Annotated in this window: 44 protein-coding genes, 1 other RNA gene and 1 pseudogene (2 of these 46 only partly in view); 25 read left to right on the top strand and 21 right to left on the bottom strand. The window is 68.1% G+C overall.

What is annotated here, in order from left to right; genetic code table 11:
• The 7 genes from GR130_RS08040 to GR130_RS08010 all read left to right on the top strand — a co-directional run.
• Positions 1–606: the 3' portion of a helix-turn-helix domain-containing protein gene (locus GR130_RS08040; protein WP_159504067.1), read on the top strand. 240 nt of this gene lie to the left of the window's left edge; only the last 606 of its 846 coding nucleotides appear in the window; its start codon lies off the left edge, out of view; it ends in the stop codon at positions 604–606.
• A gap of 95 nt (positions 607–701) precedes the next feature.
• Positions 702–1088: a hypothetical protein gene (locus GR130_RS08035; protein WP_236572934.1), complete on the top strand. Its 387-nt coding sequence runs from the start codon at positions 702–704 to the stop codon at positions 1086–1088.
• Between the two features lie 74 nt (positions 1089–1162).
• On the top strand, positions 1163–1627 hold the full coding sequence (locus GR130_RS08030) for an NUDIX domain-containing protein (RefSeq protein ID WP_236572932.1): 465 nt from the start codon (positions 1163–1165) through the stop codon (positions 1625–1627).
• Positions 1628–2017: 390 nt separating this feature from the next.
• Positions 2018–2818, top strand: coding sequence for a diaminopimelate epimerase (gene dapF, locus GR130_RS08025; protein WP_159504064.1), 801 nt, complete (start codon positions 2018–2020; stop codon positions 2816–2818).
• Positions 2815–3906, top strand: coding sequence for a D-alanine--D-alanine ligase family protein (locus tag GR130_RS08020; protein ID WP_159504063.1), 1092 nt, complete (start codon positions 2815–2817; stop codon positions 3904–3906). Before dapF ends, GR130_RS08020 begins: the two co-directional genes overlap by 4 nt.
• A gap of 37 nt (positions 3907–3943) precedes the next feature.
• The gene (locus GR130_RS08015) at positions 3944–4468 is read left to right on the top strand and encodes a C39 family peptidase (protein ID WP_159504062.1); all 525 of its coding nucleotides are present in this window, start codon (positions 3944–3946) and stop codon (positions 4466–4468) included.
• Positions 4468–4809, top strand: coding sequence for a glutamate ligase domain-containing protein (locus GR130_RS08010; RefSeq protein ID WP_159504061.1), 342 nt, complete (start codon positions 4468–4470; stop codon positions 4807–4809). Before GR130_RS08015 ends, GR130_RS08010 begins: the two co-directional genes overlap by 1 nt.
• Before the next feature lie 292 nt (positions 4810–5101).
• Here GR130_RS08010 and GR130_RS08005 read toward each other — a convergent pair whose 3' ends face one another.
• Positions 5102–5254: a hypothetical protein gene (locus GR130_RS08005; protein ID WP_236572930.1), complete on the bottom strand. Its 153-nt coding sequence runs from the start codon at positions 5252–5254 to the stop codon at positions 5102–5104.
• Between the two features lie 106 nt (positions 5255–5360).
• Between GR130_RS08005 and GR130_RS08000 the strand changes: the two genes are divergently transcribed.
• Positions 5361–6179, top strand: coding sequence for an IS5 family transposase (locus tag GR130_RS08000; protein ID WP_159503645.1), 819 nt, complete (start codon positions 5361–5363; stop codon positions 6177–6179).
• A gap of 5 nt (positions 6180–6184) precedes the next feature.
• Here GR130_RS08000 and GR130_RS07995 read toward each other — a convergent pair whose 3' ends face one another.
• Positions 6185–7276, bottom strand: a complete 1092-nt coding sequence (locus GR130_RS07995; RefSeq protein WP_236572927.1) for a site-specific integrase — start codon at positions 7274–7276, stop codon at positions 6185–6187.
• A gap of 172 nt (positions 7277–7448) precedes the next feature.
• Positions 7449–7688 carry a helix-turn-helix domain-containing protein gene (locus tag GR130_RS07990; protein WP_159504060.1) on the bottom strand — a complete coding sequence of 80 codons (240 nt, stop codon included), beginning with the start codon at positions 7686–7688 and terminating at the stop codon, positions 7449–7451.
• Between the two features lie 726 nt (positions 7689–8414).
• Between GR130_RS07990 and GR130_RS07985 the strand changes: the two genes are divergently transcribed.
• A complete protein-coding gene (locus GR130_RS07985) occupies positions 8415–9353 on the top strand; it encodes a DUF5655 domain-containing protein (protein WP_159504059.1) in 939 nt (312 codons plus the stop codon).
• A gap of 118 nt (positions 9354–9471) precedes the next feature.
• Entirely contained in the window at positions 9472–10539 is a 1068-nt protein-coding gene (locus GR130_RS07980; protein WP_159504058.1) for a restriction endonuclease, read from the top strand.
• A 64-nt stretch (positions 10540–10603) separates the two neighbouring features.
• On the opposite strand, the gene GR130_RS07975 is transcribed toward GR130_RS07980, so the two are convergent.
• From GR130_RS07975 to GR130_RS07950, 6 genes and pseudogenes are all read right to left on the bottom strand, one after another.
• Positions 10604–12913: a UvrD-helicase domain-containing protein gene (locus GR130_RS07975; protein ID WP_159504057.1), complete on the bottom strand. Its 2310-nt coding sequence runs from the start codon at positions 12911–12913 to the stop codon at positions 10604–10606.
• Positions 12910–19683, bottom strand: coding sequence for a DEAD/DEAH box helicase (locus GR130_RS07970; RefSeq protein ID WP_159504056.1), 6774 nt, complete (start codon positions 19681–19683; stop codon positions 12910–12912). The genes GR130_RS07975 and GR130_RS07970 overlap by 4 nt, the downstream gene beginning before the upstream one ends.
• Entirely contained in the window at positions 19680–25277 is a 5598-nt protein-coding gene (locus GR130_RS07965) for a hypothetical protein (protein ID WP_159504055.1), read from the bottom strand. The genes GR130_RS07970 and GR130_RS07965 overlap by 4 nt, the downstream gene beginning before the upstream one ends.
• On the bottom strand, positions 25274–28336 hold the full coding sequence (locus GR130_RS07960) for an SNF2-related protein (protein ID WP_201304830.1): 3063 nt from the start codon (positions 28334–28336) through the stop codon (positions 25274–25276). The genes GR130_RS07965 and GR130_RS07960 overlap by 4 nt, the downstream gene beginning before the upstream one ends.
• 162 nt (positions 28337–28498) lie before the next feature.
• On the bottom strand, positions 28499–29689 hold the full coding sequence (locus GR130_RS07955) for a serine/threonine-protein kinase (protein WP_159509818.1): 1191 nt from the start codon (positions 29687–29689) through the stop codon (positions 28499–28501).
• A 273-nt stretch (positions 29690–29962) separates the two neighbouring features.
• Positions 29963–30079: pseudogene (locus tag GR130_RS07950) on the bottom strand (site-specific DNA-methyltransferase); the annotation flags it as partial.
• Between the two features lie 128 nt (positions 30080–30207).
• On the opposite strand from GR130_RS07950, the gene GR130_RS07945 reads away from it, so the two are divergent.
• Positions 30208–30702, top strand: coding sequence for a GNAT family N-acetyltransferase (locus GR130_RS07945; protein ID WP_236572924.1), 495 nt, complete (start codon positions 30208–30210; stop codon positions 30700–30702).
• A gap of 20 nt (positions 30703–30722) precedes the next feature.
• Here GR130_RS07945 and GR130_RS07940 read toward each other — a convergent pair whose 3' ends face one another.
• Positions 30723–30875: a hypothetical protein gene (locus tag GR130_RS07940; RefSeq protein WP_201304829.1), complete on the bottom strand. Its 153-nt coding sequence runs from the start codon at positions 30873–30875 to the stop codon at positions 30723–30725.
• A 705-nt stretch (positions 30876–31580) separates the two neighbouring features.
• On the opposite strand from GR130_RS07940, the gene GR130_RS07935 reads away from it, so the two are divergent.
• Positions 31581–32183 (top strand): response regulator transcription factor, encoded by a 603-nt coding sequence (locus tag GR130_RS07935; protein ID WP_159504053.1) that lies wholly within the window; start codon positions 31581–31583, stop codon positions 32181–32183.
• On the opposite strand, the gene GR130_RS07930 is transcribed toward GR130_RS07935, so the two are convergent.
• Positions 32124–33386, bottom strand: a complete 1263-nt coding sequence (locus GR130_RS07930; RefSeq protein ID WP_159504052.1) for a sensor histidine kinase — start codon at positions 33384–33386, stop codon at positions 32124–32126. The two genes, GR130_RS07935 and GR130_RS07930, sit on opposite strands and share 60 nt — an antisense overlap.
• Before the next feature lie 510 nt (positions 33387–33896).
• Here GR130_RS07930 and lanKC point away from each other — a divergent pair.
• The 4 genes from lanKC to GR130_RS07910 all read left to right on the top strand — a co-directional run bounded on the left by lanKC (position 33897) and on the right by GR130_RS07910 (position 38809).
• Positions 33897–36515 (top strand): class III lanthionine synthetase LanKC, encoded by a 2619-nt coding sequence (lanKC, locus tag GR130_RS07925; RefSeq protein ID WP_159504051.1) that lies wholly within the window; start codon positions 33897–33899, stop codon positions 36513–36515.
• Between the two features lie 60 nt (positions 36516–36575).
• Positions 36576–36692: a SapB/AmfS family lantipeptide gene (locus tag GR130_RS07920; RefSeq protein ID WP_159504050.1), complete on the top strand. Its 117-nt coding sequence runs from the start codon at positions 36576–36578 to the stop codon at positions 36690–36692.
• A 36-nt stretch (positions 36693–36728) separates the two neighbouring features.
• Complete coding sequence (locus GR130_RS07915; RefSeq protein ID WP_159504049.1) at positions 36729–36845, top strand: class III lanthipeptide; 117 nt, start codon at positions 36729–36731, stop codon at positions 36843–36845.
• A gap of 107 nt (positions 36846–36952) precedes the next feature.
• Entirely contained in the window at positions 36953–38809 is a 1857-nt protein-coding gene (locus tag GR130_RS07910) for an ABC transporter ATP-binding protein (protein WP_159504048.1), read from the top strand.
• Here GR130_RS07910 and GR130_RS07905 read toward each other — a convergent pair.
• Positions 38799–39443, bottom strand: coding sequence for a response regulator (locus GR130_RS07905; protein WP_159504047.1), 645 nt, complete (start codon positions 39441–39443; stop codon positions 38799–38801). The two genes, GR130_RS07910 and GR130_RS07905, sit on opposite strands and share 11 nt — an antisense overlap.
• Positions 39431–40735 (bottom strand): sensor histidine kinase, encoded by a 1305-nt coding sequence (locus GR130_RS07900; protein ID WP_159504046.1) that lies wholly within the window; start codon positions 40733–40735, stop codon positions 39431–39433. Before GR130_RS07900 ends, GR130_RS07905 begins: the two co-directional genes overlap by 13 nt.
• 120 nt (positions 40736–40855) lie before the next feature.
• On the opposite strand from GR130_RS07900, the gene GR130_RS07895 reads away from it, so the two are divergent.
• Positions 40856–41638, top strand: coding sequence for an ABC transporter ATP-binding protein (locus tag GR130_RS07895; protein WP_159504045.1), 783 nt, complete (start codon positions 40856–40858; stop codon positions 41636–41638).
• A gap of 6 nt (positions 41639–41644) precedes the next feature.
• Positions 41645–42994, top strand: a complete 1350-nt coding sequence (locus GR130_RS07890; RefSeq protein ID WP_159504044.1) for an ABC transporter permease — start codon at positions 41645–41647, stop codon at positions 42992–42994.
• Between the two features lie 453 nt (positions 42995–43447).
• On the opposite strand, the gene GR130_RS07885 is transcribed toward GR130_RS07890, so the two are convergent.
• Together GR130_RS07885 and GR130_RS07880 are read right to left on the bottom strand one after the other, a co-directional pair.
• On the bottom strand, positions 43448–44083 hold the full coding sequence (locus tag GR130_RS07885; RefSeq protein WP_159504043.1) for a DedA family protein: 636 nt from the start codon (positions 44081–44083) through the stop codon (positions 43448–43450).
• Positions 44083–44835, bottom strand: coding sequence for a class I SAM-dependent methyltransferase (locus tag GR130_RS07880; RefSeq protein WP_268977866.1), 753 nt, complete (start codon positions 44833–44835; stop codon positions 44083–44085). Before GR130_RS07880 ends, GR130_RS07885 begins: the two co-directional genes overlap by 1 nt.
• 131 nt (positions 44836–44966) lie before the next feature.
• Here GR130_RS07880 and GR130_RS07875 point away from each other — a divergent pair, with 131 nt between their 5' ends.
• Together GR130_RS07875 and GR130_RS07870 are read left to right on the top strand one after the other, a co-directional pair.
• Positions 44967–46103: a sensor histidine kinase gene (locus tag GR130_RS07875; protein WP_159504042.1), complete on the top strand. Its 1137-nt coding sequence runs from the start codon at positions 44967–44969 to the stop codon at positions 46101–46103.
• Positions 46100–46750: a response regulator transcription factor gene (locus GR130_RS07870; protein ID WP_159504041.1), complete on the top strand. Its 651-nt coding sequence runs from the start codon at positions 46100–46102 to the stop codon at positions 46748–46750. The genes GR130_RS07875 and GR130_RS07870 overlap by 4 nt, the downstream gene beginning before the upstream one ends.
• A 654-nt stretch (positions 46751–47404) precedes the next feature.
• Here GR130_RS07870 and rnpB read toward each other — a convergent pair.
• An RNA gene (rnpB, locus tag GR130_RS07865) (RNase P RNA component class A) lies at positions 47405–47806 on the bottom strand.
• 117 nt (positions 47807–47923) lie between these two features.
• Between rnpB and GR130_RS07860 the strand changes: the two genes are divergently transcribed.
• The gene (locus GR130_RS07860; RefSeq protein ID WP_159504040.1) at positions 47924–48748 is read left to right on the top strand and encodes a MerR family transcriptional regulator; all 825 of its coding nucleotides are present in this window, start codon (positions 47924–47926) and stop codon (positions 48746–48748) included.
• Positions 48726–49394: a hypothetical protein gene (locus GR130_RS07855; RefSeq protein ID WP_236572920.1), complete on the top strand. Its 669-nt coding sequence runs from the start codon at positions 48726–48728 to the stop codon at positions 49392–49394. The genes GR130_RS07860 and GR130_RS07855 overlap by 23 nt, the downstream gene beginning before the upstream one ends.
• On the opposite strand, the gene GR130_RS07850 is transcribed toward GR130_RS07855, so the two are convergent.
• Positions 49381–50865, bottom strand: a complete 1485-nt coding sequence (locus GR130_RS07850; RefSeq protein WP_159504039.1) for an RNB domain-containing ribonuclease — start codon at positions 50863–50865, stop codon at positions 49381–49383. The two genes, GR130_RS07855 and GR130_RS07850, sit on opposite strands and share 14 nt — an antisense overlap.
• Positions 50866–51048: 183 nt before the next feature.
• Here GR130_RS07850 and yaaA point away from each other — a divergent pair, with 183 nt between their 5' ends.
• Both yaaA and eda read left to right on the top strand, forming a co-directional pair.
• Entirely contained in the window at positions 51049–51846 is a 798-nt protein-coding gene (yaaA, locus tag GR130_RS07845; protein ID WP_159504038.1) for a peroxide stress protein YaaA, read from the top strand.
• Positions 51847–52000: 154 nt separating this feature from the next.
• Positions 52001–52699 carry a bifunctional 4-hydroxy-2-oxoglutarate aldolase/2-dehydro-3-deoxy-phosphogluconate aldolase gene (gene eda, locus GR130_RS07840; protein WP_159504037.1) on the top strand — a complete coding sequence of 233 codons (699 nt, stop codon included), beginning with the start codon at positions 52001–52003 and terminating at the stop codon, positions 52697–52699.
• A 95-nt stretch (positions 52700–52794) separates the two neighbouring features.
• On the opposite strand, the gene GR130_RS07835 is transcribed toward eda, so the two are convergent.
• From GR130_RS07835 to GR130_RS07820, 4 genes are all read right to left on the bottom strand, one after another.
• Positions 52795–53991 carry a bifunctional RNase H/acid phosphatase gene (locus GR130_RS07835; RefSeq protein WP_159504036.1) on the bottom strand — a complete coding sequence of 399 codons (1197 nt, stop codon included), beginning with the start codon at positions 53989–53991 and terminating at the stop codon, positions 52795–52797.
• A 3-nt stretch (positions 53992–53994) separates the two neighbouring features.
• Positions 53995–54738 carry a zinc ribbon domain-containing protein gene (locus tag GR130_RS07830; protein ID WP_159509815.1) on the bottom strand — a complete coding sequence of 248 codons (744 nt, stop codon included), beginning with the start codon at positions 54736–54738 and terminating at the stop codon, positions 53995–53997.
• The gene (locus tag GR130_RS07825; RefSeq protein WP_159504035.1) at positions 54735–55610 is read right to left on the bottom strand and encodes a Nif3-like dinuclear metal center hexameric protein; all 876 of its coding nucleotides are present in this window, start codon (positions 55608–55610) and stop codon (positions 54735–54737) included. Before GR130_RS07825 ends, GR130_RS07830 begins: the two co-directional genes overlap by 4 nt.
• Positions 55611–55704: 94 nt before the next feature.
• Positions 55705–56733, bottom strand: coding sequence for an ABC transporter substrate-binding protein (locus tag GR130_RS07820; RefSeq protein ID WP_159504034.1), 1029 nt, complete (start codon positions 56731–56733; stop codon positions 55705–55707).
• Positions 56734–56964: 231 nt separating this feature from the next.
• Here GR130_RS07820 and GR130_RS07815 point away from each other — a divergent pair, with 231 nt between their 5' ends.
• Positions 56965–57671, top strand: the 5' portion of a protein-coding gene (locus tag GR130_RS07815) for a hypothetical protein (protein ID WP_159504033.1). Its footprint extends 640 nt past the window's final position; only the first 707 of its 1347 coding nucleotides appear in the window; it begins with the start codon at positions 56965–56967; its stop codon lies off the right edge, out of view.

Here is a 57671-nt window from a genome sequence, read left to right as displayed (position 1 = left end):
GGAATTGAGGGCATGTATGTCGAGTGGCGCAAGATGGAGCGCCACGGGCTCAAGTGGGCGCAGGAGTCAGTGCTCCCGCTTTGGGAGCGAACCCAGCGCTTTCGCATTTACTCACCATGGCTCATTCCCGGCCCCGTGCAAACGGCCTCATACATCACCGCACTTCTGACCTCCATTCGTGACCGCCGAGGACTCATCGACGACGTGCCGGCGGCCGTCAAGGTGCGCGTGGAGAAGCAGCAGGTCGTCTACGGCAACCACAAGTTCGCCATCCTCCTGGAAGAGAGCGTGCTGCGGTACCGCATCGGCGGCACGGACGTGATGGCGGGCCAACTCGGCTATCTCCTCAGCGTCATGGCGCTGCCATCGGTGAGCATCGGCATCATTCCCCAGGACGCCGACCGTTCGGGCCTCTGGCCCGTCGAGGGCTTCTTCCTGTACGACGACGAGTTGGTGAACGTCGAACTCATATCGGCTCATCTCACCGTCGTCCAGAAGCACGAACTTGCCATGTATGCCAAGACGTTCACCGAGCTGGCCGAACTTGCCGTCTACGGCTCCGCTGCGCGTGAACTCATCACCACAGCCATCGAATCTCTAGGGTGAACGTCGGGCAAGTTCCGGCACACTCGTGGAGCCCCATCTACTCCCCTTCCTAGTTTTATTGGCACGGCTGGAAGCGTGCTCCGGAGGGGGCAGTGATGACTGTGGCAACTACCGGCAAGACGTTGGGGACGACCGAGGGCATTGCGGTCGAAGACCTCCCCATCGACGTAGAGGCGATCTCCTCGCGCACCGAGTCCGTCCTCGCCATGAAAATGGGCACCTCGACCCGCAAGGACATGGACGGCGTCGTGCCGACGATCGTCGGGCACCTGAACCTACTGCTCTGCGAAGATCTGGGGGTGGACGAGGACCAGGAAGTACGAGGGCTCGTCCGCAAGGGCTACACCCTGATCGACGACAAGAACCGGCCGACGGGGAGAACGCCCTCCTTCGGCGTGTTCCTCTACCTCCGGGACATCGCCCTTCTTACGCGGCGGCTCCTGTGGATCTACACCGAACGTAACGGGCTCGGTGCCCCGTGAGCGTCAGGGAGGACCGGATCATCCGGGAACTGTCCGGGTACATCTACGACCACCCTGACGAGAGGATGGCGTTGATGCCGGTGTACGACGCCGCCCGCGACCACGCGCAGCGCGGAGCCTGCACCCACAGCCAGCGCTGCCCCCTCGTGACGACGGGCGCGGTCGTCGTGGACGAGTGCAATCGCGTGCTGTGCATTCGGCATGAAGGGGCCTTCGCCCTCGCCGAGGCGGAGCCGGAGGACCAGGACGACTCGCTCAGCGGGGCGGCTCTGCGCCTGTTGGCCGAGGAGGTCGGCATCCGCGACGTGTGGACGGAACCTGGCAGCGAGGGCCCGTTCCTGATCGACGTGACCCGCGCAGGAAACCACGGGTACGGCCCCCGCCTCCGCATCGGCTTCAGGTACCTGTTCCGGGCTCACTCAGGCGCCGTCTTCCCCTCGATGATCGAGATGGGCACAGCGGCCTGGATGCCTCTCTCCGAGATTGGTATCACCTCGGTCCGTGAACGTCTTCGCAGCCAACTGTTCTGCGGCTCATGAGCCCGCAAAGCCAACAACTCGCCCACGTCCCAAGCCTCGTCGCGCTCGTCGGTGCGACTCTGCTTGGCGCCTGGAAAGGCTGAATGTACGAGCGCAAGGTCAAGGAACCGGTCCCCCTTCCTCCTCTGCCTGTTGGGGCTGTGGCCACTACCCGGCTGCCGAACGATGTGCGCGTCGGAGACTTCATATTCCTCGGCGGCACGTACTTGCGAGTCCGAGATATAAGGTCCGCCAGCACCGCGGGACACCGCGTGCTCATCTTCGCCGGGCACCACCCGTGGGTCGTGAAGGAAACAACGACCACGTATCGGCCGATCGAAGTCCACTGATCCCGACCGCTGATAAGGCGTCTTACCCCCGTTGTCCTCTCATCACGCGAGGAGCTTTGCCATGCGCTTCCGCAAGATTCACGGCGCAGGGAACGACTTCGTCCTGCTCTCCGACCTCGAACCCGGCAGTGACAGGGACTGGCCAAAGGAGGCAGAACGCCTCTGTGCCAGACGAACCGGCGTCGGCGCGGACGGCCTTGTCATCAGCAGCCTGATCAGCAAAACCCCCGCCGTCCTCGAAGCCGCGTGCTTCAACGCCGACGGCTCGATCGCCACGATGTGCGGCAATGCCCTCCGGTGTACCGCCTGGGCCGCCCACCGCGACCACGGCTTTCGCGAGATGAGCCTTCGCATGGCGGGGGTGATGCACGAGGCGATCGTCAAGGACGGCTCTGTGTGGGTCACAGCCGAAGTCGGCGCGATCCACCCCCGGCGGGTGCAGACCATCATCAACGGCAAGCCGACCTGGTTCGACAGCGCCCACACCGGCACCGAACACATCGTTGCCATCGTGGACGACGTGGACGCCATCGACACGGTGATGGTCGGGCGCCTTGTCCGCCACCATGCCGACCTTGCCCCTCTGGGGACGAACGTCAACTTCGTCCAAACCGGCGGCAGTCAAACGCTCAAGATCCGCACCTACGAGCGCGGCGTCGAGGCGGAAACCCTGTCGTGCGGGAGCGGGGCCGTCGCAGCCGTCGTCATCGCCACCATGCGCGGACTCGTGGCCCCGCGCACCGTCACCGTCCACAACCGCGCCGGGGAGCCGCTCACGGTCCGGCCACACAGCAACCGGCCCCAGCGGACTCAGTGGGTCGGGGGCCCGGTCACCAACACCTTTGAAGGGGTGCTTGCATGACTCTCTTCCTCAACTCCGCTTCGGATCTCGCAGTTCGGAAGGCCGCCGAAACCCTTCGTGAATGGCAGCACGACCGGCAGGGGCTCGGCGTCGCCCTGGTCTACGGGCCGGTATCGGCCGAGGACCGGCTCTACCACTCGAAGTGCCCTGTGGCCCAGCGCTCCGTGACCGCACTGTCCGAGGCCCTGGACGACATCGGAGCCCGCTGGAAGGTGCTGAACCCGTGTGAGCCCGACTTCATCATGGAGCTGGCGACGTACGACGTGGTCCTGTCGAACCTCCACGGCCCGTACGGGGAGGACGGGCGTTTACAGGGTCTGCTCGACTACCTACGCGTGCCGTACTGCGGCAGCGGAGTCGGGGCGTCCGCAGTGGCCGCCGACAAAATCCTCTGCAAGCGCGTGATGCTGAGCCTAGGCGTCCCCACACCCGGATGGTGGGTGTGGTTCGGCGACGCGTTCAACTGGAACGGACGACCCGTCATGGTCAAGCCGCCCTTCGGCGGCTCCAGCGTAGGCATGAGCCTGATCCGCGATCAGGCGGACCTTCCCCGGGCGCTTTCGGACGCTGCCGGCGAAGAGGGCGACGCCGTACTGGTCGAGGACTACCTGACCGGCGTGCCGCTGACCGTGGGGCTGCTGGAGCTGCCCGGAGGTGCGGTCGTCGTCTTCCCTCCGCTGACCACCGAAGCCACCGAGGCGGACTTCTACGACGCCGACACAAAGCTCGACGTGGACTCCAGAGGCACCGTAGCCGTACGGGCCGCAGAGCTACCGCCCGAGGTGCTGGACAAGGTCAACGAACACGCCAGGACGCTATGGAACGGACTCGGGCTGCGCGGCTCAGCACGCGTCGACTTCGTTCTCACCGAAGACGGCGAACCCTATGCGCTGGAGGTCAACAGCACGCCGGGCATGTCCCGCGACAGCAACTTCGTGGTCGGTGCTGCGATGGTCGGACTCACGCACACGGATGTCGTGCTGGCAATGCTGCACGAGGCGCTGACCCGCCCGCCGTACGATGTCCCCCTGCCCACTCCCGCGTTCTCCAGCGTCACACCGACTCGGGAGGCTGCCGTCTCGCCGTAGGAGCCCTGCCGCTGTGCCGCGCGTCCACGATGTCCCCATGTGCCGTCAGCTCATCGCCCCCGCCGAATGGGAACTACACGGCGGATGGGCACTCGGGAACAGGACCGAATGGTCGAACCGGGCGTGCGGCCTGGCGTCGCTGAGAATGATCCTCCTCGCCTACGGGCACGAAGCACCCACGGTCACGGAACTGCTGAAACTCGCGGTCAAGCACGAGGTCCTGACCCCGCGTGGAGCGCTTCACGCGGGGATCGCGAGCCTGGCGACCGACCTCGGAGTCCCCTCGACCGCAGAGCCCGTCCCGGTCGAAGACCTGCCTATGCGACTCGACGACGCCCCGCTCATCGTGTCCGTGACCGAGCAGTTCCCCGACGACGGCCGCACAGGCGGCCACCTCGTCATCCTTCGCGGCTACGAGGACGGCCCCGACCCGACGATCCTCTTCCGAGACCCGTCAGCCTGGGGCCAGACGCACGATCGCCTACCCCTCAGCCGCCTATCCCCTTCCTACACGGGCCGCGCAATCACCTTCGAGCCCCTGAAGAACAACGGAGAGTCTTGATGACCGAGGCCGAAGGCGGCCGGAGGATCGCCGTACTCGGCGAGATGCTGGAGCTGGGTGACGAGGCAGTCGAGGCCCACCGCGAGATTGGACGCTTCGCAGCCGAGGTGGGCGTCGACCTCGTTGTGGCGGTCGGCGGCGACAACGCGAAGCAGCTCGCTCTCGCAGCAGGAGCGGCGGGCGTGCCGGACATCGCGTTCGTCGCGAACAACGAGACCGCCGCCAACTTCCTCGAAGGCATCCTCAAGCCTGGTGATGCTGTCCTCGTTAAGGCGTCAAGAGGAGGTCAGCTCTGGCAGGTGGCCCAAAGACTTACCGGTCAGCCCGTTACCGGCTTGTGAGCTGCTCAGGCGCCTCCGATAGCTGCCCACCTCTGGGACTTTTCAGGGACTTTCAGCTCTGTCAGAGGGACTTTCGAGGGACTTTCGGCTGCCCAAAGCTGCAAGCGCGTGAAAGGCCGGAAAGAGCCTCCGACGCAGGTCAGAGGCCCTTTCCGAGGTGAAGTCCCAGGTGGGGGCGGACGAGTCGGCCTGTACGCCGGGTTCTGTCCCGCTGGTGAGGATCAAGCTCTGACCTGCTGATTAGCACGCTCAGAGGGCTTCCATCACGCTCCCAGGGACTTCTCAGGGACTTTCAGCCAAGATCCGCGAACCACGCTTCGATGGCGGCGAGGCCGCGTGCTCCGGCCTCCGGCATGAAGTGCGTGTAGGTCCGGAGGGTGAACGCTGGATCGGAGTGACCGAGCCACTTCGCCAGTGACACGATCGACTCGCCGGCTTCCAGCATCACCGAAGCATAAGGACTCCTAGCAAAATGAGCTGTACTGCCTTGGAATGACAGGCCGTCAGCCGGTGTTGTGCCTCTGTCTGGTGTTGTGGTGGGGGCGTTGGGCATGGTGCAGCGGAGGCCGTGGGAAGTCGAGGACGGGTTGTGGGAGCGGATTGCCGGGCTGCTGCCGGTGATTGAGCGCCGCGTGAGGTATCCGGGTCGCAAACGGCTCGATGACCGGCGGGTGCTGAGCGGGATCCTGTTCGTGCTGTACACCGGCATCCCTTGGGAGTTCCTGCCCCAGGAGCTGGGATACGGCTCGGGCAGCACGTGCTGGCGCAGGCTGCGCGACTGGCATCAGGCCGGGGTGTGGCAGGCTCTTCACGAACTGCTGCTGGCCGAGCTACGTGCGGCCGGGCTGCTGGACTTCTCCCGGGCCGCGGTCGACGGCTCCCATCTGCGGGCGATGAAGGGCGGCGCGAAGACCGGGCCCTCACCGGTGGATCGGGGAAAGACAGGCAGCAAGCACCACGTGATCACCGAAGCGCACGGCATCCCGCTGGCGGCCACGCTCACAGGCGGAAACCGCCACGACGTCACCCAGCTCATGCCGCTGGTCCACGCCATACCGGCCGTCAAAGGCAAGCGGGGGCGCCCCCGAAAGCGCCCCGACGCTCTGTTCGCCGACCGCGCCTACGACTCCGACACCTACCGCCGCGAACTGCGCGAGGTGGGCATCCGCCCCCTCATCGCCCGCCGCGGCACCCAGCACGGCTCCGGTCTGGGCATTCACCGATGGGTCGCCGAAGCAGCCTTCGCCCTCCTGCACTGGTTCCGGCGCCTGCGCATCCGCTGGGAGATCAGAGAAGACCTCCACGAAGCTTTCCTCATCCTCGGCTGCAGCATCATCTGCTGGCGACGCCTGAAAACCTCATTTTGCTAGGAATCCTAAGTGTGACGCAGGACGTGGAAGCCGTGCTCCCGGCTCGGCTCCCACACACGCGTGGCCTTCTCGCCCTTCTCCTGCTTCGGGAGAGGAGGAATCACCCCAGCCTTCGCCAGGGCCGGCTTCCACGTCTTGGTGTTCCACGTGGTCCGGTTGATTGCTCCACCACGGGTTGTGGTGACCAGCAACAGCACCGTCACCTTACGGCGCTCGTCCCTGGGAACGTCCGACTCCTCAGGATCGAGCCACGGCAGGGTCACCTCGATCGTCTCGAACTGCTCCTGGTGCACCAGCACCCGCTTGGCCAGGGCCTCCATCACCGGTACGTCTCGCTCTTTACCGCCCTTCGGTGGACCGAAGTAGAGCTGCGACTTGTACCGCAGAATCTGCCGCTCAATATGGACGAGGTCACCCCGCACATCATCGGGGGAGAACGCGAATGCCTCCCCCTGCCGCAGACCGCACCCGACGCCAAGGTCCGCTGTGATCTGGTACCGATCGGGAAGCTCTTCCCGCACCGCGTGGACTCGGCCCTGCGTCCAGGAACGCGCCCTCCGCTCGGGCTTCTTGGGCGGCTTGATCGTGCTGTTGCCCTTGCATGGGTTACGGAAGAGGCGCTTGTCCTCGACGGCAGCCTGCATGATCGCCTTGAGGTACACCCATGCGGTGTACGCAGTGCCCGATCCGACTTCGCGCTGCACGTCGGCTGACCACTTCCGCAGCTCGGCGACACCGACATCGCGGAGCGCCAGGTCGCCGATGAGCGGAAGCACTTGTCCCCAGATCCGATACTCCATGCTTTCCAACGTCTGGGCCGGGTGTATCTGGGCCGGCCACCAATGTTTTTCGACGTACTCACGCACGCTGATGTCACCGTCGCGTGGATCAACGAAGTCACCACGGCGCGAATCCGTCTGTGTCTCGGCCAACCACGCCTTGGCGTCCGCGACCGTCTCGAACGAGCGGTCGCGGACGCCCGGAATTCCCTTGACCCGGTAGCGGGTGCATTTCCCCCAGAGGGCAGTTCGCTCGCGCTTACCCGTCTCCTTGTTGGGTCGCTTCTTGAGCCACCTGTCCTCTATGTACCCCGCCACGCGAGACCTCCTTTTGTTCGGGCCGCTGGCTCGCTCAGCGCAACCCGGCGCTGCACAACACACACAGACGACCTCCGTGTGCATCAAATTCCGGATGCAGCAGACGTCTTCAACTTTTTCTAGGGAGAGGGCGGCCACCGACGGCCAACCGCACTGGACACGCCTATTGCGGTCAGGCAGCGCGACGTACAGGGCGTCGCTGCGGGGCCTTGTGCACCGGGTTGAGGGCCGGGTTCGACCGTGAATCGGCGTTCTGCTGTTCCGTCAGCCATGCATCCAGCAGGTCTCGGCGATACATGACCCGCCCACCTGGGCCCCATACGGAAACTGGGGGTCCCTGACGTCGATGGCGCCAGACGTACAGAGTGTTCACCGAGATGCCCATGTACCGCGCTGCATTCTGGACGTTCATGAACGCTGTCTCGACAGTGGGCTGTGTGCGGTTGCGCATCGCGTATCTCCGGATGAAACGTCGTCGGTCAGGCGGGCCTTGATCTCCCACCGCCCCGCTAGGCGCAGCGCAGGAACCGCTCACGGGGAGGATCAGGATCCGAAGATTCGCGGGTTTGGCGATGCCGGATTTTAGTGATAGACAGCGATCCCCGACGGATCAAGGAGTTCGACTCCACACCAGGACGATGCCTCTGGCCACTGTCTCTTCGTCAGCTGTAGGCCGGATGAGGAATTCGGTAAGGTGAAAAAGTAGCTACGCTGACGGCTATTCAGGCCATCCCACATCGCGTCGGCCTTCTTCCGCAGGGTGCATCACACACAGAGCTATCGTCCGGCGACCACCCCAGTGGCTGGCAGTACCCAGGTGATGTTCCTACGCCCCAGAGCCATGCCGAAATCAGCCGCCCCCGCGCCGCCTTTCGGGCCGCGCGGGGGCGGCGTAGCAGCATGCCAGTCAGGCTACGGCAGCCCAGTGACAGCCCTCGGGCATCGGATCCCGCGAGACGCTGCTCAAGCGGGTGAATCAGGAACAGGTCGGCCCCGGCGTCCTACCGGGGACGACGACGAAGAGTCAAGGCGGGAGCCGCTGGCTACCGACGGCCAGCGGCTCCGTGCTTGAAGGAATAGATCGAAGCCCTGACGGATTGTCCCGTAGTTGGCTCAGACGCAACAGGGGGAACCACTGGTGAGCGACCTGAAGCTGTTTCGGCTCGATGCCGACGGCCGGGACGTCGAGCTGTGCGGTTCGACGGTGGCGCTGGAGGTCGAGCTGCAGCGCCGGATCGAGGCAAGCATGGAGGCCATGCTCGGCATCCGCTTCCTGGCGTCGGAGTACGCGACGGGGCCTTGGCACCGGGGCCGGATAGACTCGCTCGGCCTGGACGAGAACGGCACGCCTGCGCTGATCGAGTACAAGAAGGGCTCCGACAGCGGGGTCCTGTCGCACGCCGTCTCCTACCTGTCGTGGCTGGAATCGGCGCATCACGAGTTCGAGGCACTGGTCAAGGAGAAGCTGGGTGCTGACGCAGCCGAGTCGATCGACTGGCGGAACCCGCGGATGGTCTGTATCGCGGCCAGCTTCTCCCACCACGACCGGGTCGCGGTGCAGCGACTGCGCGAGCGGATCGACCTGGTGCGCTACCGCATCTTCGATGGCGGGCTACTGAGCCTGTTGCTGATCGAGTCCACACCCGGCTCTCCGAGCCAGGCTCCGGCTCGGCGGCAGCATCGGGAGCGGGAGATCACAGCCGGTGCCGCCGGCAGGGGCGGGAGGCCGTCAGTCCAGGCGGTCCCGGGCGCACCCCCGGCTTGCCTGCGGGACCTGTACGCCGAACTGGACGAGTCCCTGACCGCGTGGGGCGAGGTCGAGGTGGCTCCGCTGAAGCACTACATCGCCTACCGGCGCATGGTGAACCTCGCCTCGGTCGTCTTCCGCCCGAAGCACGAGGTGCTCCTGATCTACCTCAGAGTCGACCCGGACACGGTCGAGCTGGAGGAGGGCTTCTCCCGCGACATGCGCGGCATCGGCCATCTCGGGACGGGCGACCTGGAGCTGCGGATCGCCTCGGCGGCCGACCTGGAGAAGGCGGGATCGCTGATACGGCGAGCGTTCGAGGCGGCCTGACGCAACGAGGAAGGGCGGCTGCAGTCAATCGGCCCTGGCCTGATCGCTTTCATGCTCATGCCGGATGAGATGATCGCGTCTGGCTCTGCGTGATCGACTCAGAGAGAGGGCGCAAGGGGTGCTCAAGGACTCCTCGTTGAGAGGCTACTTACTGGAAGAGTCGCTGGCCTGGTTGCTCCGATTCAGCGGTTACCGGCTGCTCGTCCACGAGGACCAGGATCCCGTCGAGCTGGTCAGTGAGAGCAACACTCTCCGGGTTCGTGGGCGTGGCGCCCTGCATCAGGTGGATGTACTTGGGGAGTTCGCGTTCACGCCGGCGTTCTCCATGCCGGTACGGCTGTTCCTGGAGGCCAAGTATTACCAGGGTCGCTGCGGGCTGGAGGTCGTACGGAACGCCCACGGCGTCGTGCACGACGTGAACGAGAACTTCATGACGCACGCGGGGACGCGGCCGAGGCAGCGTTTCAAATACTCGTACGCCCTGTTCTCCGCGGGCGGCTTCACGGCGGATGCTCAGAAGTACGCGCTCGCCCACCAGATCTCCCTGGTGGATCTGTCCGGCGCTTCATTCGCCTGGCTGCTCGGCCATATTGGAGCCACGGCATCGAGTCTGTCCAAGGCGCAGAAGCACCTGCCCGCGTCGGTTCCCTTTCCTGTGAACTGGATGCGCACGGAGCTGCGGCGGGCACTGGGGACGTCTCCGCTGCACCTGTTGCCGCCTCCATCCGATGCCGATGGGAAGTTCATGGAGGTGGCTGGTGCCGCGGTCGCCGAGTTCGCCGCTGTATTACGGCAGCGCAGTGACGCAGAGCTGCTGCTCGGCTTTCCCTCGGCGCCGTTCATCCTGCCGCTTGCTGCTGACGATCACCGGGCGTTTCTGGAGTACGCGGAGGCGAGGCCGGACCACGCGGTGCGGATCCGGCGGCGTGGGGTGGGAGCTGCGGCGGAGTGGACGGTGTCGCCCGCGGACGCGGTCGGCGCCTACGAGTTGGCGTTCAAGCTCCCGGAGCACGTCGAGGACTGGATCAGCGGCGTCGAGGAGAAGGAGCGCCGCCGCACCGTCGAGGTCAAGGAGCAGTTCCTGTCGGCGATCACGCTGTACCGCGTGAACGGCGCGGGTGTGCGCACCTATCAGTTGCGGTACGAGGCGAGTTCGCTGTCTCGCGCGGGGAACGCCCTGCCGTAGCTCGGCACCGATGGCCCTGGCTGCGGTGCCGTACGAGGCGTGCGGCACCGCAGCGCGCTGCGGCTCAGACGGGGAGGTACGGGCTGGGTTTGCCGTGCCAGCTGATGGTCAGGGCGTCGCGGGCGCGGGTGGAGGCGACGAAGAGCAGGGAGCGTGCCTTGCGTTGTTCGCGTTCGTATCGGGGCGGGTCCTCGGCGCGGTAGCGCTCGATGGCGCTGGTGCGCGGGATGATGCCGTCGCTGGCTCCGACGACGGCGAGCCGTTGGTATTCGAGGCCCTTGAAGCGGTGCATGGTGCCGACGTGGACTTCGCCGTCGCCCTTGGGGCCTTCCTTGGTGAGCTCGGCGCAGGTGATGCCCGCCTTGGTGGTGAGGTAGTACATGGTCTGGCTGACCATCTCGCGGTCGGCGACGCATACGGCGATGTGGCCGCTGGGGTCACGGGGGGCGCCGTGTTCGTCAGTGGAGAGATCGTCGCGCCAAGTGGTGAGGGTGGTGGCAAGTCCGGCGAGTTCGTCGTCCCAGGTGCGGTAGGGGACGAAGACGGGCTTCGGGCCATGAAGGACGGAGCGGTATCCGGCGAGGTTGTCGGTGCCGTCGTCGAGGTCGTCGAAGGTGATCTTCTGCTTGTTGTCGGTGGGGTCGACGACGCGGAGGGCTTCGGCCAGGATCTCCCTGGTGGTCCGGTAGCTGAGGGTCAGGCGGGAGGAACGGCCCCGGATGTGGATGCCGAGGGCACCGAGGGCGATCTGGTAGTCGTAGTAGATGCGCTGGTGGGTGTCTCCGGCGATGAACAGATCGTTGGGCTGGTCGGGGTCGGCCATGGCCCGGAGCATTTTCCAGTGCGCCGGACGCAGGTCCTGGGCTTCGTCGACGATGATGTGACGGTAGCGGTAGCCGAGGTAGCGCATGCCGGAGCTGTTGTCGCGGTGAATGAGGTCCTTGCCGCCGACCTCTTCCTTGTACTCGCGGCGGGCCTTGATCTTCGCAGCGCGTTCGATCTCGAAGCGGGCGGCGCGTTCGGCGGCCTGACCCCAGGTTTCGACGCCGAGTTTGTCGAGGCGAGCGGTGAACTGATCGATGAGTTTCCAGATGTGGGCGCGTTCGGGGCGGGTCAGCCCCCGGCCGCGCCCGGCCCGGCGTGCCTTGAAGTAGTCGGAGCGGGTGAGGATCGACTGGCCAAGAATGACCTGCTCCCACTCCTCGATGACGAATTCCGGTTCGAAGCGCCGGTCGTCGAGTTCGGCCAGCATCTGGCGCATTTCTCCGAGTGCCGCGGTGTCGTAGACGCGTTGCCTGCCGCGGCCGGGGGCCGTGTTCTCCCCCAGGACGCGGCCGACCATCTGGTCGACGTGGGCGATGTCGACACGGGCGAGCAGGCCGGGGCCGACCAGTGAGGCGAGCCTGAGGCGCAGGTCGGTGGTGAGGTTCTTGGTGAAGGAGGTCAGCAGGATCGGCTTGTTGCGGCCGGGGGGCAGTTGTTCGGCGAGGTGCTTGACGCGGTGCAGGGCGACGATGGTCTTGCCGGTTCCGGGGCCGCCGGAGACCCGGGCGGGGCCCTCGTAGTGGCGGTGGACGATCCGTTCCTGCGTGGGGTGGAGAAAGACCTTCCAGGCGCGGAAGTCGCCTTCCTCGATGGCGGCGCGTACGGCGTCGTCGACCGTGGTGACCTTGGTGCGGGCAAGGGCGGTGGCGAAGTCGTTGGGGTCAGGGCGCTGGTCGAGTTCGACCGGTGCGGTGATCTCCTTGCGTACGTCGTCAATGTCCATGCCGGCGGCGAGCCCGTAGAGGACGTCCTTGGACAGCAGGGGTGCGCCCTCGACGAGCTGGTCGAGTTCGGCGCTGGTGGTCACGGTGAGGGCCAGCTCGACGAGCTGTTCCGCGACGCCGAGGTCGCGCAGCTGCTCTGCCCGGTACGTGGCCAGCAGCGGTGGTTCGGCGGGCTCGGGTTCCGGTTCGGGGGCGGGCTTGGGGGCGTGTGGTTCCGGTTCGGCCGGGGTGAGGGTGATGCCGGCGCGGCGCAGGGCGCTGTCGCCGACGACGGCGAGGTCGACGAACTCGATCTCGCCGGTGACCCGGTTGACGGCGACCTGGAGTTCTTCGTAGACATCGCGGCGGTGGCGGACGGCGATGACCAGCCAGCTCTCAGTGCCGTCCGTGTCGACGCCGGTCTTGGTGAGCAGAGCCCGGTAGTCCTGGGAAACGCGGACAGAGTGGATCCGGGAGTCGCCCTTGAGCTTCTTCTTCCGCAGCCCGGGGAGGTCGGGGTTGTTACGGAAGTTGTGGCAGAAGTCGTAGAACTGGGCCTTGACCGAGCGGTCGAGCTTGTACAACTCCTGTTCGGCCTTGCGGTACAGGCTGAGCCGGGCGGTCATCGGGCGGTGCCTTCTTCCGTGTCGTGCGTGTCGGGGAGCGTGGCGAGCAGTTCGCCGAGGTGGTCGAGCCACTCGGCGGCGGTGTGGACCGTCCAGCCGTCCTTGGTGTAGGCGGCGTCGCGTCGCTGGGCCTCGTCGTCGTCCGTGCCATGGTGGGCGGCGACCACGGCGACCTTGACGCCGTGGGTGTGCCAGGCGAAGTCGGCCGGCCACCGGCTGGTGCCCAGTTCGTAGCCGAAGACGGGCGCCTTCTTGCCGCGGTCGGCGAGCATCTCAGCGAGACGGAGCAACTCGGGTGCTTCGTCAGGGTCGTCGTGGAGGATGTCCAGGATCTCCTCGTCCCACAGTGCGTCGCGCAGGGCCTGGGCCACGGCGGCTTCGGCGGCCGAGTCGTAGTCCGGGTCCGGGTCGACGGGTTCGACCACGGCCGCGGGCAGCTCGGATGCGGTGGGGGCGGGGGCCAGGGCACCGATGAGGGAGTCGAGTTCGCCGAGTCCGCCGCATACGGCGAGGACTTCGGCCTCGAAATCGGCGGCCTTGCTGGCCGCGAGCTGGACACCATCCCCGCCGGCCCGGGACAGGAACTGGGTGAGGTTGGTCCAGTACAGCCAGGATCGCCAGCGCTGTTTGTGCTCGTCGGTGTCCAGGACGGCTTCACTGTCGTCGAGGACGGTGAGCGCCGTCCACTTCAGGTTCTGGGGGTCGGCGGCATCCAGGGCGAACACGATCGGCAGGCCCGCGTCGTCCTGGCTGCGGAAGACGTGAACGGGGCCGATGCCGGCCGCGTCCGGCACGAGGGGTTGGTCGTGGCGATCGGCGGCGGTGAAGGTGGCCAGCTCCTCGCGCAGGGCAGCAACGAGTTCGCTACGGCGGCCCGTCGCGACGACCGGGGTCGTGCCCGGCTGGGCGGTCAGCCCGGTGACCAGTGCCTGGGCCCGGCGAGCCCACCGCTCGGCGTCGGGGTCGCGCAGGTAGGCGATCAGCGTGTCGATCGGGTTGGCGAAGACAGCCGGGGCGAAGTGTGCGCGTTGCCCGCCGTACTGTTCGTACGCGGTCTTGGCCTGCTCCTGCGCGGTGCCCCGGTAGGGCGGCCAGACGGGCTTCACGCGGGTAGGGCGCTGCTCGAACAGGTCGATGTCGGCCCAGGTGATCTGGAAGACGGTCTCCCCGTCCGCGCGTAGCCGGGTGCGCTTGTCCGCGTCAGCGGCGATCTCGTTGTGCTCGCGGCTGGCGTGGAAGCGGAACCCTTCCAGGTAGACCTTGACGCTCTGCGTGGGGCCGTCGACGCGGGTGAAGGTGAAATCGCTGACCGTGCCCGCCAGCCGCTGCTGTGCGGTCAGCCGCCAGTGCATCATTCCGGAGTCCCCGTCCCCGCCGGGGGCAGTGGTGAAGCGGAGATGCCCGCTGGCGTGGCCGTCCTCGTCCAGAGACGCGTCACCGGTGACCTTCACCCACTCCCGCAGGGCGGCCAGGAAACGCGCCTCCAGATCGGACTCCACCTGGGCGTCCAACCCGACCAATCCAGTGTGGTCGACCTCGCTCCACTCCCAGCCGTCCGAACCGTCCCCCTTGAACAACAGGGATTCCAGCATGGTCACAGCGAACTGGCGCGAGACGATGTCCTGGAAAAACTCCGGGGTGTAACGGTGCAGGCAGCGGTGGCAGGCCCGGCGCCGCTCCTCGGCGCACGGGCACTCCTTCAGCAGCTCGTATGCCTTCATCAACGTGTCGCGGAAGGCGACCGGGTCGGTGAGCCGGTCCAGGTAGCCGGTGCCGCCGGGCAGAGAGTCGAAGAGAACCAGGAACCAGCGGCGCTCCCCGCTGTCCGTGTCCGGCATGGACGCCACCGTGGTGGCCAGATGCTGCGGGTCCCCGCCATAGTGCAGGTCCACACCGAGCCGCAGCGCGGCCCGGAAGGAGTGCACCTTGGCGTCGACGTCCGCGGTGGCGGCCGGGAGCAGCACCCGCAGTGCCTCGGTCCGCAGCGTGTGGGCCAGCAGCACCGGCTCCTCGCGGGCGTCGGTCTTCTTGCCACGGCGCAGCGGGCACCAGGGGCGGTGGTGCTTGAGGCGTCCGCTGCGGGCGGCCAGGGAGTCCAGTTCGTCGGTGTCGTGGGTGATGACGGGTTGGCCGTCGGCGCTGGCCGCGCCGCATGCCGTGCACACGTGGAACGGGTTGAGCCTCACCAGGTGGCCGGCGAAGTCGTCGCGGGCCGGGGCGTCGTAGCGGACCGGTCCGACGTTGATCCGCCGGATCATGGCGCTGCGGCAGTAGTCGACGCCGAACGTCTGGTGGTCGTGCCGCCACGACTTGCCGCGCTCGATCTCCTCGACGGGGATGTCGACGGCGTCCACGACCGCGTAGAAGCGGCGGTCGCGGTCGTCCTTGTCGTCACGGATGTGGGCGTCCTCCCGCTTGTCGCGCGAGGTGACGGTGGCGGGTTCAACGATCTGGAACAGGCAGGAGCCGTCGTCCGCGATGTGCGCGGTCTTGCAGCGCGGGCACGGTGAACGGTCCTCGGCGGCGTCCTCGGTGCGGACGTAGCCGCAGCCGGGGCAGATTCGCCAGGTCCGCCATTCCTGCTGGCCGCCGGTGGCGATCTCCAGGCCGCTGATCTGGTGCTTGTAGCCGTTGACGTAGAAGGTGTTGCCGGGGGCCAGTTCCTCAAGCGCGATACGGCGGGGCCGTTCGTAGGAGTAGGTGTCGGAGGTGTACTTCGTGGGGTCGGACTCACTCTCGCCGTAGAGCGTGGCCGACAGGACGGTCGTGGAGTCGATCAGCGCGTAGTTCGGCAACAGCCCGAGGTCGCACAGCGCGGTCTGTGACGGGGTATCGCCCAGGTTCATCAGCCTGCGCCCGACACCGCGCCGCTCGGCGTCCAGCTCCGCCTTCTGCCGTGCCTGGTCTGGGTCGGACTCGTGCAGTTCGCCGTGGGCCTCGTCGATCTCCTTCAGTCGCGCCCGCAGTGCCTCCTGGCTGCGGAACCACTCCCGCTCGGCCTCCTCGACATCACTGCGCAGATCGTGCGTGGCGTACGTCCGCAGGTCCTGCTGGGCCTCGTCGCTCACACCGGTGGGGAACAACTCCAGGAATCCGTCCGCGAGTTCCGCACCCTGGGCGATGGCCAGTTCCACCAGGTCCGTCAGGTAGCCCGACGGCCCGAACAGGCGCGGCGCCTTGTGCGGCATCGCGCGCAGCACGACACCGTCCGCGCGCACCAGACGCCCGGCGGCGGCCAGGTCCAGCAGATGGGCCAGGTACTGGCGGCGCAGGATCTCGACAGCCGACAGATAGCAGCCCGGCGGCACGATTGTGCCCGCGATCAGGTCCCTGGGGCGCTCCAGGAAGTACAGGTCCCGACGCCTGCGGTCCGGGATCGTCAGCAAGAACGCGTTGCCGGTACGGCGGCCGGCCCGCCCGACCTGCTGGGCGTACGAGGCAGCGCGACGAGGCAGCGCGGCCAGCACCACCGCCGACAGGTCACCAATGTCGATGCCCATCTCCAGCGTCGGCGTGCAGGACAGCACATTCGGGTCCTTGAATCCCTCACGCCGCTTGAATGCCTTCTCCACCTCCTCACGCTGCGGACGGGTGAGCATGCCGGTGTGCTCGGCGGTGACCACCTGATAGGTGCCCGCACCCCGGTACAGACGCCGGTAGTAGTCCTTGGTGTAGTCGCGGTCACGGTGGTGTATCCCGAGCCCCTCGGGCCGGTCCCCCGCGACCAGGCGGCCCCGGCGGCACCGGTAGGACGGGCAGGGCTGCTCGTGCCACTGGCTCAGCAGCGACGGATGGACCGTCTGCTCCCAGAAGCACACCGGGCAGCGCACGTACGCGTGCCGCACCTGCTCGTCGTCCAGGAGCTGCGCCTCGATGTTGCCCGGCTTGAGCCCGTACACGCGCAGCGACGTATCGCGCGGCGTGCGCACCGACAGCAGCCCCAGCGCGGCCAGTTCGGGCAGCAGCCGCGCCCAGAACTCCGGCGCCATCTCACGCGGCAGCTCCAGGCAGCGCCCCGCCCACCGTTCGTACCAGGACAGCCGTCCAGCGGCGAAGTCGAACTCGCTGCCATTCTTGGGCCCGTTCAGCAAGAACACCGGGGCGGCGACCCGCTTGGGGAACGCACGCATGCCCCGCGCCCGCTTGCCCCAGATGAAGTACCGGCTGACGCCCGCCTCATCAACGTACTTGTCCAGCCACTTGTGGGCGACCGCACCCCTCGTACGCAACCGCTCCAAGAAGATCCGCACGAAGGCCAGATAGCGCGCGTCTTCCTGCGCGATCAGCGGGACCCCGTCCCGTACGCACTCCTCATGGACCCGCCGGACCAACGCCACGACCGCCGCCGGATCATCAAGGCGCACCTGCGCGGCGGCGGTGCGGGTCAACTCCAGCGTGCGTCCGTTGCGAGAGCGGAACCCGAACTCCATCAGCGCCTCGAAGGCGAGCCGCTGCCCGATCAGCCGCCACACAGGCAGGCCGCCGCCACGCCCCTCGCCGGACAGCAGCTTCTCAACACCCTTGTAGACGTGCAGGTCCGGCGGTACGACCGCGGCCAACGTGTCCTTGTCCGTGGTGGCTTCGACCACGTTCGCTATCAGATCATTGAGCGCCGTCGGCTCCTCGTGCCTCAGATGTTTGGCGAGCAGGGCGCGCAGCGAGAAGGTGTACGAACGGTTGGCGACGAACCCGGCCCGGTGCGCGGCATCCTGCACCGAGTCGTTGAACATCAGAGTCTTGTCCTCGTGAAGCTTCTTGTTGAGCTCCCCACCGGTGAACAGTTGCGTGATCGATGCCGCAGCCATCGCGGCCGACCCGGTGCCTAGGTAGCGGATCGCGTTGCGCTCGCCGCACGCCGGGCACCAGTCTTCCCGTGCGGCGGTGTTGGCCACCGTGCCACCGAAGTGGACCAGTACGAACGCCGAGTCGCGGGCCGTCAGCCGCGGATCCTTGGTGTCCTTGTCATAGTCGTTCAGGGGGTCGGGGACCCGGAGCCGCTTGTGTGCGCCGTCCAGCACCATCAGCACGCCGCCCGCGCCCTGCCCGCCCGAGGCTCCGTTGGTGCCCCGGCCGCCGGCTGCCATCGGTGCCGCCCCGGAGCCCTCGCGCGCCTCCCGCTCGGTCGCCGCGATCAGGTTCCGAACCCGCGCCTTGTCCTGGCCGAGCGAGGCACGCCGGATCCGGTACGTGTCGAACTGCACCTCATGGTCATCGCTCTCCGGCGAGAACACCGCCCAGCCCGACCGCCCGCAGTCACGGCAGTACACGGCCGGCAGGAAGAGGTTGGCGCGCTGCCCGGACGTGGCCGTGGTCACCGGCGCCGCGCGCCCGCTGTCCGATTCGCTCGCGTCCGCCGTTCCAGCCACGTCCCAGCGGAACTCCGCCTTCGGCCACGGCAGGACACCACGCAGCAGACGGGACACCGACCGCGCCCACTGGTGCACTTCGACGTGCACGAACGGTCGCGGCTCCCCCGGCGGCGACTTCGGATCACGGGCGTATGACAGCAGCGCCACGAACCGGGCCAGCGCCTCGGCCGCCTTCTCCGGCTGCCGCGCCACCGCCTCCGACCAGCCGGCCGCACCCGCCCGCCACATGATGTCCAGCACTTCGGGGCTGGTCTTCACCTCACCGTCCAGCGCCTGCATCACCGCCCGGGTGAACAGATGGCGCTTCAGGTTCTCGCCCAGGAGGAACGGATCGTCGTCACGTACGCCGGTAACGGCCTCGATGAGATCGAGCACCGCCTCCTTGTCACCGGAGGCGGGATCGGGCAGCGCGAGCAGTTCGTCCGGCGTTGGCAGCCTCTGCATCGTCACATCGCCCAGCGGGATGAACTCCTCCACCGACAGCCGGTTCTCCCCGACGATCGACTCCGCCGTGAACTCCGTGCCGAACACGTCCGTCGCGACACCCAGCAGGCGTGCCACACCATCGTCGTCCGTGCCTGATGCGAGTGTCGCCGAGGTCGCCACCGGGCAGATCGGCCCGAGCGGACGCCCCTTCTCCGACACCCCGACCGCAGACGCCAGCCGCCGCAGCAGCATCGCCACGTCAGTGCCCTGCGCACCGTCGTACGTGTGGAACTCATCCACCACGACGTACCGGATGTCCGCCCCCCGCCACAGCTGCGCGTCGTCCTCACGCTGCAACAGCAGGTCCAGCATCTTGTAGTTCGTGATCAGGACGTCCGGCGGCGACAACTGCATGTCCGACCGCCGCGTACGCACCTTCTCGTACCGCGTCGCTCCCCGGTCCCCGATGTACAGCCCCGCCCACAGCTTGCCGAGCTCCGCCTCGTTCTGCGTGAGCAGCTCGTTGATGCGCTGCGCCTGGTCGGTCGCGAGGGCGTTCATCGGGTACAGGAACACCGCCTTGACGCCGGTCTTCCCCGCCTCCCGCTCCCGGCGGCAGTGATCCAGCACCGGGTAGAGGAACGATTCCGTCTTGCCCGAACCCGTGCCCGTGGTGACGAGGGTCGGCTGCGGTGTGTGCCCGTTCGCGGAGGTCAGCCGCGCGAACGCCAGTGCCTGGTGCGCGTACGGGGTGAAGCCCTCACGCTGCCATTCCAGGTGCTTCCGCCACCCGTCATCGGCCGCAGTGAAGGGCGTACGGATCCGGAGGAACGGGCCCCGGAACATGCCCGACGTCTCGTCCCCGAGGAATCGGTGCAGTGCTTCCCGCGCGCCCTCGTCGCTGAGTGCATACGTCGTCGACAAGTACTGCAGCAGGCTCTCCTTGAGCCCCCGTGCCTGAAGCGTCGGCCTCACGGCTTCGGCACCTCCTGCTTGATCGGGTCCCACTCACCGCGGGCGACCGCTTCGTCCAACCGCTTCTTGAAATGAGCATGCGCCTCGCGCATCTCGTCCTCGCGCTTCGCCTGGTAGAAGGGCGCACGGTAGCCCTCGGGGACGGGAGCCCCACCGGGGTCCCTGCCGCTCTCGACGGCCGTACGGTACGGCTCGAACTGCTTCCAGGAGTCCTTCGTTTGCCGCTGCCCGATCGTGCGCGCATTGCCGGCGATCTTCCAGCCGTCCGCGTCGAACCAGGTCACTGCCTCGTACTTCTGCAACACGGGGAAGCGGCCGCGGTACGCGGCGATCAGCGCGTCGGCGTCCATGCCGAGCCATACGGCGACGAGGGCGTCGATCTCGACGAGGGCGGAACGGCGGGCGCGTTCGGTGCGAAGGGGGGTGTCAGGGTTCCAGTCGGGCATGACGCCGTTTAGGGGCGGGAGGCCTGGCCAGATGCGGGCCCAGGGTTCGTCGGTGGGCCAGGTTGGGTCGTAGAGGTCGCGCCAGAGATCGGCGTAGGCCGTGGTGAGGCAGTTGAGGCGCAGGGTGCGGAGGAGGAGGGCGGGGGCCAAGGGGTGCTTGAGGGCGGGGACCGGAGTGGCCTTGGCGCTGGCTCCGAGAAGGTCACTCCGCCCAGTGACGCGCAAGAAGTAGTCCAGCGGCAACGACGCCCAGAAGCCGGCCACCAGAGCGGTGTGCCGAACCTCGGGCATCGCGAGGCTGTTCATGGCGTGGATATGTGCCGCTCCCGGCGGGACAAGCGCTGCGTAGAGCGCCCGTTCGGTGTTCGGGGCGATCAGTCGACGCCAGGCGAGCCGGTAAAATGTGACATACCGTCGTCGGGCTCGCCGCAGCAGCACGGCGTCAATCTTCTCCTTGGTCACCCGCTCCTCGGGAATACGATCAGCGCGCGCAATTTGCCGCCGTGCACGGGCGATCGCCTTGTCACTCGCCCGCAACCGAGCGAGAGCACGGTAATCGACCCACCGGTCCTGCTCTCCCAGGTACTCGCTGTTCCGGCCAGATGCTCGCACATAGGCGGTGTCAGGAACAAAGCTAGGAGGGAGGGATACAAGATCAGCACCGTATGGGTCGTTGCTATTGGCGTCATAGCGCTTGAATACTGGCGTGGCGACGCTAAGTTGGGTGCCCTTCAAGATCACATGGCGCCAACGGTCCGGCTGAAACTCCTGGCCCGTGGCAGGGTCTCGCCGGTTAAAGTCAATCAGGTTGTCTTTCTTCGCGCCAGTCTCGTGATAGCCCGGGGACATCTGCGGCGTAAGGGTACCGAGCCTCAATGGGTAGTCCGCCAAAGCCTTAATCGCTGACGCCTCCCCCGTGGTGACCGGGAACAGCAAGCGGGCCTGCTCAACCGGTTGCCGGTCAGCCCTATTCAATAGCCGCTGCCAAATGGCCAGTTGCTGCTTGTCAACTCGCACAACCCGCGCGAGATGCGGCCGCTCATCGAACTCCCCGTTGCGATAGCGGATCCCCGGCACCTCACCGGACCCGTCGTCCTTGCCGGAGTTCCGCAGGGCATCCGCGGATACCAGCCAGGAGAGGTGTTCAAAGCAAATCTCCTCCGGCCGCCCGTAGACGTGCACACCGAAGTGGGCAGTGTCACCGACCGGTCGTGGGAAGAAGCGCTGCCCGGAGTTGACAAAGTCCCCGTGAATCCGAAGTCTCCGATACGCCGCCTCCCGAAGCGCCCCCTCCTTGTCCCCGGTGAAGTGCGTGTCCGGATGCACCATCCCGGCCGTCCCGTCAGCCGACATGTGCGCCCACATCTGCGACATAAACGCCCGATACAGATCCGGCTGGGTCCCCGTCAACAGCGGATACATCTGCGGCGACCCGAACACCACAACTTGCGCGGTGGTATTCGTCAACTCACCCAGCACGTACTGCCGGGCCTCCTCCTTCCCCAGAACCTCTCGCCGTCGGCGTTCCTTATCCGCCGTCGACGCCTTGGCCTCCAGCTCGAACCACGGTTCGTGCTCCGCAAGCACCGCCGACTCGTTCCACCGAGGCCGCACCCATGGCGGATTCCCCACCTGGAGGTCGAAGCCACCGTTCAGTGCGAACGCAAGCGCGAACTCCAGCTCCCAGTGAAGAAAGCCCTGCTCCTCTGCGATGTCGCGCACTACCCGGAGCCACGGAAAGCGGTCTTCGGGATTGCTGACGTCCATGCCCATGAAGCCGGGCAGGGTCTCTTCGAAGTCCTTCAAATCGGGGAGATTGTCGAAGCTGTCGATGAGGGAGCCTTGGTTGCCTTGGGGCAGGTCGGCTGTTCCCAGCATCGCTTCCAGGAACTCCAACCAGTCATCGAGGTCCTTGAGCGGGACGACGGGCCGTCGTGCGGGCACCCTCGGCTTCGCCGCGCTCTGCTTGGGGCTCGGTTTCTTGCTCTTCTTCGTGCTCTCCTCAGCGCGTTCGGGGCCGACGTCGTCCCCCGTGCGAGCGGCCTCGTTGCCGTTCATGACGGATTCGAGGTCCTCGAAGGACGTCTGCTCAGGGCCCAAGGAGAAGAGGGCGACCGCCTCGGCGAACCGGGGCGCGGGAACGGCCGCGGACTCCGCCGCAACGGAAGTCGGTTCCTCAGCAGCCGTCGGTTCGGCAACGGCCTGTCCCTCCGGCCGCTCCTCGGTCAGTGGCACCCCACCCAACAGCGCGCTGAGGCTGTCCGCGCCGCTGACCACGTTCGCCCGGGCGGCGTACTCCCCGTCTGTCCCATCCAGCAGCCCCGCCCTGTCGGCCGGCCAGAACCACAGAGCACACCAGGCGTCCATGACCTTCTTCAGCCGCCAGTACGGAGTGTCGACGGCGTTGAAGAGGTCTTCGAGGACCTTCTCCTTCGGTACGGCCTGCTTTGGGTGCTGGAGGAAGGCGTATTCGGGGTCGGTGGGGTCGGCCTGCCAGACGTCGATGCGGCGGGCGATCTCCTGCTCGGAGAGGTCCATGCGTTTGACGACGGCCGACCACAGGAACTCGGCGCGGCGGGCTGCGTCGCGCAGCCTGGCGAACTGCGAGCGGGCTTCCTCCTTGGGCTTGCGGGTTCTGGGGTTGAGTTTGGGGGTTCCGTCCTTGTTGAGGTGGGTGGAGCTGCGCTTGGGGCGCTGGAGGATGCCTTTCTTCCAGGCGGCGAGCTTGTCGATGTCGGCCTTGACGAGGTCCTTGGCCTCTTTGGAGCCGGTGACTGCGGCCCAGCCGGGGCTCGGCAGCAGGAACTGGTGAATCGCGCCGTCGGGCAGTGGCCGCGGCTCGCCGTCCTGGAGGAAGGGCAGCGGCGTCGGTGCGAGGGCGCCCTTCGCCTTCAGCCACGCCTTGTCGGTGCTGGCGATGTCCTCGCCCGCGAACACGGCGCGGCGGACGCCGATGAGGGAGTTGCCTCTGCGCAGGTGCAAGCCGAACCAGGGGGCGCGCATGCCGGGGTGCATGGTGTTGAGCCACAGTGACACCTCGGCAAGTTCGACGCCGGTGGCGTTCAGATCAACGCCGTACGCATTGTGCAGTGCGACGTACGCCTTGGCCTTCTGCTTCTCGGTGATCGCGTCGGCCGCGGGGATGGTGATGCCGAGTTCGTCCTGGCGGCGGCGCAGGTACTCGTCGGCGACCTGGTTGATGGCCTCGTTGAGGAATGCGCCGGAGCCAAGGGCGGGCTCGCAGATCTTGTACTTCAGCAGCTCGGCGGCGCGCGTCTTAATGACGTTGCCGTGTTCGTCGCGTTCCTGGTCGAGGCGGTTCTTCAGGGTGAGTTCGACGGTGACCTTGGTGAGGGACTCGGGGGTGTAGTACGAGGCGGAGGTCTCGCGGGCGCGGCCGGCGAGCCGGTACACGAAGGAGCCCCGGTCGTACCTCTTCACACCACGCAGGCCCTTGCGGGCGTCGTCCTCGTTGTAGTGGACGAGGGCCTTGTCGGGGTACTGGTCCTGCTTGCGAGACGGGATGAGCCAGGAGCCCTGGTCGGGGTCGCCGCCCCGGGCCACCTCGCACAGCTCTTCCTCGGCGATGATGCCGGTGTACGACATCAGCCCCTCGTAAACGGCGCCGAGTTGGTTGATGCCCAGGTTGCGGTACGAGATGAAGCCGCCGCGTTCGCCGCGCTTGCCCTTCTTCATGGTGAGCAGCCGCAGCACCTCGTGGAGGGCCTCGTTGCGCAGGCGCAGGTCGAGCCAGCGCGGGTCGTTGTCCTCGTCGCAGCGCGGGTCCATCACGCCTCGGCCGATGAGGCGGATGGCGCTCGGTTCGAAGAGCTCGCTGCGCAGGGGTTCGAAGCGCAGGCCGCGATCCTCGCTGCGGCGGGCCTTCTTGGTCTTGCGGGTCTCCTCGTCGTCGCCGGGCTGGTCGTCGTCGGGTTCGGTGCCGTAGGGGCGGTGACCGTAGTTGACCTTGTTGAAGAGGGCGTTGAGGGATTCGTACAGGTGGAAGCCGTTTCGGGCCTCCTCCTCGACGAGTTCCTCGTCACGTTCGACGAGTTCGCGCAAGCGGGCCATGGAGTAGCCGGCCTCGTACGAGCCGTCGTCGGCGGGGAGGATGCCGAGTTCGGGGCGGGCTTCGGCGTACAGCAGGAACAGGATTCGGTAGAGGTAGCGCAGTGCCTCGCGGGTGAGTTCGCGGGCGAAGGGGATCTTGGGGCTTTCGATGTCGGGCGGTGTGACGGCGTTCTTCGGGTCGGCCATTTGGTACAGGACTTCGTTGGCGATGATCTCGACCGAGTGCTGGAGGCCGTGGCGCAGTTCGGTGGAGACGCCGGCCGCGTTGTCGCCGGAGGACTTCAGCAGGGCGTCGATCGGCCGGCTGGTGTCGTTCTCGCCGGGCCGCAGCATGTCCAGGCTGAACAGGGCGGCGATGGTGGCGAGTTCGCCCAGTTGGGCGCGGTCGTTGCATTCCAGGGCCGCGTCGAGGTTGACAGCGAGGTAGCGGCCCTCGCTCCAGGCGTGGCGGTCGGCGAGCACGAGGACGCCGCCACACAGCAGCAGGACGAAGCGGGGGTGCTCGCCGCCGGCTTCGCCGAGTTCGCTCTGGAACAGCCAGGAGGCCAGGGCTGGGCCCGTCTCGTACGCCTCGCTCGCTCCGACTCGGAGGGGGGCGAGCAAGTGTCCGGCACCCTCCGCGTTAAGGGCGCTGTCGTTGTCGGCTGCCCAGCCGCAGTCGAGGGCGATAATGCCGTGGCCGTGGTAGGCGACGGGCAGGGTGTGGTCGCGGCCAGCGCGGTGCACGGTGAGTTCGGCCGGGGAGGGGGCGTAGCCGAGAGCGCGCAGGACCATCTGGTGCCATTCCGCGAGCCGTTTGGTCCACTCGGGGTTGTTGTGCGTGTTGAGGCGGGCGTCGTCGTCGGCGTCAGCCTGGGTGGTCTGGGCGAAGTAGCCGCGCAGTTCCTCGGCGAGGTAGGGGGTGCGCAGGGTGCGCAGCAGTTCGCGCGGGGTCTTGCGGCGATCGTTCTCGTCGCCCTCGCGCTGTGCCCAGGTGGTGAACAGGCCCTTCTTCAGGTCGGTGCCGAGTTGTTCGGCAAAGTAGTGCGCCGAGAGGTATTCGCCGCGGTTGGTGAAGGAGTCGAAGTCGGTACTCACTGCTGCGTGCCTCCTTCAACGGCGGTGGCGGCGGAGGTGGTCGCGGTGGGTTCAAGGACGGCCAGCAGGCGCAGCATCGGTTCGCCCGCCGTCTGAAGGGACTTGACCAGTTTCAGCCGCCGCTTGGCGGTCCGGTCGAGTTCGGCCTCGTTCGGGCGGGCGCTGGCGAAGAGTGCCTCCTGCCGCCATTCGGCCACTCGGTCGCGGTGCGGTTTGAGGGTCGCCTCGATCTGCTTGCGGTACACGGCTTCCCGCATGGCGAGGTGCCGTTCGGCGGCATCGATCGCCGCAGGTACGAGCGCACTGAGGCCGGGCAGGTCGCGGGGGGTGGCGCGGCCGGGCATATCGGGGCTGATGCCGTAGCGTTCTAGCAGTTCGGGGGTGAGCGGCTCGACGTCCGGGTTGTCGGGCAGGCCGAAGACGGCCATCCATTCCACGACGGTGGGCTTGCCCAGGGCGTTGGAGTAGATGCCCTGGACCAGGTACGTCGGGGTGGTGACGGCGGCGGCGAGTACGGGCGCCTTGTGCCGGCCGATCTCGACCAGCACCTTGTCGGTGAGCCAGTCCAGCACAGGGTGGACGTCGGTGACGTAGGAGACGTTCGGCCACTGGGACTCGGTGGTCTCGCGGGCCGCGTTCAGGCGCTTGACCGCGAGCTGTTTGGAGAAGGTGACGCGCATCCGGGCGGGCTCGTCCTTGCTAGGCAGGATCTGCTGCTCATTCAGGTACGACTTGGGCAGAGCCTTGAGCCGGTACAGCAGGTCCGCCGGGGGTTCGAAGGCGATGGTGCCGTCCTTGTCGCGGCGCAGGGAGAGCATGTCCTCGGGGTTGGGGCGGCAGACCTGCCGCAGTGCCACCTCGAAGTAGTCGGCCGTGGACGCGAAGAGCTTGGGCACCTCGGCGCGAGCTACCTCGGGGTGCTCGTGCACGGCGCCCACCTGGCCGAGGATGCCGGTGAGGAAGGCGGCTGCGCCCTGCTGGGACTGTTTGATGGACTCCTCGACGGTGCGGCCCGCGATCAAGTCCTGGGTGAGGCGGTTCTCCTCCTCCTTGGCCCTGTACAAGCCGGTGACAGCCTCGGCTGATCCTTCGATCCGGTGGGCCTGTTCCTCGCGTCGGAGCAGCTTCTCGCCCACCAGGCGGTCGTCCAGGGGGCGCGGCTCACCTGTGTTCTCGTCCGTACGCCAGGGAATGTCACTGGTGAGGACCAGCGCGCGGAACTCGGGCTTGTGTTTCTGTCCGTAACGGTCGATGCGGCCGTTGCGCTGCTCGATGCAGATCAGGGACCATGGCAGGTCGTAGTGGACCAGGTGGTGGCACTGCTGGTGCAGGTTGACGCCCTCGGAGGCGACGTCGCTGGTGAACAGGATGCGCACCGGGTCGTCGTACAGCCCGAACTTCTCGACGATGTCCTGCTGTTCCTGGTCCGTGGTCGCCTCACGGTGCATGACCAGAACGGCGCCGCCGAAGCCCAGCCAGGGCTTCTTCTGGTCCGTGCTGGTGGTGTGGGCGAAGCCGAGGGCGGCCGGCACGGTCTCGGCCAGCCACCGCAGGGTGGGGATGCTCTCGGAGAACACCACGACCCTGGTCTCGGAGCCAGGGCCGACTCCCATGGCGCGCAGTTCCTCGACCAGGGCTTGTAGCTTCGCCGAGTCGCCGTCCTCGATCTGCTCCGTGAGGTGCTGCAGGTCGACCAGGGCGGCCCTCTCCGCCGCCCGGGCTGCTTCGCGTACGGCCGGGTCCTCGGGCCGCGTCCGCCGCTTGCCGTTGCTGGACTTCTCGGGCGGTGGGTTGTCGATGTTCCCGATCCGGGTCTTGACCGTCTCCAGCAGGGCCTTGTGGGAGGACAGGAACGACTTCAGCAGCCGGTACGGGACGAGCTGATGGCGGCTCGCCGACGGTGCGTCCGGGGCAGAGGGGATCCAGCGGGTGGCCAACTCCTTGAAGACCGCGAGTTCCTTGGCAGACGCAGGCACGTGGATGGGCCGGGAAGGGCCCCGGTCGGCCCACTGGGTCTCCTTGAGCGACTCCCGGACCTCCGGGGAGGTCTTCGTACGCCGGATGTAGAGGTGCCTGAGATCGTCGACCTCGTACTTCGACGGGTTCGCAATCGCCGCCTCGTCCAGCATCCTGACCAGCTCAGCGAACGACGAGGCGTCGCCGTTGTGCGGGGTGGCCGAGGCCAGCACCAGCGCGTCCGTCTTACGGGCCAGCAGACGGGCCAGCTCATTGTTCTTCGTACCGCGGTTGACCAGGTTGTGGGACTCGTCGATGACGACGGCGTCCCACTCCGTGTGCTCCAGATGGTGCGCGTACACGTCGCTCTTCAACGTGTCCACCGAGATGATCACGCGCTTGAAGTAAGCGAACGGATTGCGGCCAGCGGGGATGTCCCGCTGCACCCGCTGGATACCGGTCGAGTCCAGGCGCACCAGGGGGATCCCGAATCTGGTCCACAGCTCCCGCTGGAACTGCTCCAGGACGTGCTGCGGCGTCACCACCAGGATCCGCTCACCGCGCCCACGCCGGATCAGCTCCGCCAGCAGGACCCCGATCTCCAGGGTCTTGCCCAGGCCCACCACGTCCGCGATCAGGATCCGGGGCTGCGCGTTCTTCATCGACAGGGCCAGCTCCGCCGGCCGCAGCTGGTGAACCTGCTGGTCCATGAGGAAGTTGTCCGCCAGCGCCAGCCGGTGCTCGGTCTGCGGCAGGGACGTCTTGCGCATGACTGCTTCGAGGAAGAGCCGGGACCGGCGGTGGTTCGGCGAGTCGTCCGGCACCAGCTCGGTCTCGCGCGGATCCAGTCGCTGCACGACGTCAAGGCGATCGTAGAACACGGCATCCATGCCGCGCACGAACGGCGAAACGCCCGTGACCTCAATCATCCACCCGTCGCGCTGCGTAAGCGTGCACTTGCGTACCAGCCACAGATCCTCACGGATCAGCACCTGCGCGCCCGGCGCGTACCCGCCCGACAGCACCTGCTGCTCCCCTGCCTCCTGCGACAGGCCCTCCTCCGGCCCTCGGGCGCCCGGCACCGCCTCACTTTGACCGCTCATGAGTCCAGCCTCGACACCCAACGTTTGCTCCCATTCCTCACGCTCACAGCGCCCACGACGCCGCTCGTCCCGCACCCGCTCCATCTGGCCTACGGGCGGTGTCCGTCCCGCCACCGAGCACACGTCCCCCAAGCTTCTCACCAGGCACCGACAGCGTGACCGTCACAGCACGGCATCGACCGCGTACTGCTCCCGCAGCTCGTCCGCCACCCGCTTCGACGCCGGCGGCCGACCGCCGGCGGACCGGGACGCGCGCCTCGTTTCCGCGGGCGCGCTCTGACTCGCCACAGCGGCGGCATCCGGTTCGCCCTGAGCCGCCTGCTCTGCTTCCCCCGTCTCCGGCTCGTCAGGCTCGTCGGCCTGAGCACCTTCCCGCGGGCCGTCGAGCGGAGAGTCCGGGCCTGCACTCTCCGAGATCTTGGCCTGATCTTCAAGAAGCTTCTCGAACGACGGCGACAGCGGATCCTTCGCCGCATCCGGGGTACCACCGGCGGTTGTCCTCGCGATCAGCGCGAGCCGCGCGTCGGCCGGCGTCATTCCGGCGGACTTCACCAGCGTTGCGCACTCGCGTGCGACAGCACCGAGCATCGGCCGGTCCTCAGGGGCATGGGCGAGCATCGACGCGATCAGCGGCCGGAGCCCCTCCGGCACGCCGCTCAGGTCCGGGCCGATGGCGGGGTTGGCCACCTGCATGGCGACCGCCTCCCACACTGCGCCGTCGTACGGGTAATGGCGAGCCGCCGCGTACAGAAGGACGGTGCCCAGCGCGTACACGTCCGCGGCGGGCGTCACCTTCGGGTGCCCGCTCGCCTGCTCAGGGGGCATGCACCGCACCGTTCCGATGATCATGCCGCTGTGTGACAGGGACTCCTTCGCAGCGTCCATGAACGCGCCGAGCCCGAAATCGATGATCATGGGTCCGTCCTTGCCCATGATGATGTTCTGCGGCTTGAGATCCCGGTGCAGCAGCTCTGCGGCGTGTACCGCGCTCAGCCCTTCGGCGAGCAGCGCGCCGAGGCTAGCGACCAACGGCAGGGGCAGGATGCCGTCCTCGTCCACGTAGGCCAGCAGCGTGCGTCCCGCTACGTACTCCATGGCCAGCCACGGCCTGTCGGCGAAGGGGTCAGCATCGAGGAAGCGCGCCACCCTGTTGGTGCCAATCACGGTGCGCGCTATCAGCGCTTCCTTCTCGAACCGCGCCCGCGTGAGCTCATCGAGCTTGTCGCTGCGGATCAGTTTCACCGCCACCGGGTCGCCGCCAGGGGTGTAGGCGAGGTACACCTCCCCCATACCGCCCGAGCCCAGCTCCTTGGCCACGGTGTATCGGCCGATCCGCTCGGGCGTCCCCGTCATCTTCTGTTCAGCACTCCTCACGCATGCCCATACGCCCACCAGCTCAGGGTCCGGGGCGCCTGTCAAGCGTAGTCGCTCACGGTCTGGTTCATGGCCTGTCGTGGCTGGAATCGGTGCATCACGAGTTCGAGGCACTGGTTAGGCGGGATCGCTGATACGGCGGGCGTTCGAGCAGCCTGCCGCAAGAGGAAAGCGGCTGGAGCATCGGTTTCTCGATGCACCAGCCGCCCGGGCGTCTGCAGTCCGTCGGCCCTGGCCTGATCGCTCTCACGCTCATGCCTCCGGTCCTGCCAGGACGAAGTCGTCCTGGGTCAGCTCCGCTCGGAGCCTGCGCTCGGCCACGTCGGCATAGTGGCTGGAGAGTTCGACGCCGACCGTTGGACACCCTTCGGGTGAGTCGGCGAGCATCCGCAGGTGACAGATGAAGCCGATCACCAGAGACCGCTCACGAGGAGCCCGAACGCATCCGTTTTGTCGAGCTGTCCGGCGGGACGATGTCCGCTTTGCTCGATGGAGGCATGTCCGGAGCCAGCAGGATGGCCGGGGTTTCGCTGACCGAGTACTTGGTGACCGACAGAGCACGGTGGTTGTGGCAGTTCCAGCTCGACCAGATGGCCGCCGATCCCGGCCATGCGCGGTGGATGGTGCGGCAAGCGGTCGTCGGCGACAAGGGTCTCGTCGTCGGGCATGCCGGGTTCCACGGACCGCCAGATGAGGTCGGCATGGTCGAGATCGGCTACTCCGTCGCTCCCGGCTTCCGTCGCCAGGGATACGCCCGATCCACACTGATCGAGTTGCTTCGCCGGACAGCAGCCGAAACCGCAGTCACGACCGTCCGGGCGACGATCAGCCCCAACAACGTGGCATCCCTGGCCACGATCTCGGGCTTCGGCTTCGTTGAGGTTGGAGAGCAGTGGGACGAAGAGGACGGTCTCGAACTCGTCTTTGAGGTCCCTGCCCGCCGGATTCCACCCGCTTGGTGGGAAGGTTCACGGCAGAACACTGAGTTGTGACTGTGGAGTCGGCGCGGCGGTCAGGCCGCGGCAGCACGTGCGCGTCCGCCCCAGCGGATGCCTTTCTCGCTGCGGATGCGGGCGCGTTCGCGGCGTTGAGCGGCCAGGACGTCGGGGTGGCGGGCATTGGCGTTGCGCCACCGCAGGTAGCGGTGCAGGGCTCGAGTCTGCACGGTCTGCGGACCTTGACCGGCTCTGCCACCGCGCCTCCACGCGCCCGAGCGGATGTGTCGTCACATCCAACCGGCCGAGTGGTACCCGGCGCGAGCACCAACCCGGCAAACCTTCCCGGCACGGCACTAGCGAACGCGTGCTGCGGATCTGCGCCCCTCGGCGTTCGCCGGGCCCGCGGAATACGTCGGCGAGCAGGTCGTCCAAGCCTCGCTCATACAGACGGCAGCCGACGCGGCCCGGCTACGTGCGCTAGCCGACGACGAATCCCTGGCGCCGGGGCGGCTGATCGGCTACGCCCTCCACGCCCTTGGGCCACTGGACGACGTCCGCCAACGCCGGCGTAGCGCCGCCGGCGACCAGCGCGAACTACCCCGCCGTCACGTCTTCCCGGGCTCCCCCACCCCAGGCCCGCTTCCCCAGCAATCCTCACCTCATCAAGCCCGCCCCGACTGTGGCACCTGCTGCGATCTCATCTCCTGCCGCACCTGACCGTCACCACCGCCGGAAACCCGCATGAGCCACCAACTCGCCTATACGGACATGAACTTGACCGTATATCGCCATGCGGCTCGAGGTGGTGGACAGCACCGCGTGGCGTTCTCTGACACCAGCGGCAAGGGATGAGAAGGTTCGAGACGTGAGGAAGTTTCGAGCTTTATCAGCCGCTGATCGCCAACGGGGCGGGCTGGAAGGAGAGATACGCAATGCGGGTGCTCTTAGCCGAAGACATGCAGCTCCTGCGAGGCGCGCTGGCCAACCTGCTGCGGCAGGAACCGGATATCGAGGTCGTTGCTGAGTTGGAGCGTGGGGACGAGATTGTGCCGACAGCACTGCATACCGAACCCGATCTCGCATTGATAGACATCGGCCTACCGGGCATGGACGGACTCACTGCTGCTGCCCAGTTGCACGAACGCCTCCCGGCATGCCGATGTCTCATCGTCACGAGCCTGAGCCAGCCCGGGAACATCCGACGTGCCCTGGAGGCGCACGTAACGGGGTTCCTGTTGAAGGACACGCCCCCGGACCAACTCATTGTGGCGATGCGGAAGGTCGCGAATGGTGAACGGGTCATCGATTCGGAGTTGGCGGCAGCAGCGTTGGAGAGTGCTCCGAACCCCCTCACCCCGCGGGAGGCCGAGGTGCTACGACATGCGGCTGAAGGTGCGCGACCCCAAGAAATTGCGAAACGGCTCCACCTGGAGCTGAGCACCGTGCGGAACCATCTGTCGCGGGTCGTCACCAAGTCAGGTGCCAGAAATCGCGTCGACGCCATTCGGATTGCCCTGCACGCGGGATGGATCTGATGTCCTCCAGGGGAGCAGGCACCGTTGGGTCGAAGCAACGCCACCAGCAGCGGCTAGGTCCGTAGGCGGGAGGTTAGTTGGTAGGCGGGCCTCCAGCCGGAACTCTTCTCCCCGGGCAGTTGTTGGGCGTGAGACAAGTAGGGTCCCCCCTAGGAGGGCGACACGCTCGGAGAGGTTCCGCAGCCCGCTTGATTCGGAGGGATCCCCGGCCCGCGCGGAGTGCGGGCGGTCGTTGACGACGATGAGCCGGGTAGTGCCCTTGTGCCGAGTGACCCGTACTGTGCAGTGACGAGCCGCACTATGACGCACGACGTTGGTCACGGCCTCCCTGAGAACTGCTGCCAGAACGCCACCGGAGCTCTGCGGCAGTGAGACACCGTGATACGAAAAGTGGGGCGTTACGCCTGCAGCCTGGAGCGTTGATCGGGCCGAGACCAGTTCCGACTCCAAGGAGAGACGGCGGTATCCCTGGGCGACCGTACGTATTTCAGCGTGTGCCTGTCGGACGGCATTAATGAGCTCGGCGACCTCAATACGGGCGGCCCGTGGGTCCTGCGCGAGCAGCCGGTGGGCCAGCTCGGCCTTGACGGAGGCGCTGGAAAGCGTATGGCCCACCAGATCGTGGAGGTCGCGTGCGAACCGTAACCGCTCCTGGGTGACGGCTAACTGAGCCAGATCCATACGCAAGGCGTGCACCTCACGGATCTGATTGGCCAAACGCACCGCGCCAAACAGTGTCAATCCAATCAACGAAGTGACCACCAGCCCGTCCCGGGCAGAACGTGCGTCGTGGGTGACGCCGTACACCAGTAGTGGGTTGAAGACGGCCACACAGCCGGCCAGAAGCCAAACCGTCCGGCCGCGCATGCTGAAAAGCAGGGAGCCGATGAAAAAGCCCGGTACGCCGTTCCACAGACCTCCGACAAGGAGAAGGGGGAGATGCGCCAGCAGACCCTGCGCCGTCAGGCTAAAGGGGATCCAGTGTAGATTACGACCGCACAGGGCAGAGGCACTGACTTGCATCTGTATTCCGCCGAGCGCGACGACCACGAATTCACTGACAATGATGGATGCGGTACTCACGGAGGCTCTGGCGATATCCAAGAGAACCATTCCAAGGAACCCCACAGAAAAGGCCGCAACGATAGTCAGCGCCAGTACCTGCGCTCGTCTTGGCGTGTCGAACTCAGTTTTGCACTTCACTCGCGTGTCCCCCTCTTCATCCCCTCCCGACATGAGCGCATTTCCACTGTTCGTGCAGCTGTCGGCTTCGGGAGGGCACGCCGACTGTCTCCTGAGGTTGGCGATTGCTCAGCAAGGCAGCCAACGCCGCTGTGAAGACGTTCGCGCCCTCGCGAAGACCGGCGGCAATTATAAGGAATCACACCTCTGAACCATTACCCTTTATTTTTAGCCAACCTGAGCCGGGGTTGAGCTCGTCGCTTGCACCAGCAACTTGAAGCCGCTAGTGCCGGACCCCTAGATTCCGCATTTTCGATGCTCGCCACCCCCAGCGCCGGACGACACCGACGCCTGAGCCGTTCCCGCGTCCGACCGTGAAGTATTAACAGGGGATTTCGGGAGTTCCTCTCTCGTCCCGCAGCGATCCACCGGGCAAGATTCATGGTGCGTCCAGCAAGAACGCGGGGCGCCGACTGGGCTCCACCGGGCCATCACGCCCGGGGAACTTGCAGACAGCGGAGGGGAATTTCTGTGGACAAGCGCTATGAGAATTACTGCATGGCCGACCCAGTCTTCTTCGAAGCCCCCGGCCGGTCTGGCAACGGCGCAAGCGATACCGATTTCGAGGTGTCCGGCCGCCCAGTTCCCGAAGGATGGCGGCAGCACAGAGGGGACATGTGGCTGGAGCTCCACCCCCTTGGTGAGCACATGCTGGAACAGGGGTGGAAGGTGCACGCCTCGGGCACCTTCGACAACGCCGAACGCATCATTGAAACGGTGTGGGAATACTGCGTCCCCCGCCGCTACGGCTTCAAGTTCCTAGCCAGCCGGCACGCCTTCCTAGGGCAGAACAGTAAGTATGCTCCGCGAGGTGCGAGCGGCAAGCTCGTCACGATCTACCCCCGTGACGAGGCGGAGTTAACCGATGTACTGACTGGTCTCGCAGCCCTCCTGGAGGGCGAGCCCGGCCCGTATATCCTCAGCGATGCGCGCTATGAATCCGGACCGCTCTACGTGCGTTACGGAGGGTTCCGCAAGCGGGAGATCCTGCTGGAGAGCGGTGATGTCGTCCCCGCCATGCAGCGGCCGGACGGCGAGCTCGTACCGGACATACGCAGACCGGTCTTCGAGGTGCCGGTTTGGGTAACGCCGCCAGACATCCTGAAGAAGAGCATCGAGGCACGCACAGTACCTTCGAAGGATACTTTTCCGTACCAGATCCTCAAACCGCTCCACTTCTCCAACGGCGGTGGAATCTATGTGGCTCAGCGCCTCTCCGATGGGCTCCAGGTAGTTCTGAAGGAAGCCCGACCACACGCGGGACTCGACATGGAGGCAGCCGACGCGGTAACCCGGCTCCTTCGTGAGCGGGATACGTTGGCCAAGCTCGATGGGATTCAGGGGATACCGCGGCTCTATGAGCACTTTACTGCTTGGGATCACCACTTCCTGGCCATCGAGTACTTCGAAGCCGAACGGCTGAGTTCAAAGGAAGCCCAGACATATCCGCTGCTCGGCGCTGACGTGGACGAGGAGCAGAAGGCGACCTACGCCCAGTGGGCCATGGATGTATGCCGGCAGGTGGAGACACTCCTCGATGAGATCCACGACCGGGGTGTGGTGTACGGCGACCTGCACCCACACAATATTCTGGTGCTTGAGGATGGTCGGGCAGTGCTCGTCGACTTCGAGACGTCCTCCTTTGATGCTGACGGCTTCCAACAGGCCATGGCCGCACCGGGCTTTGCTGCGCCTCGGGAATACCGCGGCACAAGGGTCGATATCTACGCGATGGCGATCCTGCGCCTTTGGCTCTTCATGCCTCTTGTTCCGATTCTCACGCTGGACCGGGAGAAAATCCACGACCTGATCGACGCAATGCGGGAGAACTTCCCCGTACCGGCGGAGTACATCGAGGCCATCCGCACCGGGTTGGGAACGTCCGTGCCCAGGACGAAGGCAGCACAAGCGGGCATCGGCCGGCCTACGGTGCAGGTCCAGGGCGAGGCCACCGACTGGCCACGACTACTGGACTCCATGGCAGCGGCGATCAAGGCCAGTGCGACGCCTGAACGGGAAGACCGACTCTTCCCCGGCGACGTACGACAATTCTCACAAATAGGAGAGACCTTCGCGTTCGGCGCGGCAGGCGTGCTGTACGCGCTTCGAGAATGCGGATATGAGATCCCCGAGGGGGCGGATGAATGGTTGTTGTCCGCAGTCGAGCGCAGCAGCACCAACCAACCGGGATTCTTCGACGGCCTGCACGGAGTGGCTCACACGCTCCAGAAGATTGGCCGCGAGAAGGAGGCTCTGCACCTGATCGAGCAGATCGACCCCACACTCGACCAGTTGACCAACCCGAATCTGTTCGGCGGGCTCTCCGGTATCGCGCTGAATCTGCTGCACTTCGCCAGGGTTAAGGGCGACAGCACAATGAGTGACCGCGCCGTGCAACTGGCCGAGAGGGTAGCGGAAACGGTCGCCAGCGGTAGGTTTCCGCAGGCCGGTGGCACACGCTCCGGAGCGGAACTCGGCCTGGTCCGCAAGTCGAAGGGGCCGGCTGGCCTCATGCACGGCTGGTCAGGACCCGCCCTACTGATGTTGCGGATGTACGAGCACATCGGCGACAACTCATGGCTGGACGCGGCATTCACGGCGTCCCACCTTGACCTGGACCGCTGCCGGGTTTCGAGCTTCAACACCTTGAACGTGGACGAGGGATGGCGGCTCAATCCGTATATCGAGACCGGCGCCGCAGGAGTCGCCATCGTTGGCTCGGAGCTGTTGCGTCATCGCAAGGACGGTCGGCTGTTGGACGCTCTCGAAGCGGCACGCAACACCTGTGCCGCCGGATTCTTCGTACAGCCTTCCCTCTGGAACGGCCGTGTCGGCCAAATGGTGGCCCTGCAATACATCACAGGCCCCACTGACTCCGAGACGATCCAGGTCACCCGACGCCATCTTGAGCGACTGTCCTGGCATCAGCTCGGACTTCACGGAGACGTCGTCTTCCCCGGCTTCCAGCTGATGCGGATTTCGATGGACTACGCGACTGGAAACGCGGGCATCCTGCTCGGCCTCAAGAGCGCTTTGAGCGGTACCGCGAGTTTCCTCCCATTCCTCCGTCAGGCCCATCAGGAGTCCTGACGGCGGGTTCACACCCACCATGGGGCCGTCTTGGCCCCGCACCAATCAAGGAGCGTCATCATGGCGAACATTCTTGACCTGCAGTCCCTGGAGCTTCGTGACGAGGACATCGTCGCCCTGGGCTCCGGCAACAGCGAGCACTGCAACGACACCAGCGGCATCAGCGTCGTCTGCTGATCCCCGCAAACCCTACTGATTCAAAGGAGCGTCATCATGGCGAACATTCTTGACCTGCAGTCCCTGGAGCTTCGTGACGAGGACGTCACCGCTCTGGACTCTGGCAACAGCGCGCACTGCAACGACACCAGCGGCATCAGCGTCTTCTGCTGAGTGACTGACTGAGATCGGATGAGTGCGGGGCGGCGTAAGCCGCCCCGCACGTCGTTTCCGACCGCGGCGGTCGGCCTAGGTCACCGCGGTACCTGAAGGGAGAGGCGATGCACGGCAGGCAACAGGAGCGAAGTGGTCGGGCTCCAGGCACGTGGCGCCGGATCGCAGCATGCGCCGCGCCCTTTCGCGGCCGCCTCATGGGTTTCTTCTGCCTCGTGCTGATTGAGTCGGCACTGATAGTTCTGCCGGCACTGCTCACCCAACGCATCGTAGATGAGGGGGTGTTGCGGCACGACAAGAGCCGGATTATCGAGCTGGTAGTACTGCTCGTGGCGTTGGCAACTGTCACCGCCGTGGTGACTTATTTCGAGCGGCGTCTGGCCGTTGGCATTGGAGAGGGGATGACCCTCAACCTGCGGCAGCGCGCCTTTTCCCACGTGCAACGCATGTCTGTCGCCTTCTTCACCAAGGTGCCAACCGGAAGCCTTGTCACTCGTCTGGACTCCGATGTCCTGGGGGCCCAAAGAGCATTTACCACCACCGCGTCCACTCTGCTGTCGAACCTTGTAGCAGTCGTTTCGGTGGCGGTCACCATGGTCTTCCTGTCCTGGCAGATCACCGCCCTGGCTGCCGTATTGGTGCCCGCATGCCTACTGCCGGCTCGGGTTCTCAACCGACGGCTGCGCCGCCTGAACCGGAACCAATTGACGGATAACGCCGCACTCGTGAGCTTCATGACTGAACGGTTCAGCAGCCAGGGGGCGTTTCTCACCAAGCTCTACGGCCGGCCTGTGACTGAGGTCCAGCACTTCGAGCGCCGTGGCAGGCAGCTGCATGATGCCGGCATACGGCTGACGGTTACCAATGCCATGCTGGCGCTCACCGTCTCCTGGCTGGCGACCATGGGCACCGCCACGGTCTATCTGGCAGGGGGGCTCTTGGCTGTCGACGGCGGCATCACCGTGGGCACACTCATGGCCATGATTACCCTGATGGCTCGCCTCTACGGACCCATCACCTCTCTCTCGCAGTCCCGCTCCGAGGTCACCGCTGCGGTCGTCAGCTTCGAGCGCATATTTGAGGTTCTGGACCTTCCTCCCGACGTCCAGGACAGCCCCACGGCCGTGGCATTGCCCCCAGATGCGGCGTCCATCACCTTCGAGAACGTCCGCTTCCACCACCAAACGCCATCAGGTTCCAGCCTCGTCACGCTGGACAAGGAGGCCCCGATCGGAGGCAAGGAGCGGGACGTTCTTCGGGGCCTCGATCTGCATGTCGAGGCCGGCCGGACCCTCGCCGTGGTCGGCCCGTCGGGGGTAGGCAAGTCGACTCTGGTCAATCTCGTGTGCCGGCTGTACGACCCGGTGAGTGGCACTGTTCGGATCGGCCAGCACGACCTGCGCACCGTCTCTCAGGAGTCAATACGGGATGCGATTGGAGTGGTGGCCCAGGACAGTCACTTCTTCCACGACACGCTGCGGGCCAACCTCACCTACGCGCTTCCCGACGCCACCGATGAAGCATGTGAAAGCGCCTGCCGGGCGGCCATGGTCTGGGACACCGTGCAGCGCTTGCCCGGTGGCTTGGACACCGTGGTCGGTGACGGCGGCCATCACCTCTCGGGGGGTGAGCGACAACGATTGGCGATCGCCCGCCTGTTGTTGAAGAACCCGAGGATCGTGGTGCTCGACGAGGCGACCGCGCATCTCGACTCGGAGTCGGAACGAAGGGTCCAGCAGGCGCTGGCGCGAGCCCTGCACGGTCGCACAGCCCTGATTGTTGCGCACCGCCTGTCCACCGTGCGTGGAGCCGACCGGATTGTTTTGCTGCAGGACGGCGGTGTGGCGGAGAGTGGGACCCACGAGGAACTGCTGGCAGCAAACGGGCTCTATGCTTCGCTCTACCGCACGCAGTTCGGTGACGGCATGGCGGGAGCTGGCCACCCAATTGGCATCAGCGCTTGAGATAGGCCAGCACTGCCAGCACCCGGCGGTGATCCGTGCCGCTCGCATGCAGCCCCAGCTTGTCGAAGATGTTCCCGATATGCTTCGCGACCGCGGCCTGGGTGACTGACAGGTCTTGAGCGATCGCAGCGTTGGAACGCCCTTCGGCCATTAACGCGAGCACCTCCGTTTCGCGGGGGGTGAGCGCCTGTATGGAGGACCGACCATGGCGCCGCCCCAGCAGCCGACGGACGATCTCTGGGTCGATGACGGTCTCCCCGGCGGCTACCCGTCCTACTGAATCGAGGAAGTCGAGAACGTCGCCGATGCGGTCTTTGAGGAGATAGCCAGCACCCGCATCACCCGTCTCTAGCAGTTCGGCGGCGTAATCGGCCTCCAAGTACTGCGACAGCATGAGCACGGCGAGGCTATGGTGCTCCCGCCGCAACGTCACCGCAGCCTGTATCCCCTCGTCTTTGAACCCTGGCGGCAGACGAATGTCGATCACTGCCAGATCGGGTGTGTGGTCGCGCACCGCTGCCAGGAGCGAGGGCGCGTTGTCCACTGCCGCCACCACATCGTGGCCGAATTTCGCCAGGATCTGTACTAGACCTTCGCGTAATAGGGCGGAATCCTCCGCGATCACGATGCGCATGGAATCTCCACGTGTAAGCGGGTCGGCCCGCCGTCCGGACTCGACACATGAACGGATCCTTCGAAGGCGGCCACACGGTCGGCCAGGCCCAGCAGGCCGCTGCCGGCCTCGGCATCGACACCGCCAACGCCGTTGTCATATACCTCCAAGACCAAATGAGGCCCCACGCGGCGCAGAGACAGCCGTGCCTCGGTCGCGCCGCTGTGCTTGACGACATTGGTCAGCGCTTCGCAGGCCACGAAGTACGTTGCCGCTTCTACCGCTTCCGGCGGGCGTGTCCGCATGCCTTCCAGATCGATCTCCGCTTCCGTCGGTACGGCACAGTCCTCAGCCAGGGCGGTGAGAGCGGTCGGCAGTCCGCGGTCGGTGAGTGCCGCAGGGTAGATACCGTGGACCAGGTCCCGCAGCTCGTTGAGGGTGGTGCGGGCCTCTTGGTATGCCTTGTCGACCAGTTGTCTGGCCGCGGGATCGCTGTCGGCAAGCTCCAGGCGCGCCAGGCCCAGAGTCATGATGAGTGCGGTGAGTCGTTGCTGTGCCCCGTCATGTAGGTCTCGCTCGATCCGGCGACGCTCCGCATCGAACGCCCCCAGAATGCGAGCCCTAGAGCGCACCAACTGGCCGATCTTTCCGTCCTGATGTGGTGACGCGACGCTGCGCCCCTTGGTCAGCAAGCTCGTAGCGATACGGGCCCGAATCTCCGCATACCTGGTGAGCACCAGGAAGACGACAACCAGCACCACGCCTCCGCACGGCACCAGAAGCAGCGCCTGAAGGCCCGTACGCGCCGCGAATACGGCGACCCGCAGCTCGCCATCGCGCGTGAAGCCGCGTAGCAGCGGAGCTGTGAGAAGACTGGCGGACAGCAGCAGACTGCCCGCAACTAGGGCGAAGTCGGCGACGGCAACCGCACAGTGGACCGCCGCGTAGCCGAGTTCCCACCACGTCGCAGGCTCCCTGATCCGCCGCCATGCCCACACCAGCGCCCCACCGTCCTCTCGTGCATGCGGTGCGTGGGGCGTGGGCACCCTTCGGCCCGTGAACAGACGAAGTCGGGCCCGTTCCACCACTCCAAACGGGATACCAAAGAGCGCCGCAACGGCAAGCACAGGGAGCCCGATGGCAATCAGGGCAGTCGCTGCGCCGAGTGCCACCGTGGGGAGCCAGACCACCAGCCAGAGCAGAGCCACTGGAAAGCCACCAGCCAGATACAGTGCCGACTGGCCCAGCCGCTTTGACTTCTGGCCCAGCAACGCGTATATCGCCGCGCCACGCTCCTGCGCCTGCAGCTCCACTGCTCCCCCTCCGGCGCCGCATGCCCGCCCCGGGCCGTGAAGCACGGGTAGACCCAGCACTACCCCGGTATTCCACCACGCTCCACTGACGACGATCTCCATCGGGAATTGAATAGGACCATGAAGATGACGCCACCGCCCTCCCTCGACTACCGGCCCGTTACGGATGAGCATATGGCCGTCCGCCTGCGCTCCTTACGCAAGGTGCACGGTAAAGGGGCAGGTGCAGTAACCGCCCTGCACGGTATCGATCACGGCTTTCCTGCAGGCACCTTCACCGCCGTGATGGGGCCATCGGGCTCGGGTAAGTCGACGTTGCTGCATTGCGCGGCCGGGCTGGAGCACCCCACCACGGGCTCCGTCGTCCTTGGCGGCCGTGATCTGGGCGAGCTTTCCCAGCGGCAGTTGACGCTGCTGCGCCGAGACCGCGTCGGCTTTGTCTTCCAGGACTTCCACCTCATTCCCGCGCTGAGCGTCGCCGCCAACGTGGAGTTGCCGCTGCGCTTGGCCGGCCGCCGACCCGATACGCACCGCTTGAACGATCTCTTGGCGCGCGTGGGTTTGCATGACCGCCGCCGGCACCGGCCCGGTCAGCTCTCGGGAGGCCAACGGCAACGCGTCGCTCTTGCCCGCGCTCTGATCACCGGGCCCGAGGTGGTCTTCGCGGACGAGCCTACCGGTGCGCTGGACCGGGCCTCCGGCCGTGAGGTGCTTGCCTTGCTCCGCGGGGCCGTCGACGACCTGGGGGCTACCGTCGTCATGGTGACCCACGACCCACAGGCAGCAGCCTGGGCCGATGAGGCGCTGCTGCTCGCCGACGGACGGCTGGTCGACCGGCTGGCGGGGCCCGAGGCCACCACGGCCGAGACGATTGCGGCCCGCTTGGCCGCCCTGGAGGTGTGAACGGCCGTGCTCTCACTCGTCCTTACCTCCGTCCGTACCCGCCTGGGGCAGTACCTGGGCGTCCTCCTCGTCTCCGCCATGAGCGCGGGTCTACTGACCCTGCTGGCCTCCGTCCTGGACAGTGTCCACCACGCCGATCCGGGGCACCGCGCCGAGCGGTCGGCGCAATCCCTGCTCGGCCTGGTCGGTGGCACCTCCGGCTTCGCCGCCCTGCTATTGGTGTCCAACACTCTCGCTCTGGTGGCTCAGCAGCGGCGTACGGAGATCGGAGCTCTGCGGGTCATCGGAGCGACCACGACGCAGATCCGGATCCAGATCGTGAGCGAGGCCGCAGTGGTCGCGGCACTGGGCGGCGTGGCAGGCGCCGCCGGCGGGACACTCACCCTCGGCCCTGTGCTGGACTGGCTCATCAACCACCACGTTCTGCCGACCGGCCCCCAACCCGACTTCTCGCCCCTCGGCTTCGCCGTCGGGCTGCTCTCCACCATCGTGATCGCCATCCCGGCAGCGTTGGCAGCGGTACGAGGTCCCTTGCGTACGTCCGCGGTCGACGCCCTCCGGGAAGCCGCGGTCGAACGCCGCACGCTGCCCGTCGGCCGCGCCATCGCGGCAACGGTTGCTCTGCTCCTCGCCTGGGCTGTCTGGGACCGTTACGCTCGTAAAAGCGGCGCCCACGAAGCACTCAATGGTGCTTTAGCCCTGTGCATGATGCTGCTCATCGCCACCTGGCTGCTGCTTCCGCTTGTGGTACGCCCGGTGGCCGCGCTCAGCTCCCTGCCTGGACGGTTGCTGTCTCGTTGCACGGGCCGTCTTGCGGCGGCGAACAGCGCGTCGGCGGGACGACGGGTGGCGGCCATGGCAGGTCCGGTGCTTCTGGCGTCTGGGCTCAGCACCATGCTCCTGTGTGGCAACGCCGTATCACGAGCGACCGCCACCGCACATAACGCGCTTCAGCAGGAGAACAACGCCGTCGGCATGCGCATCCTCATGACCCCCTTGATCGTCTGTGCAGCCCTGGGCATCCTCAACACCCTCTTGCTGGCCACTCGTCAGCGCCGTGGAGAGTTCGCGGCGCTTCGGTTGGCCGGGAGCACGCGAGCGCAGCTGCTACGAATGCTGGGCTGGGAGTCTGTCGTCGTCGTACTGAGCGGATTGCTGGCAGCCGGGTTAGTCATCGGGGTTTTCTTGGCCGGACTGTCGACCCGGATCGTGCCCTACCTCGCGGAGCTGCCCGCCGTGTTGCCCTGGGCAGACATGGCTAAAGTGGCCGCAGGCTGTGCCGGATTGGGGGTACTGGGGGTACTCGTCCCTGGCGTGCTGGTACTTCGTGTAAACGCCGTACATGCAGTGGAATAGTGGCTACTTCGCGGGGCAACGCTCTTCGCTCCTGCAGGTCAGGTGGCCAGGCCCTCGCTCGCCGCGAGCCGGATTGCGGCTGGACGTTCATGCCAGCCGACAGCAGCGTCGACCTCTTGGGTCTTGAGTGCCCACTCGGCGCCGACGTTGGATCCGCCATCGGTGCTGGCACAGTGATGGGTCCTGCCGACGGCCCCGGGGGCAGATGGTGCGGGACGCAGCGGTCCTGGAGGCGTACGCGAAGGGACGTACAACCTCCATGCCGTTGATGACGGGAGGCGAAACTCGTCTGAGGAAGCCAGCCCCATCAGACAAACTCATCGCAGAGGGTCAGCAGCATCGAGGCACCGGCGTACAAGCAGCGGCGCGCCGTCAGGTTGCGCCACGTGCTCACCGTGGGGGCACCCTCCCGTGGATGTTGGCGACGAGTACGGATGCTCCCGGTGCATGGTGCTATTCGTTGCTCCGCGCCAGGCCGCGAGAACGGCTGCGGACGACCGCGGCTCGTACACCAAGTGCGAGTAGGAGTGCGGCTGCGACGGCACCCCCTGTGAGCACGACGCCCTGTGCGCCGGGGAGTTGGTTCCGAAATGCAGCGCTGACGTAACCGATGCCGGCCTCGGTACAGGCCCAGGCCACTGCCGCCGTCGCGCTGAACGGGGCCAGGACGCGGTAGGGAATCCTGGCTGCGCCTGCCGCATGCGGTACCAGGGTGCGGACCAGTGGTACGAAGCGGCAGACCAGCAGGGCTGGGCGGCCGCGACGACGGATCGCGGCATAAGCCCGGTCCCAGGCCGGCCCCGGTACCCGGCGGCTCAAGCGGCCGGTGCGCAGGCCGTCGCCGAATCGGTGGCCGGTCCAGTGCGCCTGGAAGTCCCCGATGACGGCGCCGGCTGCCGCGCAGGCGATGACGGCGGGCAGCGCCAGCGTGCCCGCATACGCCAGGCCGCCCGCAACCAGCAGCAGTCCGAGAGTGGGCACGAACGGGCCGAGGAAGAGCACCGACTCCAGCACCACCAGCGCCGTGATCACGAGGTACGCGGCGGGTGGTGGCACCGTCGTCAGCAGGTCGCCGGGCGTCATCGTCATCACTGGCCGAAAGAATCCGAGTCCGTGCCGTATACGCACCGCTCGGGTGCCCTCAGGTGCCGAACCCGTGCGGGCGGCAGGTTGCGCCACACGACGCTGTCGCCATTCACGTCGCCGTAGCGGGCGGAGAACTCGGCCAGTACGGCCGCCACCGCGCGGTACCGGGCGGCCTCGGCGCGCCGGGCGAGCAGGGTCCGTAAGGACAGCGTCCCGAGATAGCCGAAGAAGGTCAGATGTCCGCCAGGGACCAAGGCGGTCATGTACCGACCCATCAGGGAGCGCACCAGGTCGGGGGTGAAATTCATGAAGGGCAGGCAGGAGACGATCACGTCGTAGCTGTTCTCGGGCAGCGGGGTGTGGCAGATCGACTTCGGGATGATCCGGATCTGCTCGGATGCGGCGGCCAGAGCCGGGTCCGTCCGCAGCGCCTCGGTCAGCAGTTGCACGAAGTGGGGGTTGATCTCGACGGTGTCCAGCCGGTCGCCGGGCCCGATGCTTTCGGCCAGGGCGCGGGTGACCGTGCCGGTTCCCGCGCCGATCTCCAGGACGCGCAGCGGGCTGCGGCCGTTGGGGGCGGGCAGCGGCGCGGCGAGCCGCCGTGCGAGTGGGGAACCACTGGGTGCGACCGCGCCGGTGGTGTGCATGGAACGGGCGGCTTCCCGGAGGAACGCGGTGGGGCCGTTGTGGCGTGGAGTGGTGGTCGGGGTGGTGATCACGGGAGCGGTCGTGGCGGTAGCCGGTGTCTGGTTCATGTTCACGACGCTAGGCAGGGGCCGAAGGTGTTCCATCGGCCGTTCCGCTGCGGTCACCCCGTACGAAAGTAGGGGGTAGCGACCGTCAACTAGGCGATGCTGGAGTGGTGTTGCGTACCCATACTGATCTGGTGAACAAGGTGACGGGCCGGGCCTGGCCGTGGTGGGCCGAGGCGCTGATGGTCTGCGTCGTCGGTGCGGGAACGGTGCAACAGGCGTATGTAGGCGCGGGTGGCGCGCTGTTCAGCCCCCGCGTCGGGGTGGCCGTGGCGTTAGCCCTCTCGGTCTTACTGCGGCGCCGTTGGCCGGTGTTCGCCATGGTGAGCACCATGGTCGGCGCGTTGCTACTGGGGCTGTTCTTCCCGCTCCTGGTCGTGTTCTTCTACCGTGTCGCTCAGGGCCGGTTCGTTTTCGAGGGGCTGTGCGTGGTGGTCGCGATGGTCGGCAGTTCGCTGGCGCATCCGGGGAGCAGCCTGTGGATGACCCGTAAATACGGGCCGCTGATGGTGCTGCTGCTCGCGGTGATCATCGGGCTGTGGACGGGCAACCGTCGCCGGCACGTCGCCTCGCTCGCCGAACAGGTCAACCGTCTGCGGGTGGAACGAGAACTCCGCGCCGAGCAGGCCCGGTTGGAGGAGCGCACCCGGATCGCCGCCGAAATGCACGATGTGCTCGCCCACCGGCTCACGGTCATCGCCCTGCACACCGGTGCCCTCAAGCGGCGGGCCGCTGACCTCCCCGAGCCCGTGGCCGACCGGATCGGCCTACTGCGCACCGCGTCCACCGACGCGCTCGGCGATCTGCGCGACGTACTGGGGGTGCTGCGCGGCCACGACACCGAGGAGAGGCAAGCCTCACGGGTCCCCGGTCTGCCGGCACTATCGACGGTGATCGAGGAGGCACGGGCGGCTGGACAGCAGATCGAAGCGGTCCTTGAGGGCGACCCCGACTCTGTACCGGCCAGTCATCGGCTCGCCATTCACCGACTTGCGCAAGAAGCCCTGACCAACGCCCGTAAACACGCCGGTGGAGCACCCGCACAACTTGAGGTGCGCTACGGCCCGCCGCAGTCCACGGTGGTGATCCACAACCCGGCCGGTGCCCCCTGCGAGGCCGTGACCGAGGGCTCGGGCTACGGCCTGGTCGGGCTGACCGAGCGGGTCGCCGCGCTCAACGGCCGTCTGGAGTACGGTCCTACGGGATCGGGAGGCTGGCAGGTGGCTGCCACCATCCCGCTCGACGACGAGCGCAGCAGGGGGGCGGCGTGATCCGGACGATGATCGTCGACGACGACGGCCTGGTGCGGCTGGCGCTCGCCGACATCCTTCAGGACGCCCCCGACATCACCGTCGCCGCACAGGCATCCGACGGTCGGGAAGCCGTCCAACGGGCCACCGCGCAGCGTCTGGACGTCGTGCTGATGGACGTGCGAATGCCCCACATGGACGGTATCGAGGCCACCAGGCGGCTGATCGCGCTGCCTGAGCCGCCCAAGGTCGTGATGCTCACGACGTTCGACCTGGACCAGTACGTCTACGACGGACTGGCCGCAGGCGCGGTCGGCTTCCTGCTCAAGGACACCGACCCTGCGGACATCATCCGAGCCGTCGAGGTCGTCGCCGATGGGCAGGCCATGCTGCACCCCTCTGCTGCCCGACGGCTCATCGAGCACCATCACCACACGGCACGCGGCGCCTCGGCAGCCGCCCGGACCCGGGTGGAGCGCCTGACGCCGCGCGAGATCGATGTGCTCAGGCTCCTGGCCGGCGGTGCGTCCAACGCCGAGATCGCCACCGGGCTGGGCATGCGAGAGAGCACGGTGAAGGCACACGTCAGCCGCATCCTGGCAGCCCTCGAGGTGGACAATCGGGTACAGGCAGCACTGTGCGCCAAGGACGCCGGGCTAGCGCGCTGAGGCCCGGCGCCAATCATCCTCGCGCTGCGGACCGGAGAATGCCGCGCCTTGGGGCGACGACACCGGATACCAAGCATCAAGCAAGGTCGAGGACTTCGACACGGCGGGAGCGCCACTGGCTGCACCGCTCTGACCAACGTGCCACGAACTGGAGCAGACGGGATCACGGGCCGTTCACCGAAATGGCCGCGGAGATCTTGTCGCGCGATACAGGCAGGCCCACAGGTACAGCAAGGTGTTCATCCACGAGGCCAAGCAGCGCATTCGGCCACTGGCCTGAACCGCCCCGGACGTCTGGGCGATGTCCACTCCGCGTCCGCGGAGATGATCCATTCTCCGCTCGAATGTTGTTTCCGGTCTTGACATCTGCTCCGCGCAGGCGGAGATCGCGCCGACGGACCTATCCACCCCGCTCCCAGAGGGGCAGCGCCTTGGGCGGCATGCAACTACATCATCAGCATGGGTACGCCCGTGGAACGGCTGCTCAGACGCCTCCGGTGACCGCCCACCTCTGGGATTTTTCAGGGACTTTCAGCTCTGCCAGAGGGACTTCCGAGGGACTTTCGGCCGCCCAAAGCCGCAAGCCCCTGAAAGCTCGGAAAGGGCCTCGGATGCAGGCCAGAGGCCCTTTCCAGGGTGAAATCCCAGGTGGGGCGGACGAGACCGGCCTGTACGCCGGGTTCTGTCTCCGGGCGACCTTGCGGTCGGCCGGGAGGCGGCCATCCATCTAGGGCTGCCGTTGCCGGCAGCCTCGTGCGGTCTACCCGCGGACTCGGGCGGGCTGCCCTCATACATCCGCGCAGGGGCATCTTCCGATGCCCCCTCTTGACCTTGCTCCGGGTGGGGTTTACCTAGCCCTCCGAGTCACCTCGGAGGCTGGTGGTCTCTTACACCACCGTTTCACCCTTACCGAGGACCGAGGTCCCCGGCGGTCTGCTTTCTGTGGCACTGTCCCGCGGGTCACCCCGGGTGGGCGTTACCCACCACCCTGCCCTGTGGAGCCCGGACGTTCCTCGGGGGGATACGGGATCCCCACGCGGCCGCCCGGCCGGCTCGTCCGCCGTGGTGACCATGCTACCTGGCGGGCCGCGGGGGCTTGACCTTGCCGCGGCGTCAACGTTTTTCATGGCGGTATGGGGATGGGGGAAGCGGGATGAGGAGCGGGGACGCGGGATGAGGATCGGGGAGCTTGCCGCGCTGGCGGGGGTCAGTACGCGGACCGTGCGGCACTACCACCACGTCGGGCTGCTGCCGGAGCCGGAGCGGCGGGCCAACGGGTACCGGGAGTACGGGCTGCGGGACGCGGTGGCGCTGGCGCGGGTGCGGCGGCTGACGGAGCTGGGCATCGGGCTGGAGGAGGTCAGGGACGTCCTGGCCGATGACGCGGAGCGGGAGCTGCGGGACGTGCTGGCCGAGCTGGACGGGGATCTGGCGCGGCAGGAGGCGGCGATCCGGGAGCGGCGGGCGCGGCTGGCCGGGCTGCTGCGGCGGGCGGAGGAAGTGGGCGGGTTGCCGGAGGAGGGGCCGGTGTCGGAGCAACTGGCCGAGCTGTTCGCGGAGATGGCGCGGACGTCGGCGGCGCTGCCGGGGCCGGAGCCGGCGATGGCGGCGCGGGAGCGGGAGCTGCTGGCCCTGCTGGACGCTTCGGGCGACAGCCGGGCACAGGGGGCGATGGCGGCGGCGGTGCGGGAGATGTTCGCGGCGCCGGGGTCGATGGAGCGCGCGTATGCGGCGTACGGGCTGCTGGACGCGCTGGCGGGGGCGGCGGTGGACGATCCGCGGGTGGCCCAGGCCGCGCGGGCGGTGGTGGAGAGCGTGCCCGAGGGGGCCGTGGCGGCGATCGCCGCCGGGGCCGGGCCGGTGGCGGGCTCCGGGCGGGAGGCCGAGGTCTGGACGGAGCTGCTGGTGATGGAGCTGGCGCCGGCGCAGGCGGAGGCGATGCGGATGGCCATGCGGATGATCGGGGAGGAGCGGGATGAGCGGGCCGGGGGCGCGTGAGGTGGTGCTGCGGCTGGCGCGGCACGAGGCGCGGTGGCAGGTGAGCCTGGTGCACTGGGTGGCGCGGCGGCGGGCCGGGGTGGCGGCGGGTGAGCTGGCCCTGGCGTACGCGGGGGCGCAGGCGGCGCTGATGTACGGGCTGACGTTCGTGTGTCTGGTGGAGACGGTGGGGGTGAGTGTGCTGCTGGCGGGCATGCCGGCGCCGCATGCGGTGGCGCTGGTCGCCGATGTCTACACGCTGCTGATGATGCTGGGGTTCCAGGCGTCGGCGGTCACCCGGCCGCATGTGCTCGGCCCGGACGCGCTGCTGCTGCGCGCCGGCGCCCGGTGGGAGGTGCGGATACCGCTGGAGCGGATCGTCGCGGTCCGGTACGACCTGCGGCTGACGCAGGACGCGAAGAAGGGCGACGGGGTGCTGGAGATGGCCGTGGGCGGGCAGACGTCGGTGACCGTGGAGCTGGCCGAACCGGTCGTCGCGGTAGGGGTGTTGGGGCGGCGGGAGGTGGTGCGTACGGTGCGGTTCCACGCCGACGACGCACGGAGTGCGGTGCTGGCCGTGCGGAGTGCGGTGGAGGCGTCGCGAGACGCTGTGGAGGACGGTGTGGGGGACGCGGCGGAGGCCGGGGGGCCGGTCACGCCGGTGTGAAGCGGACCGGCTCGCGGCCCGGTTCGGCCTCGGTGAGGCGGACCTGGATGCGGTGGCCGAGGGGCAGCGCGGGGCCGTCGGGGGAAGCCGCGACATGGCCGATGACGGCCGGTTCGTAGAGGTGGACGGTGCCCTGGGTGGGGTCGCCCTCCTGACGGTCGACGACCAGCGCCTCGAAGGTGTCGCCGACCCGGTCGCGGAGCAGGGCGGCTTCGACGAGGTCGACGCAGGCGCGTTCGACCTGGTTGGCGCGCTGGGTGCCGGTCTCCATCTCGTGCGGGAGGTTGCGCAGCGCGCCGCGGACCCAGTCGGCGGGGCCGTGGCCGGCGGAGGCGGCCAGGCAGAGCTCGGAGGTGTAGCGGTCGACGAGCCGGCGCAGCGGCGCGGTGGCGTGGGCGTACGGGGCGGCGACCGCGGCGTGCACGGCCGCGGAGGGGGGCGGGGCGGTGCCGTCGAAGACGGTGTAGCCGGCGCCGCGCAGCAGGGCGGTGCACTCCAGGAGGAACGCGGCGTGCGCGGCGCGACGCGGGTCGAGGGTGCGGATCAGGGCCGCGTACGAGGTGTGGTGCGGCCAGTCGACGCCGAGGGCCTGGGCGGTGAGGCGGAGGCGGGCGACCGAACCGTCGGGGGCGGTGGGCAGGGTGCGCAGGACGCCGGTGCCGGAGGCGAGCATCAGATCGGCGGCGGCCATGCCGGTGAGCAGGGAGATCTGGGCGTTCCAGCCGTAGACCGGGAGCGGGGCGCGGTATTCGAGGGTGTAGCGGCCGTCGTGCTCGACGATCTCCTGCTCGGGGAGGTTGAGGGAGATCGCGCCCCGGGCGACCTCCAGCTCTTCGCGGCGCAGTCCGATCTCGCGGAGCAGGGCGAGCGGCTCCTCGGCGGTGTGGTCGTCGAGGACCCGCTGGACGCCCGCGTAGTCGAGCTTGGCGCGGGAGCGGACCAGGGCGCGGCGTACGGAGGCGAGGGTCAGCTCGCCGTCGGCGTCGAGGTCGAGCTGCCACAGGACGGCCGGGCGGTCCTGGTCGGGCAGCAGGCTCGCGGCGCCCTCGCTGAGCACCGTCGGGTGCAGCGGGATCCGCTCGTCGGGGAAGTAGAGGGTGGTCACCCGGTGGTGCGCCTCGGCGTCCAGGGCGCCGCCCGGGGTGACGAAGGAGGCGATGTCCGCGATGGCGTAGTGGACGCGGAAGCCGCCGTTGGGCCGCCGGGACAGGAACATCGCCTGGTCCAGGTCCTGGGAGCCGGGCGGGTCGATGGTGAACAGGGGCAGGTCGGTGGCGTCGTACAGGGTGTGCTCCGTGGCCACCGCGCCGTCGCCGGCCGGGATGCGCGGGGCCCGCGCGGCGCTGTCCGCCTCGGCCTGTGCGGTGGGCGGGAAGTGGTCCGGGATCTCCAGCCGTACGCGCAGGTCGTGCAGCGCGGCCCGCAGCGGGGCCTCGGCTGCGTCGGTCACATGCATATGGCGACGGGGCATGAAATCGAGCCTATGGCGGGCGGGCGCTCCCGGCGCGGTGTGCGGGCGCCGGGGCCGCTTCGGTGCGTCGGCGGGGGCGGGGAGGCCGGGACCTGGTGCCCGTCGGCCCCGGTGTCTGTCGGGCAGACCCTAAGCTTTCGGCGGGGCCGCACCCCCGCTCGTACCGCTGTGAAGGAGAACACCGTGCTCGTGCTGTTGCCGCCGTCCGAAGGGAAGGCCGCCGGAGGGGCCGGTGGGCCGCTGGATCTCGGGGCGCTGTCGCTGCCGGGGCTGGCCGGGGCGCGGGCGGAGGTGCTCGCGGAGCTGGTCGAGCTGTGCGCGGCCGATGCGGGCAAGGCGCAGGAGGTGCTCGGGCTGAGCGACGGCCTCAGGGGGGAGGTCGCGAAGAACGCGGGGCTGCGTACGGCGGGGACGGCGCCGGCCGGGGAGATCTACACCGGGGTGCTGTACGACGCCCTGGGGCTCGGCTCCCTGGACGGGGCGGCGCGGAAGCTGGCCGAGCGGTCGCTGCTGGTGTTCTCGGGTCTGTGGGGCGCCGTGCGGATCGATGACCGGATCCCGTCGTACCGCTGCTCGATGGGGGTGAAGCTGCCGGCGCTCGGCGCGCTGGGGGCGTACTGGCGGGGGCCGATGGCGGAGGTGATGCCGCAGGCGGCCGGGGCGGGCCTGGTGCTCGATCTGCGTTCGGCGGCGTACGCGACGGCGTGGAAGCCCAAGGGGGAGGTCGCCGGGCGGACCGCGACCGTGCGGGTGCTCCAGTCGAAGATCGTGGACGGGGTGGAGAAGCGCTCCGTCGTCAGCCACTTCAACAAGGCGACCAAGGGGCGGCTGGTGCGGGACCTGCTGACGGCCGGGATCGAGCCGGCGGGTCCGGCGGAGCTGGTCGAAGCGCTGCGCGGGCTGGGGTACGCGGTCGAGGCCGAGGCGCCGGCGAAGGCCGGCAGGGCGTGGGGCGTCGATGTGATCGTGACGGAGCTGTGAGTGTGGCGGATGCGGGTGAGGGTGAGTGGGGAGCGTGACGGGGCGCTGTGCGCCGGACGGGACGCTAGAGGCGTAGAGGGGTAGAGGGAGACACGAGGGCGCGCGTTGCAGTACGTGCAACGGGCGTTGCAGGGGGTGGGGCGGTGGGCGCAGTATGGGCGGCGTGACCCACGCCGCCTCCTCCCCCGTGCCGTCCCCCGGGCCCCCGGCTCCGTGCGGGTCGGGGGGACCCTCGTCCCCGTCGGTCCTCGGACTCGCCCCCGTCATCCCGGTCGTCGTGCTCCAGGACGCCGCCGATGCCGTACCGCTCGCCCGTGCGCTGGTCGCGGGCGGGCTGCCGGCGATCGAGATCACGCTGCGGACGCCCGCCGCGCCGGACGCGATCCGGGCCGTCGCCGCCGAGGTGCCGGACGCGGTGGTCGGCGCCGGCACCGTGCTCACCCCCGGGCAGGTCGCCGCGGCCGGTGCGGCCGGCGCCGCGTTCCTGGTGAGCCCCGGGTGGTCGCCGCGGCTGCTGCACGCCATGCGGGGCTCCGGCCGCCCCTTCCTGCCGGGCGTCTCCACGGCCTCGGAGGTGGTGGCGCTGCTGGAGGAGGGCGTCACCGAGATGAAGTTCTTCCCGGCCGAGGCGGCGGGCGGCACCGCCTATCTGGCATCGCTGGCCGCGCCGCTGCCGCGGGCGCGCTTCTGCCCGACCGGCGGCATCGGCCCGGCGACCGCGTCGTCCTATCTCGCGCTGCCGAACGTCGGCTGCGTCGGCGGCAGCTGGATGCTGCCGGCCGATGCGCTGGCCGCCAAGGACTGGGGCCGGGTGCGCCAACTCGCCCGGGAGGCCGCGGCGTTGGCGCCCTGAGCCGCCCCGCCGGCCCGCCGCCGCCCCGCAACGGAACGGGCCCGGCGCATCGTTGACGATGTGCCGGGCCCGTTCGCGTACCGAGCGCGGGTCCGCTAGCGCAGGTGCGAGGTGTCGTTCAGCAGCCGCAGCGAGGCGTTGCCGTCCGCGTAGTACGCCACCGCCGACAGCGACGCCGCCGACAGCTCCATCCGGAACAGCGACTCCGGCGGGGCGCCCAGCGCCAGCCGGACCAGGGTCTTGATCGGCGTGACATGGGTGACCAGCAGGACGGTCCGGCCCGCGTACCGGGCGAGGAGCTTGTCGCGGGCGACCGCGACCCGGCGGGCGGTCGCCGCGAAGGACTCGCCGCCGCCGGTGGGCGCCGCCTTGACGGAGCCGAGCCAGGCGTCCAGGTCCTCGGGGAAGCGCTCGCGGACCTCGGCGAAGGTCAGCCCCTCCCAGGCCCCGAAGTCGGTCTCGCGGAGCCCGTCCTCGACGCGGACGTCCAGGCCGAGCCGGGCCGCGACCGCGTCGGCGGTCTCCCGGCAGCGGCGCAGCGGTGAGCTGACGACGGCCTGGATCGTGCCGCGGGCGGCGAGCGCGGCGGCGGTCGCCTCGGCCTGGCGGCGGCCTGCTGCGGAGAGTTCGGGGTCGGTGCCGCCGCTGCCGGAGAAGCGCTTCTCCGGGGTCAGCGCGGTCTCGCCGTGCCGCAGCAGGACGAACGTCGCGGGCACGCCGAGGTCGGGCGCGCCCCAGCCCAACGGCGGGGCGGCGGGCGCCTGTTCGCCGGTCTCGGCCGCCTCGGCGGCCCGGTCGGCGGCGCGCGCCGCGGCGCTGCGGGCGGGCGCACCGGCGGTGGCCAGTGCCGCCCGGGAGTCGCGCGGCTCCCACTGCTTGCCGTTCTTGCCCGCGTCCATCGCCTCGTTGGCGAGCCGGTCGGCGTGCTTGTTCTTCTCCCGGGGGATCCACTCGTAGCTGACCTGGTCCACGGGGAAGACCGTCTTGGCCTCGGCGGCGAGCGGCTTCATGTCCGGGTGCTTGATCTTCCAGCGGCCCGACATCTGCTCGACGACGAGCTTGGAGTCCATCCGGACGTGGACGGTGGCCTGCGGGTCCAGCGCGTGCGCGGCGCGCAGCCCGGCCAGCAGGCCCTTGTACTCGGCGACGTTGTTGGTCGCGGTGCCGATGAACTCGGCGGCCTCGGCCAGCGCCTCGCCCGTCGCCGGGTCGAGGACCACCGCGCCGTAGCCGGCCGGGCCCGGGTTGCCCCGGGAGCCGCCGTCCGCTTCGACGATCAGCTTGCGCGCCATGGCCTACAGACCCGAGTCGGGCGTACGGACCAGGATGCGGCTGCAGTTCTCGCACCGCACGACGGCGTCGGCGGCGGCGGCCCGGACGTCGTTGAGCTCGGTGATGTTCAGCTCCAGCCGGCAGCCCTCGCAGCGGCGCTGGTAGAGGCGGGCCGCACCGACGCCGCCTTCCCGGGTGCGGATCTTGTCGTAGAGCTTGACGAGCGCCTCGGGGAGGTCAGCGACGGTCAGTTCGCGCTCCTTGGTGACCGTGGCGGCCTCGGCGTCGATCTCGGCGTACGCGGCGTCCCGGCGGGCGGTGGCGTCGTCGACCTTGGCCTGGATCGCCCCGACCCGGCCGGTCAGCTCGGCGGCCCGCTCCTGGGCGGTCTCGCGGCGCTCCATGACCTCCAGCACCACGTCCTCCAGGTCACCCTGGCGCTTGGCCAGCGAGGCCAGTTCGCGCTGGAGGTTCTCCAGGTCCTTCGGGGAGGTGATGGCGCCGGAGTCCAGGCGCTTCTGGTCGCGGGCGGCGCGCTGGCGCACCTGGTCCACGTCCTGCTCCGCCTTGGTCTGCTCGCGGCTGGTGTCGCTCTCCTCGGTCTGCGCGGCGACGAGCAGGTCGCGCTGCTGGGTGAGGTCGGCCTCCAGGGTCGTCAGCTCGGCCAGCTCGGGGAGGTTCTTGCGCCGGTGCGCGAGCTGGGTGAGCCGGACGTCCAGGCTCTGGACGTCGAGAAGGCGGATCTGGTCGGCGGGCGCGGCGTTCAGCGTGGGGCTCCTGTGGTGTGGGAATTGTCAGGGGGGCTGGTGAGCGGGGCGGACGCCGCGTGGGCGGTCCAGGGGTCGGTGACCGTACGGGAGACATGCGTGCGCAGTCCCCAGCCGTGCCGGTCGGAGACCGCGTCGAGCTGGGCCGCGGCCTGCTCGCACCACGGCCATTCGGTGGCCCAGTGGGCCGCGTCCAGCAGCGCCAACGGGCCGTGCTGCGTGGCCTCGGAGGCCGGGTGGTGGCGCAGGTCGGCGGTGAGGAACGCGTCCACGCCGGCCGCCCGTACGTCGTCGAAGAGGCTGTCGCCGGAGCCGCCGGAGACCGCGAGGGTGCGGATCTCGCGGTCCGGGTCGCCGGCCGCCCGGATGCCCTGCGCGGTGGCGGGCAGGCGGGCGGCGGCGTGGCCGGCGAGCTCGGACAGCGTCATGGGGTGCGGGAGTTCGCAGATCCGGCCCAGGCCGCGGCGGCCGGCCGGATCGCTCGCGTCCGGCACCAGGGGGCGCAGGATCCGCAGGTCCAGCGCGCCGGCCAGGGCGTCGGAGACACCGGGGTCGGCGGTGTCGGCGTTGGTGTGCGCGACGTGCAGGGCGATGTCGTGCTTGATGAGGGTGTGCACGACCCTGCCCTTGAAGGTCGAGGCCGCGACCGTCGTCGTCCCGCGCAGGTAGAGCGGGTGGTGGGTGACGAGGAGGTCGGCGCCGAGCTGCACGGCCTCGTCGACGATCTCCTGGACCGGGTCGACGGCGAACAGCACCCGGCGCACCTCGGCGCCGGGGTCGCCGCAGACGGTGCCGACGGCGTCCCATCCCTCGGCCCGCTCGGGGGGCCACAGGACGTCGAGCGCGGCGAGGACTTCAGACAGTACGGGCACGGGGGGAAGGTTACCTCTCACCCGTGCCACCGCACCGCCCCGCGGTCCGCCGAGGGCACCGGGCACCGGGTCCGCGCGGGTCGGTGCCGGGCGGTCAGTGCCGGACGAGGAAGCCGCGCAGGTCGTCCAGGACGCCGTCGGCGGCGGTGACGCCGAGGCCGAGGTACCAGGTCTCGTCCTTCACGTTCCTCGCGTGGCCGTCCCTGACCGCCTTGAGGTTCTTCCAGAGCGGGTTCCGCTCGGCGGTGTCGCGCTTGGTGGACCCGGGGTCGCCGTAGACGCCGGTGAAGATCCAGTCGGCGTCGGCCTGGTCGATGTTCTCCGGTCCGACCTCGGTGGCGAGGTCGTCGGCCCGCTGGTTCTCGGGGCGGGGCAGGCCGACGTCCTTCAGGACGGTGCCGATGAAGGAGCGCTGGGCGTAGAGGCGGGTGAACTGCGGCATGTACCGCAGCATCGTCACGGTCGGCTTCTTCGGGCCGATGTCCTGGCCGAGCCTTCTCGCCGTGGCCTCGTAGGCGGCGAGCTTCGCCTCGGCCTCGGAGGTCTTGTCGAGGGCGGCGGCGTTGAGCAGGTAGTTCTGCTTCCAGGTGTAGCCGGGGCGGATCGAGAAGACGGTCGGGGCGATCTTGCTGAGCTGCTGGTACTGCTTCTCGGCGCGCAGCCTGCTGCCCAGGATGAGGTCGGGCCTGAGGCGGTTGACGGCCTCCAGGTTGAGGCCGTTGACGGTGCCGACGCTCTCGGGGTCGCCGGCGTCCTTCTTCAGGTAGTCCGGGATGGCCTTGTCGCCCTCGGTGGGTGCGTAGCCGACCGGCTTGATGCCGAGCGAGACGACGTTGTCGAGTTCGCCGACGTCGAGGACGATGACGCGCTTCGGCGCGGAGCGGAGGGTGGTGGTGCCCATCGCGTGGCGGACGGTGCGCGGGAAGTGGCCCGGCGCGGCGTCGGTGCCCATCTTCGCGGTCTCCTCGGCGGCCTTGCCGAAGTCCTTGCCGCCCTGGGCAACGGACTGGGAGCCGGCGCCGTGGTCGCTGCCGCCCGTCGGCCCGGCCGAGCCGCAGCCGGCGAGCGCGAGGGCGCCGGCTGCGGCGAGGGACAGGGCGGCGGCTCGGCGGCGAAGGGGCATCACACACTCCAGGTCGGATCGGCTGCCGCCGGCCGCCGGGCGCAGCGCTCCGACGCCCCGGCGACAACTTAGGGCACCCTGACTTTACGCATCCTTGAATCACGAAGCACAACCACCCCACCCACCACCGGCGAACCGGACAATCGCCACCCTTATGCGTGAAGACCGGCAACTCTCGTTGATCCGCCCGAAATGCGAAAACTAACGTCCCTCCACTGGAGGTGGCCACCGATGACGATCTGTGCCAGTGAGGACGCCACATCGCTCGACAGCCCGCACCGCGCGGCGCTGACGATCACCGCCGACGGCTCGTACGCCGCCCGGCTCGCGCGTCACGACGACGCCGCCGGGAGCTGGTTTCCGGAGCGCTGGACGATCGGCGGCCCGGAGCCGTACGCGGTACCCCTGCCGGGCAGCCAGCCCGAGGAGCCGGACAGCGAACTGCTGCCGCTCGCGGACGGCCGGGTGCTGCTCCTGCGCCGGGTCGCCGACCGCTTCACCGTCTCCCTGCTCTACCCGACCGACCCCGGGACCCGGGAGGTCCTGCTCGGCGCGGTGCCGGCGGACACCCTGACGCTGCTGCCGCCCACCCCGCGCGGGACGCTCGGCTATGCGCTGGCGCCCGGCACACGGGGCACCGCGCTGTGGCTGGTGCACGGCGGCGCGGCCGGGCCGGAGCGGGTCGCCGTGGTGCCGGGGCGCTGCACGGGCGGCGCCTGGCTGGACCACGACGGGCGGCTGCTGGCGCTGGACCGGGAGCTGGACGGCCGGACCAAGACCGTGGTGGTCGACCTGGCGCGCGGCTGCCCGGCCAGTCCGCTGCTCCAGATCACCGAGCGGAGCAACGACCGCCTGCTGCTGGCCGATCCGGACAGCGGGCTGCTGCTCGTCCGGTCCGACGCCCCGGGGCACGACCGGCTGGGCTGGGGCGTGCTCGG

The sequence above is a fragment of the Streptomyces sp. GS7 genome (assembly GCF_009834125.1).
Classification (GTDB): Bacteria; Actinomycetota; Actinomycetes; order Streptomycetales; family Streptomycetaceae; genus Streptomyces.
The sequence above is the reverse complement of the archived record's forward strand: the minus strand, read 5'-3'. Positions and strand labels throughout refer to the sequence as shown.

Bases quoted from the DNA above. Each gene is read 5' to 3' on its own strand.
- GR130_RS08035 (WP_236572934.1), top strand. From the start codon at position 702: ATGACTGTGGCAACTACCGGCAAGACGTTGGGGACGACCGAGGGCATT.
- GR130_RS08030 (WP_236572932.1), top strand. From the start codon at position 1,163: ATGCCGGTGTACGACGCCGCCCGCGACCACGCGCAGCGCGGAGCCTGC.
- dapF (WP_159504064.1), top strand. From the start codon at position 2,018: ATGCGCTTCCGCAAGATTCACGGCGCAGGGAACGACTTCGTCCTGCTC.
- GR130_RS08020 (WP_159504063.1), top strand. From the start codon at position 2,815: ATGACTCTCTTCCTCAACTCCGCTTCGGATCTCGCAGTTCGGAAGGCC.
- GR130_RS08015 (WP_159504062.1), top strand. From the start codon at position 3,944: ATGTGCCGTCAGCTCATCGCCCCCGCCGAATGGGAACTACACGGCGGA.
- GR130_RS08010 (WP_159504061.1), top strand. From the start codon at position 4,468: ATGACCGAGGCCGAAGGCGGCCGGAGGATCGCCGTACTCGGCGAGATG.
- GR130_RS08005 (WP_236572930.1), bottom strand. From the start codon at position 5,254: ATGCTGGAAGCCGGCGAGTCGATCGTGTCACTGGCGAAGTGGCTCGGT.
- GR130_RS08000 (WP_159503645.1), top strand. From the start codon at position 5,361: ATGGTGCAGCGGAGGCCGTGGGAAGTCGAGGACGGGTTGTGGGAGCGG.
- GR130_RS07990 (WP_159504060.1), bottom strand. From the start codon at position 7,688: ATGAACGTCCAGAATGCAGCGCGGTACATGGGCATCTCGGTGAACACT.
- GR130_RS07975 (WP_159504057.1), bottom strand. From the start codon at position 12,913: ATGACCGCCCGGCTCAGCCTGTACCGCAAGGCCGAACAGGAGTTGTAC.
- GR130_RS07960 (WP_201304830.1), bottom strand. From the start codon at position 28,336: ATGAGCGGTCAAAGTGAGGCGGTGCCGGGCGCCCGAGGGCCGGAGGAG.
- GR130_RS07955 (WP_159509818.1), bottom strand. From the start codon at position 29,689: ATGACGGGGACGCCCGAGCGGATCGGCCGATACACCGTGGCCAAGGAG.
- GR130_RS07945 (WP_236572924.1), top strand. From the start codon at position 30,208: ATGTCCGGAGCCAGCAGGATGGCCGGGGTTTCGCTGACCGAGTACTTG.
- GR130_RS07935 (WP_159504053.1), top strand. From the start codon at position 31,581: ATGCGGGTGCTCTTAGCCGAAGACATGCAGCTCCTGCGAGGCGCGCTG.
- GR130_RS07920 (WP_159504050.1), top strand. From the start codon at position 36,576: ATGGCGAACATTCTTGACCTGCAGTCCCTGGAGCTTCGTGACGAGGAC.
- GR130_RS07915 (WP_159504049.1), top strand. From the start codon at position 36,729: ATGGCGAACATTCTTGACCTGCAGTCCCTGGAGCTTCGTGACGAGGAC.
- GR130_RS07910 (WP_159504048.1), top strand. From the start codon at position 36,953: ATGCACGGCAGGCAACAGGAGCGAAGTGGTCGGGCTCCAGGCACGTGG.
- GR130_RS07905 (WP_159504047.1), bottom strand. From the start codon at position 39,443: ATGCGCATCGTGATCGCGGAGGATTCCGCCCTATTACGCGAAGGTCTA.
- GR130_RS07895 (WP_159504045.1), top strand. From the start codon at position 40,856: ATGAAGATGACGCCACCGCCCTCCCTCGACTACCGGCCCGTTACGGAT.
- GR130_RS07885 (WP_159504043.1), bottom strand. From the start codon at position 44,083: ATGACGATGACGCCCGGCGACCTGCTGACGACGGTGCCACCACCCGCC.
- GR130_RS07880 (WP_268977866.1), bottom strand. From the start codon at position 44,835: ATGAACCAGACACCGGCTACCGCCACGACCGCTCCCGTGATCACCACC.
- GR130_RS07860 (WP_159504040.1), top strand. From the start codon at position 47,924: ATGAGGATCGGGGAGCTTGCCGCGCTGGCGGGGGTCAGTACGCGGACC.
- GR130_RS07855 (WP_236572920.1), top strand. From the start codon at position 48,726: ATGAGCGGGCCGGGGGCGCGTGAGGTGGTGCTGCGGCTGGCGCGGCAC.
- GR130_RS07850 (WP_159504039.1), bottom strand. From the start codon at position 50,865: ATGCCCCGTCGCCATATGCATGTGACCGACGCAGCCGAGGCCCCGCTG.
- eda (WP_159504037.1), top strand. From the start codon at position 52,001: ATGGGCGGCGTGACCCACGCCGCCTCCTCCCCCGTGCCGTCCCCCGGG.
- GR130_RS07835 (WP_159504036.1), bottom strand. From the start codon at position 53,991: ATGGCGCGCAAGCTGATCGTCGAAGCGGACGGCGGCTCCCGGGGCAAC.
- GR130_RS07820 (WP_159504034.1), bottom strand. From the start codon at position 56,733: ATGCCCCTTCGCCGCCGAGCCGCCGCCCTGTCCCTCGCCGCAGCCGGC.